Origin of the sequence: Pseudomonas sp. FP198, assembly GCF_030687895.1 — a bacterium.
In the GTDB taxonomy this organism is placed as follows: Bacteria; Pseudomonadota; Gammaproteobacteria; order Pseudomonadales; family Pseudomonadaceae; genus Aquipseudomonas.
The window spans coordinates 693,836-751,506 of record NZ_CP117452.1 but is presented as its reverse complement, the minus strand read 5'-3'; the positions used below and the strand labels follow the sequence as shown (position 1 = coordinate 751,506).

The 57,671-nt window shown below is 59.9% G+C and carries 48 protein-coding genes and 1 pseudogene (1 of these 49 cut by a window edge); 27 read left to right on the top strand and 22 right to left on the bottom strand.

Going from position 1 to position 57,671, the window contains the following annotated elements; genetic code table 11:
* The 13 genes from PSH78_RS03545 to PSH78_RS03485 all read left to right on the top strand — a co-directional run.
* A protein-coding gene (locus tag PSH78_RS03545; protein ID WP_305498529.1) for a hypothetical protein crosses the window boundary here: on the top strand, positions 1-822 show its 3' end. The gene continues 1,614 nt to the left of window position 1, outside the view; 822 of the gene's 2,436 nt are visible here — the last part of the coding sequence; its start codon lies off the left edge, out of view; the stop codon is at positions 820-822.
* Entirely contained in the window at positions 819-1,913 is a 1,095-nt protein-coding gene (locus PSH78_RS03540) for an NAD(P)-dependent oxidoreductase (protein WP_305498527.1), read from the top strand. Before PSH78_RS03545 ends, PSH78_RS03540 begins: the two co-directional genes overlap by 4 nt.
* 11 nt (positions 1,914-1,924) lie before the next feature.
* Entirely contained in the window at positions 1,925-2,857 is a 933-nt protein-coding gene (locus PSH78_RS03535; RefSeq protein ID WP_305498526.1) for a glycosyltransferase, read from the top strand.
* 4 nt (positions 2,858-2,861) lie between these two features.
* A complete protein-coding gene (locus PSH78_RS03530; protein WP_305498524.1) occupies positions 2,862-4,028 on the top strand; it encodes a glycosyltransferase in 1,167 nt (388 codons plus the stop codon).
* A gap of 191 nt (positions 4,029-4,219) precedes the next feature.
* The gene (locus PSH78_RS03525) at positions 4,220-5,527 is read left to right on the top strand and encodes an MBOAT family protein (protein ID WP_305498522.1); all 1,308 of its coding nucleotides are present in this window, start codon (positions 4,220-4,222) and stop codon (positions 5,525-5,527) included.
* Positions 5,502-6,743, top strand: coding sequence for a hypothetical protein (locus PSH78_RS03520; protein WP_305498521.1), 1,242 nt, complete (start codon positions 5,502-5,504; stop codon positions 6,741-6,743). The genes PSH78_RS03525 and PSH78_RS03520 overlap by 26 nt, the downstream gene beginning before the upstream one ends.
* A 56-nt stretch (positions 6,744-6,799) precedes the next feature.
* Positions 6,800-8,788 (top strand): hypothetical protein, encoded by a 1,989-nt coding sequence (locus tag PSH78_RS03515; protein WP_305498519.1) that lies wholly within the window; start codon positions 6,800-6,802, stop codon positions 8,786-8,788.
* A complete protein-coding gene (locus PSH78_RS03510; RefSeq protein ID WP_305498518.1) occupies positions 8,757-9,587 on the top strand; it encodes an ABC transporter permease in 831 nt (276 codons plus the stop codon). Before PSH78_RS03515 ends, PSH78_RS03510 begins: the two co-directional genes overlap by 32 nt.
* Positions 9,587-10,768 carry an ABC transporter ATP-binding protein gene (locus PSH78_RS03505; RefSeq protein WP_305498517.1) on the top strand — a complete coding sequence of 394 codons (1,182 nt, stop codon included), beginning with the start codon at positions 9,587-9,589 and terminating at the stop codon, positions 10,766-10,768. The genes PSH78_RS03510 and PSH78_RS03505 overlap by 1 nt, the downstream gene beginning before the upstream one ends.
* A 31-nt stretch (positions 10,769-10,799) precedes the next feature.
* On the top strand, positions 10,800-11,636 hold the full coding sequence (locus PSH78_RS03500; protein ID WP_305498516.1) for a sulfotransferase: 837 nt from the start codon (positions 10,800-10,802) through the stop codon (positions 11,634-11,636).
* Between the two features lie 71 nt (positions 11,637-11,707).
* The gene (locus PSH78_RS03495; RefSeq protein ID WP_305498514.1) at positions 11,708-12,613 is read left to right on the top strand and encodes a glycosyltransferase; all 906 of its coding nucleotides are present in this window, start codon (positions 11,708-11,710) and stop codon (positions 12,611-12,613) included.
* A gap of 433 nt (positions 12,614-13,046) precedes the next feature.
* Complete coding sequence (locus PSH78_RS03490) at positions 13,047-13,994, top strand: glycosyltransferase (RefSeq protein ID WP_305498512.1); 948 nt, start codon at positions 13,047-13,049, stop codon at positions 13,992-13,994.
* On the top strand, positions 13,991-15,151 hold the full coding sequence (locus tag PSH78_RS03485) for a glycosyltransferase (RefSeq protein ID WP_305498511.1): 1,161 nt from the start codon (positions 13,991-13,993) through the stop codon (positions 15,149-15,151). The genes PSH78_RS03490 and PSH78_RS03485 overlap by 4 nt, the downstream gene beginning before the upstream one ends.
* 722 nt (positions 15,152-15,873) lie before the next feature.
* Here PSH78_RS03485 and PSH78_RS03480 read toward each other — a convergent pair.
* Genes PSH78_RS03480 through PSH78_RS03455 form a run of 6 tightly spaced genes read right to left on the bottom strand, consistent with a single transcriptional unit; the run spans position 15,874 to position 26,080 of the window.
* A complete protein-coding gene (locus tag PSH78_RS03480) occupies positions 15,874-16,713 on the bottom strand; it encodes a YfaP family protein (RefSeq protein WP_305498509.1) in 840 nt (279 codons plus the stop codon).
* Between the two features lie 3 nt (positions 16,714-16,716).
* Positions 16,717-18,336, bottom strand: coding sequence for a DUF2300 domain-containing protein (locus tag PSH78_RS03475; RefSeq protein ID WP_305498507.1), 1,620 nt, complete (start codon positions 18,334-18,336; stop codon positions 16,717-16,719).
* A gap of 1 nt (position 18,337) precedes the next feature.
* Complete coding sequence (locus PSH78_RS03470) at positions 18,338-22,906, bottom strand: alpha-2-macroglobulin (protein ID WP_305501172.1); 4,569 nt, start codon at positions 22,904-22,906, stop codon at positions 18,338-18,340.
* Positions 22,903-23,562 (bottom strand): DUF1175 domain-containing protein, encoded by a 660-nt coding sequence (locus PSH78_RS03465; protein ID WP_370871056.1) that lies wholly within the window; start codon positions 23,560-23,562, stop codon positions 22,903-22,905. The genes PSH78_RS03470 and PSH78_RS03465 overlap by 4 nt, the downstream gene beginning before the upstream one ends.
* Positions 23,547-25,256, bottom strand: coding sequence for a DUF2138 domain-containing protein (locus PSH78_RS03460; protein ID WP_305498505.1), 1,710 nt, complete (start codon positions 25,254-25,256; stop codon positions 23,547-23,549). The genes PSH78_RS03465 and PSH78_RS03460 overlap by 16 nt, the downstream gene beginning before the upstream one ends.
* A gap of 35 nt (positions 25,257-25,291) precedes the next feature.
* The gene (locus PSH78_RS03455) at positions 25,292-26,080 is read right to left on the bottom strand and encodes a YfaP family protein (protein ID WP_305498504.1); all 789 of its coding nucleotides are present in this window, start codon (positions 26,078-26,080) and stop codon (positions 25,292-25,294) included.
* 269 nt (positions 26,081-26,349) lie between these two features.
* Between PSH78_RS03455 and PSH78_RS03450 the strand changes: the two genes are divergently transcribed.
* The 5 genes from PSH78_RS03450 to PSH78_RS03430 all read left to right on the top strand — a co-directional run bounded on the left by PSH78_RS03450 (position 26,350) and on the right by PSH78_RS03430 (position 32,833).
* Positions 26,350-27,471 (top strand): Fic family protein, encoded by a 1,122-nt coding sequence (locus tag PSH78_RS03450; RefSeq protein WP_305498503.1) that lies wholly within the window; start codon positions 26,350-26,352, stop codon positions 27,469-27,471.
* Positions 27,472-27,667: 196 nt separating this feature from the next.
* The gene (locus PSH78_RS03445; protein ID WP_305498501.1) at positions 27,668-27,910 is read left to right on the top strand and encodes an exodeoxyribonuclease VII small subunit; all 243 of its coding nucleotides are present in this window, start codon (positions 27,668-27,670) and stop codon (positions 27,908-27,910) included.
* Positions 27,907-28,794 (top strand): (2E,6E)-farnesyl diphosphate synthase, encoded by an 888-nt coding sequence (gene ispA / locus PSH78_RS03440; RefSeq protein WP_305498499.1) that lies wholly within the window; start codon positions 27,907-27,909, stop codon positions 28,792-28,794. Before PSH78_RS03445 ends, ispA begins: the two co-directional genes overlap by 4 nt.
* A gap of 114 nt (positions 28,795-28,908) precedes the next feature.
* Positions 28,909-30,807 carry a 1-deoxy-D-xylulose-5-phosphate synthase gene (gene dxs / locus PSH78_RS03435; protein WP_305498497.1) on the top strand — a complete coding sequence of 633 codons (1,899 nt, stop codon included), beginning with the start codon at positions 28,909-28,911 and terminating at the stop codon, positions 30,805-30,807.
* Between the two features lie 145 nt (positions 30,808-30,952).
* Positions 30,953-32,833, top strand: coding sequence for a TonB-dependent receptor domain-containing protein (locus PSH78_RS03430; RefSeq protein ID WP_305498495.1), 1,881 nt, complete (start codon positions 30,953-30,955; stop codon positions 32,831-32,833).
* A 120-nt stretch (positions 32,834-32,953) separates the two neighbouring features.
* Here the strand turns inward: PSH78_RS03430 and PSH78_RS03425 are convergent, their stop codons facing one another.
* The 12 genes from PSH78_RS03425 to nrdR all read right to left on the bottom strand — a co-directional run bounded on the left by PSH78_RS03425 (position 32,954) and on the right by nrdR (position 41,761).
* Positions 32,954-33,739, bottom strand: coding sequence for a cobalamin-binding protein (locus PSH78_RS03425; RefSeq protein WP_305498494.1), 786 nt, complete (start codon positions 33,737-33,739; stop codon positions 32,954-32,956).
* Positions 33,739-34,158 (bottom strand): MFS transporter, encoded by a 420-nt coding sequence (locus PSH78_RS03420; protein ID WP_305498491.1) that lies wholly within the window; start codon positions 34,156-34,158, stop codon positions 33,739-33,741. The genes PSH78_RS03425 and PSH78_RS03420 overlap by 1 nt, the downstream gene beginning before the upstream one ends.
* Entirely contained in the window at positions 34,155-34,772 is a 618-nt protein-coding gene (gene ribA, locus PSH78_RS03415; protein WP_305498489.1) for a GTP cyclohydrolase II, read from the bottom strand. Before ribA ends, PSH78_RS03420 begins: the two co-directional genes overlap by 4 nt.
* Before the next feature lie 109 nt (positions 34,773-34,881).
* The gene (locus tag PSH78_RS03410) at positions 34,882-35,640 is read right to left on the bottom strand and encodes an ABC transporter substrate-binding protein (protein WP_305498487.1); all 759 of its coding nucleotides are present in this window, start codon (positions 35,638-35,640) and stop codon (positions 34,882-34,884) included.
* An 11-nt stretch (positions 35,641-35,651) separates the two neighbouring features.
* Positions 35,652-36,155 (bottom strand): phosphatidylglycerophosphatase A, encoded by a 504-nt coding sequence (locus tag PSH78_RS03405; protein WP_030140455.1) that lies wholly within the window; start codon positions 36,153-36,155, stop codon positions 35,652-35,654.
* Positions 36,152-37,114 (bottom strand): thiamine-phosphate kinase, encoded by a 963-nt coding sequence (gene thiL, locus PSH78_RS03400; protein WP_305498486.1) that lies wholly within the window; start codon positions 37,112-37,114, stop codon positions 36,152-36,154. The genes PSH78_RS03405 and thiL overlap by 4 nt, the downstream gene beginning before the upstream one ends.
* A gap of 18 nt (positions 37,115-37,132) precedes the next feature.
* Complete coding sequence (gene nusB, locus PSH78_RS03395) at positions 37,133-37,633, bottom strand: transcription antitermination factor NusB (RefSeq protein WP_305498485.1); 501 nt, start codon at positions 37,631-37,633, stop codon at positions 37,133-37,135.
* Entirely contained in the window at positions 37,630-38,106 is a 477-nt protein-coding gene (gene ribE / locus PSH78_RS03390; RefSeq protein ID WP_039594266.1) for a 6,7-dimethyl-8-ribityllumazine synthase, read from the bottom strand. The genes nusB and ribE overlap by 4 nt, the downstream gene beginning before the upstream one ends.
* 243 nt (positions 38,107-38,349) lie before the next feature.
* Entirely contained in the window at positions 38,350-39,441 is a 1,092-nt protein-coding gene (gene ribBA / locus PSH78_RS03385; RefSeq protein ID WP_305498480.1) for a bifunctional 3,4-dihydroxy-2-butanone-4-phosphate synthase/GTP cyclohydrolase II, read from the bottom strand.
* A 16-nt stretch (positions 39,442-39,457) separates the two neighbouring features.
* Complete coding sequence (locus tag PSH78_RS03380) at positions 39,458-40,120, bottom strand: riboflavin synthase (RefSeq protein WP_092204487.1); 663 nt, start codon at positions 40,118-40,120, stop codon at positions 39,458-39,460.
* Between the two features lie 46 nt (positions 40,121-40,166).
* On the bottom strand, positions 40,167-41,300 hold the full coding sequence (gene ribD / locus PSH78_RS03375) for a bifunctional diaminohydroxyphosphoribosylaminopyrimidine deaminase/5-amino-6-(5-phosphoribosylamino)uracil reductase RibD (RefSeq protein WP_305498478.1): 1,134 nt from the start codon (positions 41,298-41,300) through the stop codon (positions 40,167-40,169).
* Complete coding sequence (gene nrdR / locus PSH78_RS03370) at positions 41,297-41,761, bottom strand: transcriptional regulator NrdR (RefSeq protein ID WP_013694316.1); 465 nt, start codon at positions 41,759-41,761, stop codon at positions 41,297-41,299. Before nrdR ends, ribD begins: the two co-directional genes overlap by 4 nt.
* Positions 41,762-41,888: 127 nt before the next feature.
* On the opposite strand from nrdR, the gene PSH78_RS03365 reads away from it, so the two are divergent.
* The 3 genes from PSH78_RS03365 (at position 41,889) to trxA (ending at position 44,064) form a co-directional block, all read left to right on the top strand.
* Positions 41,889-42,353, top strand: a complete 465-nt coding sequence (locus PSH78_RS03365) for a YbaY family lipoprotein (RefSeq protein ID WP_305498477.1) — start codon at positions 41,889-41,891, stop codon at positions 42,351-42,353.
* Positions 42,350-43,006 (top strand): methyltransferase, encoded by a 657-nt coding sequence (locus PSH78_RS03360; RefSeq protein ID WP_305498475.1) that lies wholly within the window; start codon positions 42,350-42,352, stop codon positions 43,004-43,006. Before PSH78_RS03365 ends, PSH78_RS03360 begins: the two co-directional genes overlap by 4 nt.
* 185 nt (positions 43,007-43,191) lie before the next feature.
* Complete coding sequence (gene trxA, locus PSH78_RS03355; protein ID WP_305498473.1) at positions 43,192-44,064, top strand: thioredoxin; 873 nt, start codon at positions 43,192-43,194, stop codon at positions 44,062-44,064.
* On the opposite strand, the gene PSH78_RS03350 is transcribed toward trxA, so the two are convergent.
* Positions 44,058-44,405, bottom strand: a complete 348-nt coding sequence (locus PSH78_RS03350) for a hypothetical protein (protein ID WP_305498471.1) — start codon at positions 44,403-44,405, stop codon at positions 44,058-44,060. The genes trxA and PSH78_RS03350 overlap by 7 nt on opposite strands.
* Positions 44,406-44,525: 120 nt before the next feature.
* Between PSH78_RS03350 and PSH78_RS03345 the strand changes: the two genes are divergently transcribed.
* From PSH78_RS03345 to PSH78_RS03325, 5 genes and pseudogenes are all read left to right on the top strand, one after another.
* Positions 44,526-45,110, top strand: a complete 585-nt coding sequence (locus PSH78_RS03345) for a DUF2796 domain-containing protein (RefSeq protein ID WP_305498469.1) — start codon at positions 44,526-44,528, stop codon at positions 45,108-45,110.
* Between the two features lie 137 nt (positions 45,111-45,247).
* On the top strand, positions 45,248-45,958 hold the full coding sequence (locus PSH78_RS03340) for an ABC transporter ATP-binding protein (protein WP_305498468.1): 711 nt from the start codon (positions 45,248-45,250) through the stop codon (positions 45,956-45,958).
* Between the two features lies 1 nt (position 45,959).
* Entirely contained in the window at positions 45,960-47,225 is a 1,266-nt protein-coding gene (locus PSH78_RS03335; protein ID WP_305498467.1) for an ABC transporter permease, read from the top strand.
* Positions 47,226-47,236: 11 nt separating this feature from the next.
* The gene (locus tag PSH78_RS03330) at positions 47,237-47,755 is read left to right on the top strand and encodes a DUF3299 domain-containing protein (protein WP_305498466.1); all 519 of its coding nucleotides are present in this window, start codon (positions 47,237-47,239) and stop codon (positions 47,753-47,755) included.
* 234 nt (positions 47,756-47,989) lie between these two features.
* Positions 47,990-48,689, top strand: a pseudogene (locus PSH78_RS03325) (OmpW family protein).
* A 172-nt stretch (positions 48,690-48,861) separates the two neighbouring features.
* Here PSH78_RS03325 and PSH78_RS03320 read toward each other — a convergent pair.
* Positions 48,862-49,791, bottom strand: coding sequence for an NAD-dependent epimerase/dehydratase family protein (locus tag PSH78_RS03320; protein WP_305498465.1), 930 nt, complete (start codon positions 49,789-49,791; stop codon positions 48,862-48,864).
* Positions 49,784-50,668, bottom strand: a complete 885-nt coding sequence (locus PSH78_RS03315) for a sugar nucleotide-binding protein (protein ID WP_039594474.1) — start codon at positions 50,666-50,668, stop codon at positions 49,784-49,786. The genes PSH78_RS03320 and PSH78_RS03315 overlap by 8 nt, the downstream gene beginning before the upstream one ends.
* 295 nt (positions 50,669-50,963) lie before the next feature.
* Here PSH78_RS03315 and PSH78_RS03310 point away from each other — a divergent pair, with 295 nt between their 5' ends.
* The gene (locus PSH78_RS03310; RefSeq protein WP_305498464.1) at positions 50,964-55,277 is read left to right on the top strand and encodes a DEAD/DEAH box helicase; all 4,314 of its coding nucleotides are present in this window, start codon (positions 50,964-50,966) and stop codon (positions 55,275-55,277) included.
* Positions 55,278-55,407: 130 nt separating this feature from the next.
* Here PSH78_RS03310 and PSH78_RS03305 read toward each other — a convergent pair whose 3' ends face one another.
* The gene (locus tag PSH78_RS03305; protein WP_305498463.1) at positions 55,408-57,519 is read right to left on the bottom strand and encodes a mechanosensitive ion channel family protein; all 2,112 of its coding nucleotides are present in this window, start codon (positions 57,517-57,519) and stop codon (positions 55,408-55,410) included.
* Positions 57,520-57,671 lie beyond the last annotated feature (152 nt).

Sequence of the window (57,671 nt, the reverse complement as noted above, 5' to 3'; positions counted from 1 at the left end):
CACGCGCTGACACAAAAGGCAAAACGCGCAGGCCTGTTTACTGCAACCATGCAACACGGCCTGGAGAATGTGGGGCTGACCTACAGCGATGAAGTCCACTTCATCGAAAAAATCATGTTCGCCGCAGATCGTATCTACCTGTGGGGTAGCGACGACACCTTGCACCCGAATATCCGCCCGGAAACCCGCGCCAAATGTGTAAGCGCAGGTTGCCCCAAACCGGCGATCGAACCGGCAGCCAATTTGAGTAACCTGCTGAATGAGGAAGCTGTTGTCATAGGCGTGTTCGAAAACCTGCATTGGCATCGCTATTGCGACGAATACCGTCAGTTCTTCCTTGATGGCGTGACCGATCTGGCAGCCCGGTTCCCGGCGATTACCTTTCTGGTGAAACCGCACCACGCCGGCCTATGGCTGACGTCACGATTCAAGGGTGACAAACCAGCAGCGGCCAATATTGTCATTGCAGATCCGAAGGACCCAGCCTGGGAAGCCTACACCGCCGGCAGCCTGCTCGGACGCATGAAAGCGGTCATCACTACACCTTCCACCGTTGCACTGGATGCAGCTCGACGTAGCTTGCCCACTGCAATCGTTGCTCACACTCTGGAACTCGACAACTATTTCCCACTCCATCAAATTCGCCACGCCGAAGACTGGAGTCACTTTGTCCTCGCCACGCTGGATGCCTCGGCTCTCTCGGAACGGATAACAGCCTCCGCTCAGTATGTTGAACGCATGATTCTCGCGGGCGATGCGGCAGAGCGCATTGTGGATGACCTTTTGACCCATCAGAATATTTCCCGGAAAGCAAGCATATGACCAAGCGCGTACTCATCACCGGCGGGGCCGGCTTCATTGGAAGCAGACTGGTCAAGGCTCTTCTGCGCCAGGATCCCGATCAACAGATCTGGGTGTTCGACAACCTGCATCCGCAAGTACACGGTGACAATCCCGCATCGCCCGTTTTCCCCGAAGGCGTGCACTTCGTACTGGGTGATGTCGCCGATGCAGAAGCGCTCAACGCGGTCGTTGAAAAGTCGCAGCCGGAACTGGTGTACCACCTGGCAGCAGAGACAGGAACAGGTCAGTCCTACGATGAGCCGACCCGTTACTGTGCTGTCAACGTGCTGGGTACTACCCATCTGATTGAAGCGCTTCGCCGCGTCGATACTACCCGCCGGGTGGTTCTGGCCGCTTCCCGGGCCGTCTATGGCGAGGGTGGCTATCGCGATGCGGACGGGGTCGAGTTTGTCGGTCTGCCGCGTCAACCGCAAAATATGGCTGAAGGTGACTTCAGTGTTCCTCTGCCAAAAAATGCCCGTTTACCGGCCACACCATCAGCCAGTCATGCAGGCTTGCCGCCCGCGCCGGCTTCGGTCTATGCGTCAACCAAGCTGATGCAGGAGTACCTGCTATGCCAGGCTGGCGAAGGTGCGGAATGGGAGGCCACCATCCTGCGCTTCCAGAACGTCTACGGCCCCGGTCAATCTCTGCGTAACCCCTACACCGGTGTGCTTTCCATCTTCGCTCGTCAACTTCTGGCCGGTGGGCAGTTGGCCATTTTTGAAGATGGTGATATCGCCCGGGACTTCGTATTCGTCGACGACGTAGTTGCTGCGTTGGTGTGCGCCAGTATCAATCCTGTAACACACGGTTCAATTCTGGATATTGGTAGTGGGGAAGCCGTTACAATCCTCGATATGGCACGTATGCTGATGCGCGCCCTCGGTTTGCCGGACAATGCCTATAGCGTCACAGGTCAATTCCGCATCGGTGACATTCGGTATGCCTGTGCTGACGTTTCTGCGGCCAAAGGCCAGCTTAAATGGTCACCTCAAGTGAGCATCCAGTCAGGCGTTCAACAACTGGCCGACTGGGCAAAAAGCGAATTCAAGACAGCGACGCTATAAAAGGAATTGCCATGGAAAACGATGAAGTCATCCGGGTTTACGTCGGCGCCGATCGCTCCCAATTGCTCGCGGTTCCCGTCTTGGAGTACTCAATCAAGCGGCATACCACGGCGAAAGTTGAAGTCATCCCGATGCTCGATCTGCCAGTGCCCGTCCCAAAGGATCCACGTAACGGCCAGCGCACAGGATTTTCTTTCAGTCGCTATTGCATTCCAAAGCTGGCCGGATATAAAGGCAAGGCTATCTATATGGATGCCGACATGCTGGTATTCCAAGATATCCGCAGCCTGTGGAACCTGCCTTTCAACGGCGCGAAGATTCTGATTCAGGAAGAAGTAAAATTTACCGACGTCACCATGGCCAAGGAAAACGCGCCAAAGGTCAGGAAAAAGCAGTGCGCAGTCATGCTGCTGGACTGTGAAAGTCTTGACTGGGACGTGGAAAAAATCGTGCAAGGTCTGGATGACGGCCAGTACAACTATGAGCAATTGATGTCGGAGCTGTGCATTCTTCCCGAAAGCGAAGTGGGCTACAGCGTACCGTTCGAATGGAACAGCCTCGAACACTATGATCCGAACACCTGCCTGATCCACTATACCGACATGGGCACTCAGCCCTGGGTATCGACGCGCAACTCAAATGGCTATTTGTGGTTCGATGAGGTCCGCAGGATGATCGCCGCCGGGGTGCTTGATCTGCAGACGATAAAGGATGAGATTATCCAAGGTCATTTCCGTCCTTCACTCATCAGCGAAATACGTTATGGCCACGTTATCCCACGCTTTTTGCGCCCACTCTTCAACAAGAAGAACGCAGCCGCAGACAAACTTTCGGGCTATGTGCCTCATAAGAGCGTCTATGACCACAAGCGAATTCGCAATAAAGCTATAAAAGAATATGAGCAAGTGCTCTGCCGCACAAAAGCCAGAATCCAAAATGCATAGCTTCATGATCTTTTTTAAAGCGGCCATAAGAATTTTATTGGCTCGAACCCTGGGCTTAAATTTCCTAACTAAAGCGAGCGGAACCAACAGCAGCCCTACGCGCGTACTTTTTATCTCCAATTCATTTATTCCTACACTGCAGCTCAGCTTCTTCAAACCATTGGCCAATGCGATCAATCGGGGCGAATTGGCCGTCCGCCTGTTAAGCGAGCAACAGATGCGAGAACAGTTCGGCAAGCGCTATCGCGAGGTAAAAGTAGAGAAGTGGATACAAAAGCAAATTTCTAAATTTAATCCCACCATCATGGTTTTCTGTCGGTATAGCGGACCCCACTCAGAATATATGACCATGCTCGCTAAAAAGCTCGGAGTGGCTACTGTATTCCACATAGATGACGACCTGTTAAACGTCCCGCCAGAAATCGGCCACCTAAAGCATCTTTATCATAACCACCCACTAAGACTTAAATCGGTAAGACACCTTTTAAATAATGTCGATCTTGTCTATTGCTCTACCGAGGGACTTAAACAGCGACTAGTATCATACGGTTCCAATTCCAACATTAAAGTCGGAAAAATCTATTGTTCGGGCCAAATTTTGACGTTGGCAAACAACCGACCGGCTACAAAAATTGGTTATATGGGATTCGACCACGCCCATGACTTGAATACCGTAGTACCTGCGCTGATTCAAGTCCTGAAGAGAAACCCCAAAGTCAAATTTGAACTATTTGGCTCCATACCAAAACCGACACAGCTTGAAGAGTTTGGGAGCAGGGTCAGCGTGATCTCGCCTGTTGACAACTATGAAAAGTTTCTTAAAAAATTTTCATCTCTACAATGGGACATTGGTATTTGTCCTTTAGCACAAACTGATTTTAATACAGTAAAAGCCAATACCAAGTGGGTAGAATACACTTCGGTAGGCTCAGCCGTCGTTGCGAGTGCGAATACGGTTTATGATGCCTGCTGCAATGATGATTGCGGCATTCTGGCCGCCACTACTGACGAATGGGTGGAGGCATTAGAAAATTTAATTAAGGACAGGGAAAAACGCTTCCGGCATGTCACATTGGCTCAGAAACGCCTAAGAGAAGAATATTCCGTTGAACGTTTGGAGCTTCAGGTACTTGAAGTTCTGAGGAGTGCAAAACGATGCTTCAATCAATAAAAACAATGTATCCTCGCCCCTCAAAAAAAGCTATTAGCTACAGGCCTGGAGCCCAACATCCGCGACAGCCACGGAAATTCGAGGAGCGATATTAAAGTATGTTATTTAACTCTATCGAGTATGGAATACTTCTCACAGTCAGCTTGATTGGATATTGGCTATGTCCTTCCGTACGAGGCAGGCAGTGGATAGTGTTAGCCGCCAGCGCATATTTCTATATGAGCTGGAGTCAGGCGTTTGGTTTAATGCTGTTTGCCATGATCGGGTTAAACTGGCTATTAGGCCAAAAAATAGAGCATGACAGACGACGCTTCTGGCTAATACTTGGTTGCGTCATGAACCTCGGCCTGCTCGCCTACTTCAAGTACATGAACTTCTTTTTGGAAAATATCGAAACCATTGTCAAACTGGGCAATCCCGATTTCCAGTCCAGCTCTTTGTCGATCATCTTGCCGCTTGGCATTTCCTTCTACGTCTTTGAATTAATCTCATATCAAGTTGACGTTTATCAAGGCAAGATAAAACACGAGAAGAACCCCGTCGTTTTTGCGATTTTTGTACTGTTTTTTCCACATCTTATTGCAGGTCCAATCTGTAGGGCCGGGCAATTCATGCCTCAAATCCATATCTTGCAGAAGCCCGACAGCGCCAGATTCTACAACGGCCTCTATATGTTTATTGCCGGGCTCGCCTTGAAGTCTGGCGTGGCCGATGGCCTCGCCCCTTTTGTGAATGTCATATTCAAGTCACCTGCCGACTATTCTGGATTCGACAACCTAATGGCCTGCGTCGGCTTTGGCATTCAGATACTTTGCGATTTCTGGGGTTATTCCTTGATGGCCCTGGGGGCCGCGTTATTATTTGGTTATATCCTCCCCTATAACTTCAACCAACCCTATGCAGCACTGTCAATTAAAGATTTCTGGCGACGCTGGCATATCACGCTGAGTAACTGGCTGCGCGACTATCTGTACATTGCACTCGGCGGCTCCCGGACCAATGCCGGATGGAAAATCCAGCGCAATCTGGCGCTGACTATGCTGTTAGGTGGATTATGGCATGGCGCAAGCTGGAATTTTATTATTTGGGGAGGCATTCACGGAGGTGCTTTGGCGATAAATCGCTGGTTTGACACTGCCAATATACCCCATACATTTAAAGTCATACTGCGCTGGCCGCCCTTGGCATGGGCACTGACCATGACGGTGGTTTTTGTCGCATGGATCTACTTCCGTGCAGCCAGCTTCAGCGACGCCATCTTAATGATTGAAAAAATCATAACGCCTAGCGACCAATGGAGCAGTACAAAGCTTGCACCTCTGTTTTTCGAGTTACTGCTTCTGTACCTGCCTATCCAGTGGATAGTGCACAAGACTACTTATAACTTTGACATATCAGGCCTCGCCCTCTGGAAGCCAGCTTTCATTTTCGCGGCCCTGACAATATTCACGTTCATATACTATGTCGACGGCAATGACTTCATATACTTCCAATTCTAAGACTCTCAAAGCCACCGGCTTACGATCGATCCAGCTATATGCTTTGTCGGGAATGACGATACTTGCGCTTTTCCTCGGCGCAGAGTTTGCTGCCCGTAAACACAGCGCTCTATCCGAACCAAGCACTGATATGAGCGTCGCCGAACTCATGGATGAATTGCCCAAGATGGATATTGCCGGACGTGAGATCGGTAACCAGATGTTAGTGCACAACGTGGCACTCTTTAGCCAGACCACAGCGCCAGAGACGGTTACTACTGGGTACGTCGGCACTTCCAGAAGCAAGGTCATCCGCCCTGAGCATTTCGGTTTGAAAGGAGCGGTCGTAGGGGCAGGAAATACTTACAATGAAATTACCTACGGGTTATTACTTCAAGCGGAGATCCTCAGACTCCAATTTCCCCATTTGAAGCGTGTTTACGTTGAAACATCCATGCTCCTGAGGCGACCGGGTAGGTTGATCGTCGAGGACGACCATCGAAAATACATTCCGTTGCTGCGGAGTCTCAGTCCGCTCTGCGATCGATCGGCAAATGTTCCGGGATGTGTTCCGGTCTTTGAGTCATTAAATAATCTCCCCGAAGGCGGAAATAAATTCTTGCACTCGGAGTTACTGGCACAACGCAGCAACATCAGGTTTTCAAGCTTATTTACAAATGAAAAGAATTCAATTCCGGTTCTAAGCGATCCACTGTTGGCGGGTTTAAACCCCAATGGGGAAAGAAAGAATCTTTCGCCCCCCCTAAGAGCTAAAGCAGATCAGACCAAGGAAATCACGAACGAAAACGTGAAGGTTCAACGTCTCCGAGAAATTAGCAACAGCGCCCCTTGGGACGGTCTGTTTGATCTGTTTGCATTGTGGGGAAGGAAAAACAATATCGACGTCATTCTATTTCAACCCCCCGTACGCTCCGACTTGTACAGCTATCAACTTCAATATGGCCTTGATGGGCATACCACAGATCTGCGGCGCTTGGCAGAACAGTATGACATTCCGTTTATCGATCTGAATTCGCCCCGGCAGGGTTTTATGCAAGACTGGAGTCTTTTCAGCGACGAAGATCATATGGAAACTTGTGTCGGCAGCGGACTATTGACTCTGGCGCTGGACGAAGGCTACAAGGAGTATCTGAATGGGCATAATTTAATGCCCGACCTCAAGCGTTCCGCAATTGAAGAAAGAGAACAGAGCCGTTTATCGGTTTGCAACAAATAGCAGGGAATTTGCTATGCAGTCAATAACGGCTCTTATATCAGAGGATGTACCAACACATGGTTGATCGGAAAGTAAACTGGGTTATCCCACCCGCACTGACTCAGGACGAACCGTTGTTACTGTTCTCCAGTTGCGACGCAGGATATCTTAGATATGCGATCTCGTTGATCAGAAGCATTGATCTTTATTCACCTGGATATTCTTTTTTTCTTCATATCATTAATCCTGATCAACGATCGCTTGAACGCATCAGTGAGTTGCGTTCAGGATTGCGCCATACACGTCTGTTCGTGTCCCGGGAAGATACCGATCTCACTTCGCTTCCCTTAAAGCAAAAAAAAGCTTATTACGCCAGCGCCCGCTTCCCTCGGCTACAAACCCTGCTGAGCGAATACGCTATACCCATTTTTAGCATGGATGCCGACTCTCTGGTGGTTAATCCGATTGATCTGGATTTCTCAGACAAGGCAAGCGCAGAAGTGATCATTGTCCGGCGTGATCAGGTCGAAGGCACACCTGAGCACCTTTCGATCGCTACCGGCTCCATCTGGTTCTTACCGAGCGCCGGGGTGATCGAATTCTTAAAAGATGTGACAGATGAAATAGATGAACATTTTGAAAAGCAGACATTAAAATGGTTCATTGACCAGATTGTATTCTTTCAAAAGATGCAAAAGTTTAAAAAAATCCACTATTTCAACTTGAAACAAAAATACGCCGACTGGCAGTTCAGAGAAACAAGCATTCTTTGGGCTGGCAAAGGTGGGCGCAAACTGTACGACATGCGCTTCTTTATGCTTCAGGCACTGCTATCTGATGATGACGAACGACGTGTACTTGCCAATCAACTCGTGGCCAATCTACAGAATAATAGTGACTTGCTTTCAAACGAGTGGATGTTTGAACGCCTGAGAGTAGCTCGGAAGGTCTCGGCGCGTATTGCACTGTATATTCCACGACTAGACTTACCTTGGAAACGAGGTACTGTGGCCAACGCCGTGCCACCGATTCCGAGCGACGATACGATTGATCTCCGCTTGTACTGGAAAGCATTTACCTTGCGCTTGGCTAATTCAATTCAACGGGCGGGGATGCCAGTAGATATCATCGAGATTCCCGCTTGGCTAATAAATCGTCAAAAAATTGAAGAGAATTGCTCAGCCTTAGCCTTAGTCCCTCATCGCTGCAAGTTTGACTTCGAGGATGGTCCCACACCTGTCATGTTTTACATGCAGGAATTTTTTCGTTGGGTGTTTGTCGTCAATGACCAGGGTTGGAGCGCTGCGTCAAGTATTTACCCGGTAGATCTGCAGTCTCTGCCACAACACTCTCAAGGTGCCTACGACAACTATCGTGACCGTTTGCAGGAAGGAAAAGTCAGTAGCAAGTTTTCCCAACCAACCCCGAGAACCAAGGAAGAACTGCTGCGTGAAGGGTTGATTCCTGCCTCATACAATGCACAGGGAATGCAGACTGATACCCCACGTCCATATATTTTCTTCCCTTTACAGATCCCCACTGATCAGTCGATTCGCTATTTTTCGGATATTTCCGAAGAGGACGCTGTTGCGGCGCTTATCGCCTGGGCCCAGGCTCGTGATATAGCCGTCGTGCTCAAGCCCCACCCCGCCAATATGAAAAGCATGTCGCCATTTGAACGATACGCAGACGGCGTCACGGTATTTTTCAGTAATGCGAGTGTTCACGATCTGACAAAGCATGCGAGCGGCGTCTATACAATCAACAGCGGTGTAGGCTTTGAGGCTTTGCTGCAGGCCAAGCCCGTGGTCACCTTTGGCCGGGTTGAATATGATTGCGTGACCTTCAATGCCACACTCGACAACCTCGATCAGGCATGGGCGTTTGTTTCAAACTCCGGCAAGGCGGAGCTGGAGAATCGCTATCGACGCTTCGTCGATTGGTTCCTCGGAAGCTATGCAATTGACATGTCGCAGTCCGAGACCCTCGATAATCGCTTCAAGGACATAGCCGAAGCTATTGTAAGCAAAGCTCATGACTTTCTCAGCAAGGGCAACAGCCATTAAAACTTTACTCAACACAATGGATTCCGGCGTAACCCTCGCATTGCGCAACATCCGCTTGCAGATGCGTGAACATGCCTTGGGATATGCGTGGGCGTTGATCATCCCGATGCTCTATGCCGTCTGTTATATATTCATTAAACGTGAGCTGACCGGAAGTGCCGCCGATTCTTCGGATCAGGCGGGCTGGGATATTCTTCGTGCCTTTGCCGGAATTACTCTGTTCCAATGCTGGATGCAGATAGTTCAGGAGATGTCCAATTTCATACGCCGTCAGCGCGGCCTATTACGAGGATTGGACGTCGGCCCAACGCCCTTTGTACTAGCAATTGTATTTGAAGGCGGAATTGCCGTTCTGATTCGCAGCGTTCTGATCATCCTTGCTATTCCGCTTCTCGGACTCGCTTTCCCGTCAGGCATATACCCTTGGTTAATATTTATAGCGTGTATTCTCGCGCTGCTGCTTTCGGCAACTACCATAGGCTTGCTGCTTGCTCCTTGGTCAGTTCTATATGCCGATGTGCGTAAGGCATTGACTTCGATGAATCTGCCGATCGTCCTGATCTCACCAATCTTCTACCCAGCAACGGAGAGATTGGACAGTATGCTTTATTGGATAAATATTGCTAACCCTATGGCGTCACCACTAGCGGTTCTGTCCAGCGTGCTACAAGGCCAGAGCGGAAGCGTCTATATGCTGCCCATGCTTGTCGCCAGCGGAATATCGCTGCTATTACTGTCATGGTTACTTGTTCTTTTGCGTCGTCAGGTACCTATTTTACTAGAACGGATGGGTAACTGATGGAAGTGTTACTTGAAGTTCAGGGTCTTTGGAAGAAATACTCCCGCAGCCTGAACGCGTCGGTACGTTATGCGGCCAAGGATCTGCTGTCAAATGCGACCGGTAGAACAGATCGAAATAGTGACCTGCGTGATTCGGAATTCTGGGCGCTCCGTGACGTTGATTTCTCACTGCGACGTGGCGAAGTCATAGGGGTGCTAGGCCACAACGGTGCAGGAAAAAGTACCTTGCTCAAATGCATCGCTGGAAAACTAAGGGCTGACAAGGGGAAAGTCGTGCGACGTGGCGAGCTGGGGCACCTACTCGAAATGAGTGCGGGCTTCGCACCTAGCATGACTGGGCGCGACAATGTTTCGGTACGCGGACGCTTGATGGGAAAGCGCGGTAAAGACTTGGCCCAATACATTGCTCAAGTCGAAGAGTTCGCGGAAATCGACGAATTCTTTGACTCACCAGTACAGTTCTATAGCTCAGGGATGAAGTCACGCCTCGGCTTCGCAGCTTCTTCTGTGATAGAGCCGGACATCCTTATCATTGACGAGGTGCTCGCCGTCGGCGACCTGGCGTTCCGCATGCGCTGTTATGAGAGGATTAATGAGCTTTCGCGGAATGCTGCGGTTATTTTTGTTTCGCATTCCATAGGACAAGTTGCTCGGCTGTGCGACCGTGGTCTATACCTTGAAAAAGGTCGCGTTTTATTTGATGGGGGCGTACAGCAAGCGCTCGAACTCTACCAAGACAAACTGGGCCATCAGAATGAGAAAAAGCGCGGGCAAGTATTTAATCCAGAGCTTGTTGCTCTTGAATTATTGGTCGCTGGATCGCCCGTTGTCTCGGGCCAACCCATACAGTACGGAAACCCGCTGTCCTTGAATGTCGACATTTCCAAGCTGCCAGCTAATGCTCAGGTGCGAGTCTTATTGAGAGACACCGCGCAAAGCGTGCTGATGGACTGGAATTCGGTCCGCGCTGCACTTGCCTGGCCCGACCACGCCGCTATTTTACATGTTGAACTTGGCAACGCTGAACTTTCCCCTGGTGCATTTTCTATTGCGGTACAGGTCATGAGTCCAGACGGAGTGGATCATCTCTGCCTTTCGGAAGCTGTTCCTTTCCGGGTAGCTGGAGAATACCACTATGCCGTTCCGGTTCAACGAGCGGCCCAGTGGTCGTTTAAGTAAACGTTCAAACCAAATTTAACGGAATGTTTGTATGACAAGCGTACTGCGACAACCCCTTCTGATTGGTGGCGCTCCACGCAGCGGCACGACCGCCCTATTGCAGGTATTGAACTCCAACCGCTCGGTCTATATCTCTTCGGAAGAGAATCTTGTCAATACAGAGAAGGTATTGACTAAGCTTCTTGGTACCCGTGAGCGACGTGCCCGCACGCTCACCGGAGGCATGCGTTCACTGTCGCACCGTGAAACGTTAACGTTGGATAACATTCATAGCCATAACTTTTCCGTAAGATCCGTCTGGCCAGCTATTCTCTATATGTATAAATGGCACCATAAACGTCATGCCGAGGGCGAGCCCTTGGTCGTCTGGGGCGACAAATACCCTAACTACTACCGCGAAATTGATGAAGTATTAGCCTTGCCTAATGTTCGATACCTGCATATTACGCGCAACCCCTATGACGTGATTAACTCCATGCTGCGCCGTACCGAAATGTCCAAACAAGGCAAGGATTGGTGGAAAGCAATAACCGATATTGACCAGATGATTGAGGCATGGGCCCAGGCCTATTCCACGATTCTACGTATCGAAAAAAATCCGAACGTTTTCCATATGCACTACGAGAGCCTCGTCTTCGACTTTAATAAGACGATGGACAGGCTAAATAATTTTTTGGACGTTGACTTCGTATACGAAAACTTGATGGTTGATGACCCGGACAAACATTATGAGCGCGACTTCATCAGCGATGAGATCGAACAACGCATTTCTTCTAACTTTCAAGTCAGCGACTACGTCAATACATTTCGGAATCATCCAGATTTGGCGAGCGTAGCAGCTTCGCTTAGCATGTTGAAGTCGTTTTAGTTGGGAAACTGGAGATCCAGAGACAGGTCTTAATTCGGATCGACCGTTTGTCATGAATAAAAAGGAACACTATGAACGCTGAGCCAATACTGACGGAGAGCGGCGCACGAATTTTCATCGCGGCCACACCTGCCGAATGGTTGCCAATGCGGGTGCTTGAGTTTTCTATCAGAGAAACCTCATCGATTCCCGTAGAAGTGTCGCCCATATACTCATTCGAGCGATCAATCCCCGTACCGGAAGCATTGGAAAATCGTCCGCGAACACCTTTTTCCTTCCAGCGTTTCCTGATCCCTGAGTTGTGTGGCTTTTCAGGTAAAGCCATCTACCTGGACGCAGACATGCAGGTATTCCAGAACATTACTGGTCTATGGGACCGCCCCTTTTCCGGTAGCGATCTACAAACAGTTGAAAAAGCAGAAGGCAGCCGACGCCCGCAATTCAGCGTCATGCTTCTGGACTGCAGCAAGCTCAACTGGAAGATAGAGGAGATCGTTGCAGATCTGGACGCGGGACGTCTTAATTATTCAAGCCTAATGTTCGAAATGCGCGTAGCCAAGAATATTTCCTGGACGATCCCCGACACTTGGAACTCACTTGAGCATTATGAGCCGGGCGAAACAGCGCTCCTTCATTATACTGATATGAATACCCAGCCGTGGGTTTCAATTAAAAACAAAAATGCTAGCCTATGGGTTTCTTGCTTACGGCGTGCAGTTGAAAGTGGCTTTATCAGCCGCTCTGATATTGAGCGAGAAATCGATGCTGGTAACGTGCGCCCTTCTCTCCTCTACCAAATTGACAATGGCCTTGATGACTCATGGGCATTACCAGCCAAACAATTGTTGAGCGATGTTAAATTCCTCCCCCCCTATAATCGCATTCTTAAAAGCAAGCGCCCAATACTTTACGTATACGCTCGTCAGCTATTGAGCGTGCTTATGCTCTCCGGTCAGCGTCTGCTCGGCAAGCCTTGATGAAAACCAAGCGTCTCAATCCTTTTCCCTAGCCATCCATGATTCATTGTTAGCCAACGGGGGTATCTTGGCCTACCACACCAGCCCGAGCCGTGTCGTCGACATGTGTCCCCTGCCGTCGCCCATGATAATCTCCGACCATGCCCTCAATATGACACGTAAAGGCAACAATTATCCGCCGCCCATGGCATCATTCTCGACATAGGGAGGTGAGCCTGTTCCGCCCCTTGAATGCCAAAGATGTATATACGTCATCGTTGGCTTGGGGACGCCTCTTATAAGATACCGGCCCGTTCCGGGCTGATGGTCTTCTGCTGTGCGTGCACTAACACTACCGCTACCCGACTGCTGGAACGTGCGAACACCGTCGGAAGCGAAATGTCTGTCGAGTGGCAGAGGTAGAATTCAATGTTAAACAGTAATGGGGGTCCGAATGGATCACGGAGATGAAGTGATACGGGTATATGTCGGCGTTGATCGCTCACAGTTATTGGCCGTTCCCGTCCTTGAGTATTCGATAAAGCGACACACCACCGCTAAAGTCGAGGTCATCCCGATGCTCGACCTTCCTGTCCCTGAACCAAAGGATCCAAGGAACGGTCAGCGCACAGGGTTCTCCTTTAGCCGCTTCTGCATCCCGAAGCTCACCGGCTACAAGGGCAAAGCGATCTATATGGATGCCGATATGCTGGTGTTTCGTGACATCCGCGAGCTGTGGAATATTCCATTTGACGGCGCGAAGGTCATCATTCAACAGGAAGTGAAGTTCGGCGACGAGTCGACCCAGAAAATCGGTGCCCCGAAGACCCGCAAAAAACAATGCGCCGTTATGCTCCTTGACTGTGACCGCTTGGACTGGGACATCGAAACCATTGTCCTTGGCATGGACGAAGGTCGCTACGACTATGATGAATTGATGTCGCAATTGATCATTCTTGACGAGGAACACGTCAAGTACGGTGTTCCATTCGAGTGGAACAGCCTGGAACACTGGGACACCGACACACGCCTGATCCATTATACCGATGTCTACACGCAGCCTTGGTCCGCTTGCGGAAATAAAAATGCCTGGCCTTGGTTCGCTGAGGTTCGCAGAATGCTCACCGATGGCACACTGACCGAGGCCCAGATACAGGAAGAGATCGATCTTGGATATTTTCGCCCCTCACTGTTGCGTGATATCAAATATCGGCATTGGCTGCCTTCTTTCCTGCACGGTTTATGGGATAAGAAAAACGAGGCAGCTGACAAACTCTCGGGTTACATCCCCCACAAAGCGGTCTATGAAGCTAAAAGGCATCGCCAGCGCGTGATCAAGGCTTATGAAGCTAAGCTCCAGGCAGAAAAAAACCTAGACGACCAGAAGGCGTCCAACTCATGATTGATCTCTTCAATTTATCGTCCAGACCGAAAACCGTCGGGACACCAGAACCGTTTGACGTCTGCTTGGATGGTAACCCAAACGGACGGAACATCCTTATTTTCACTGAGCATGTGAATGCTACCTATTTTATTAGCTTCGATCTTCCATTACGCGAGATGCACCGTCGAAAGGAGGTGAACTTCGCGGTTATTTCCCAAGACTTGGTCTCTCGTTCGGGTGAGGGATCCTGGAAATTGTGGAGTGAAGCGTTCAAACCGGACTTGGTCATCATCACCCGCTATGGCCAACCCTTTGGAGCGCAGATTGTCGATTATTTTAAAACTCAAAAAATACCGACAATTTATCACATCGACGACAACTTGCTCGAAATCCCCGCCTCTTTAGGCGCAGAAATCCAAAAACGTCAAGGCGCCCAAGATGTTATCGATGCTCGTCGATATCTATTGGCACATTGCGATCTGATTTATGCTTCCACATCTCATCTGGCAGGCTTGCTAAGCCAACTGTTTCCGAATCAACCCGTTTATCATGGCATGTATGCGCCTTTTATTGGGGACAGGCTCTCCACCAGTAGAAACCCTCGACCGTACCAGACGGTGGGCTACATGGGATCCAAAGGACATCAGGAAGATTTGAATCTGGTTGTTCCTGCACTCGAACGCTTGCTAGACGAAAGGCCAGATTTACATTTCGAAGTCTTCGGCACGATTCAGATGCCTCCCCGCCTTGAACGCTTCGGTGACAGAATTAGAAGCCACAAGGTAAACAAAGCCTATCTGGAGTTTCTCTCCGTGCTGGCGAGTTTGAACTGGGATATTGGGCTTGCACCTCTTGTAAACGAAGACTTCAACCTATGCAAAGCGCCGACCAAATTTATCGAATATACCGCAGCCGGTATACCTGTCATCGCTTCTAATATCCCTGTGTACAGTAAGGTAATACCTAGCGGTGGAGGTGTGCTCGTGGATGAAACAGGCTGGTATGACGCGCTAGTCTCATCGCTTGATTCCAAGGCATTTACAACACAGGCGGTTGAAATTGCTCAAGGGTTCTGTGCCAGGAATTTTTCGATCGAGCGGCTTGAGCAGCAGTTAGCGCTGGTTTTTGATAAGGTTACCCCCTCAACAAATCTATCGAACCAGATCACTGAGTAACTAGAACACAATGGAAGGTAACGAAGAAAGTTACCTTTCATTACAGGTCGGACGTTGATGCCGAAAAGCAAGTAAACGCGGTAACCAGATACTCTCTGATAATGATGTTGGAGGCGATGAAAGAGGCGATATGGACAGGACCAGGAAGATCCAAAAGAAGCGGCCAGTTCGCCATAACAGAACAGCAACATAGGCCAAACAATATAAAACTGCTCCTCTACACCCAGCGACCAAAGATGCAGTAGAGGCTTCGTTATCGACGAGACGTCAAAATAACCGCTCTCCCTGAAAGAATCGCTATTGAATACAAAACTGGCCCCTAGCGCAGTTTCTCCCCGAGCTGCGCATATTCGTTTGGGAACAGAACGAACCATCCAAATCCTATACATCATGCCATGACCAGCGTCGGTCACGGAAATATCCGTTAATTCGGTGCCGATAAAAATCGAGAATACTAAACTGCCCAAGCGCAGAATTTTTTATAAATACTGGCTGAAATCAGATAGCCGGATATTAAAAAACATCTACGCCCGTAAACCCACCGATCATAAGACTTGGGAAGGTGTGATACAGAACCACACCTAAAACGGCGGTTGCGCGAAGTCCATCAATGTCCGCGCGATAGCGCTAGATGGGTATATGGCATGACTGGTCCCGACACACTGTCGAGTGACCGGTGAGCCGTATTTGCCCAACCAATCACGATGTGTCTGGAGCCCCGGCTATGGATAGCTGAAGCTCTTGATCAACGTCAGCTCCCCGACCGCCCGCATCGGCACCACGAACGTTTCCATCTTCTCGCTCGGAGTGCCCTCTTCAGTAATCACCGTCACCTGCGCCGTGGTCAGGGCCTGTTGCGCCTGCTCCACCTGCTCGCCGTCTCCGTCGCCCTCCTCATCCTCGTCACTGCGGTAGCCGCCGCCGTAATAATTCACGTAGACCAGATACTGGCCTTTGATCGGTGCCGGCATGGCGAAGATTTCCGGGCCGTAGCCGGTGGTGACGTCGACGTCGAGGGCGGCGCCGTTGGCGACGGCGCGGTCGCCGTACCAGATGTGGGCGCCATCGGGCGTCACCAGGTGCAGGTCAAGGTCGGTGCCGTCGCTATCCCAAGTCAGCAGGACCCGCAGCTTGGCCGGGGTGGCGCCACCGCTGGTGTTGAGAAACTGCGTGCGGTGGCGCTGCTGACCATCGGCGCTGCGCACTTCAACGCTGTTGCTGCCATTGGGGAATGAGAAAGGTCGGTCGAAACGGCCTTCTTCATCTGTTTTCAGCGGCAGGCTTACGCCGTTGACGATCAATTGTCCTGGCGCATTGCTGTCCTTGGGCGCGCCTTTGATCTGGCCGCTGATGCGCGCGGTGTCGGCTTGGCCCGGGGGCGTATTGACCGACGAGGCCGGGTAGTTGACGGTCTGGCTGAAGCTTTCGCCCTCGCCCCCCGGCGCACCGCTGCGCCAGCCGCCGACGGGTGTGTCGAGCTTGATGGGGTCGGCAGCCATGGCCGGTGGCAACGCGGTCAAGGCACAGAGCAACAACAAGACCTGTGGATAACGGAGTGTCATGGTCTATTCCAGCAAGAGGTGACGGGCGAGCCCTTCGATATAGGTTTCGTCCTGGCCGTTGGGGTGAGCCTCAAAGGCCAGGTGCAGGTATTCGTGTGTGAGGTCGAGGCGGTCTTGCAGCGACAGCACGCCACGTACGTAGATGCGCTGGCGCTCGCGGTCGACATATGGCCGGCCGAAGGCGACGCGGCAGACCGCGAAAGCGCTGATTTCGTTGTAGCCGACTTCGCTTTCCAGGCGCTGACGCCAGCCACGGCGCTGCTTCAGCAACCAGTCCTGGGCCGCGGGCAACGCTTCGCAGGACGCCACCGGATTGTCCCAGCGGCTGAGGCTGGCACGCGGATACGCATGCAGCAGGATGGCGTCGTAGCGTTGGCCGCCGTTGGCTTGTTCAACGGCTTGGGCCCAGGACAATTTGTCCGGGCCCGGTTGATCGGAGTGGTACGTGACGTCAGTGCCGGCCAGGACCAGATCAGTGGTCCACGCGGCAATCGCGCGGGTTTCAGGCGCCGCCGGACGCGGGGCGACGCGCTGGCGGTGACTGCTGTCATCGATGCTCAGGCAATCACCATTGCGCCCGGCGTTTTGCAGCAGGTAGGTGCGAATCGCCACGGCCAATGCCTTGGCCGCTTCGACGGGTTCGGCCTTGGCCTCGCGTTGCAGGACCCGGGCGACGTATTCTTCCCGATCCAGTCGCGCCACCAGCTTGCCAGGCATCAGGAACAGCTCGCCGTCGCTGTGGATATCCAATTGGTTGCCATTGGTGAACTCGACACGGTAATCGCCGCGCAGTTGACCCGGCGTGGCAGGACGGTCGCCGACCATGACTCGCTGCAAGGGATAACGGGCAAACAGGTCGACTTCCACGCAGCGCCCGGTTTCCGCCGGCCAGCGCGACGGCAATGCCGTGGCCAGGCCATCGCCATACGTTTTCAGCACCTGCTGGCTGGTACCGCGGCCGCCGGCCCAGACGGGCGTGCCATCGGCCAGCCAACCGGCGAAACCGCCCTGGCGCGACGCCGGGCCGCGGTCACCCAGCCAGCTCCACGTCTTGACCCGCAGGCGACCGCCCAATTGACCGACCAATCGCCCATCCGCAGCGCCGAGCACCACGTCGAGCAGTACCCGCCGGGCCTGATCCTGGGCCGGCAACGTGGCCAGCGCCTTGAGCAGTTCTGCAACGGGTACCTGGGTTTGCGGCTGCAGGGTCGGCAGGTCCAGCAACCAGTTCGGCGCCCGGTGCGCTTGCCAGTAGTCCCGCCAGTCCGGCGCCGAAAGCCCGAGCCGTTGCGGTTCGAAGTACAAGCCGCAGGACTTCACCAGCGCCTGATCACGGCCGATGCTCTGCCCGGCATTGCAGCAATAGACTTCTTCTTTCGATTCGCCGCGACACTCATAGACCGGCTCGCGGGCATCGGTGTCCACCAGCCAGGCGTAGACGAAGAGCTTCCACAGGCTGCCCAACGGTGCCGTCAACGAGTCCGGCAACGGCTGGCGGTCCAGCACCTGGGTCTGGCTCACTCGCAACAGCTGACCGTCGAAAGCCAGGCGCAAGGGCTCCTCCTGCGCTGTCGCCAGCGCAGGAATCAAGCACAACAGCCACCAGCCCCAAGGCTTGCGCATCTCAGTTGACCGTCACCTGACCGAGCGCCGGTTTCTGTTCGCGAGCCTGGTTTTGCGGCGCATACACCTGGGTGAAACGCACCGGCGGCAAGCTGAACTGGCCCTTCTGGGAGAAACGCACCAAGTGTCGCAGGCGCAGTTCGCCACTCAGGGCATCCACCGGGACCGCGTAAGCCATCTGGCCCGGCTCGAAACGGGCCTTTTCCAGGGACGTCGGTTCGCTGTCGGCCTTGCCCAGCAACTGGATGCCCCACGTGGTGCGCTCCACATCAGCGCCCGGCGGCAGCGGCACTTCGAGCATGCCGTAGCGCAGCGGCGTCGAGGCCTTGCTGTTGATGATCACTTCATCCAGATAGAGGCTGTCGCTGGACAACGGCTTGTTGCCGACGGCTTCGAGCTTGAAGGTGAACGCTTCGTCGCCCGGCACGAGGCGCGACAGGCGACGGGTGATGGACACGGCCATCGGCGCAACTGGCGCTTGCTGGCTCTGGAAGCTCAATGACGCCTGCACCGGACGCGCCTGGGCACTGGTCAGGGTCAGCATCGTTGGGAGCTGCGCGCCCTGCCACTGCCAGTAGGTTTCACCGGTCGCGCCCTGCTTGGCTGCCCAGCCTTCGGCCGGTTCCAGGGTTGTGGCCGCCGGTACCTGTTCGATACTGCGCTGCAACCAGGTCAGGGCCAGGGCACGTTCCAGGGTGGATTGCTGTGGCAACACGCGCTGCAGCAACGCGGCGGCGCGTGCTTGATCGAAGCTCTGCAACGACAACACCAAAGCCTCGACGAACGGCTGGGAGCTGAGTTCCAGTTGCTGTTGCGCGGCGTCCGCCTGGCGACTGAAGGCCGCCGGCATCGGCACTTTTACCTGCTTGGCCAGCGATGCCGTCAGGACACGGGCGCTGGCCAGGCCGAGGGCTGAATCCGGCGCGTACATGACGAGGCTGTCCTCGCCACTGTCCAGCACGCTCTCGGTGATGTCTTCGCTGGCCTTCGCCAGGTCGTCCATCAGACCGCTGATCAAGGTGTTCACCGGCAGCTGCATCTGTTTGGCGAACGACAGGATCAGGGCACGTTGCAGCAATGGCGTATCACCGGCCTGCTTGGCATAGACCTCCAGCACTCGCTGCCAGTGTTCCGGCGGCAGGTTCAGGTCCAGCGCCTTGCTGGCGTGCCAGTCGGCGTAATAGGCGTAGGCGGTGAGGAATGCATCCGGCTCGCCATCCTGGCCCCACCAGGTGAAGCTCGCCGACGGGCCGGCCATCTGCACCAGGCGCAAGCGACTGTTCTGCATGATCAAACGCAAGCGGTCACGGATCTGCGGGTTCGACGCCAGGGACGGGTAGGCAATACTCAACGGCAACAAGCGGCTGGCGGTCTGTTCGACGCCGCCGTACGGGTAGCTCAACAGGTCGTCCAGGGCCGAACGGAACAACGCTTGCGGGCTGTCATCCAGGCGCAGGCGAATGTCACTGGCGTCGGCCGGCAGGTTCAGTGGCGTGGCGTCACTCATAACGTCGAGGCGCTGGCTCTGGGTGACTTGCCAACCGTTGCCGCTGGCATTGAGGTGCATGGCCAGGGCGTCCTGGGTTTCGCCGTTGAGTTGCAACTGCACGGTCAAGTCGCCATTGCTCAGTTCCATGGTCGGCAGCGCGACGTAGTTGATGCCATTTTTCAGGTCCGCGACCACACGTTGTTCGGCGCCGGCGTAGCGGATCAATAATTCGGCCTTGAGCGGTTTTTCCGACTGGCTGAAGACGAACAGGCCCAGTTGCGGCTTGTCGCCCACGCGGAAGCGGGTCGGGCCGCTCCACTTCAGGTACAGCGGTTTTTCCGAGGCGATGAACTGCTTCTTCTGCCCCACCTGGCCGTCATCAGCGATTGCCTTGGCGGTGATGCGCCAGCGGGTCAGCGAGTCCGGCATCTTGAAGGTAAAGCGGGCCTTGCCGTTGGCGTCGGTGACCAGCTCCGGTTGCCATGCGGCGGTGTCGACGTCTTCGCGACGCGGCCGTTCCAGCACCTTGACGCCACGCTCGCTGCGGTTGGCCTTGCCCGGCGCGCCAGGGCTACCCGGCAGCGCCACGTCGTAGCTGATGAACGACAGGCTGGCGCTGGTGCGCACGTTGTTGCGGCGTGGGTGATAGAAGAACTGGTCGATGGTGGGCGCCACTTCCGGTTGCAACGCATAAACCATTTCATCGACGACGCTGACAGTCAGGTGCGCCGGGATCGCCTTGCCGGCGAACTGGGTGCCCAGGTCCACGGTTACGGTGTCGCCCGGGCGATACGTGGCCTTATCGGTGGTGATGGCCACGTCGATCTGCGGCGCAACCACCTTGATGCCGGCGTTCTGGAAGCTGTACTGGCCGCCCTTGGTGTACAGCACCGAGAAGGTCAGGTTCGGCGCAAAGCTGTCTTTCACGGCAATGCGCGCGCGGTATTGGGTGTCGCTGAGCTTTTCCATCTTCAGCCAGTCGCCGCCCTTGGTCAGCAGCGCGGTAGCCTCGACCTTGTCCCGCTCCAGGGACAGCAGCGCGTCGCTGACCGGCTCCGGAAAAGTGATCAAGGCCAGGGCTTCGTCACCGGTCTTGTATTCAGGCTTGTCGAAGACGATCTCGACCGTGCCCGGCACGGCCTTGATACCGTCACCGGTCACCGCATGCGCGGCGGCGCCAATGACCCGGCCGTGGTCGTCCTTGAGCGTCAGGTTGTAGGTGCCGGGACGCTCGAAGGTCAGGCTGAAGCCTTTGTCCTTGGCCGCCAGCTTGCCTTCGCCGGTGCTCTGGTCTTCCAGGCGTACCCAGGCGTAGCTGCCCGGCGTCACGGCCTTGGCCTGCTCGTTGCCGCCTTCATTGGCATAGCTGAACGACACCTTCTGGCCGACGGCGCTGAACCGCTGGGGAGCGCTCAGGCGGAAATTCGCCGCGCCACGATCGATGAGGATTTCCTTGCTGGTCTTGACCCGATAGGCCGCGCCATCGCTGGCGAATACAGTGAGTGTGTAGCGGCTTGGCTTGTCGGCGGCCGGCAGGTCGAGGGTGGCGTTGCCCTTGGCGTCGGTGGTCACTTCGCTGCTGGTCAGCTCCACCGGGAATTGCCCCAGGTATTGCAGCTCGTTATCCACCATCGACAGTTGCTGGGCGCGCAGACTCAGGCTGACCTTGGCGTTCGCCACCGGCTTGCCGTCCGGGTAGAGCAGCACCAGATTGCCCTTGACCGGCTCGCCGGTGCGGTAATCCTGCTTGGCGAGGTTCAGGGCGATTTCGAAATGCGGCTTGATGTATTCAGCCACGCGAAAGGCGCTGCTGTAGAGCTGGTCCCTGTAGCTGAAGCGCAACTCATAACCACCGGCCACGGCATTTTCCGGCAATTGGAAACGGCCCTGGGTGCCGGCCTTGGAGTCGAGCTTCAGGGCCAGGGTTTGCAGTGCGGTGCCGGTTGCGTCCAGCACGCTGACGTTAACGTCGGCGGCGGTCGGTTGCACCGAGTCACGGGCGTTCTTGAACTCCCGGCCAACGATCTTCAGCGACACCCAATCCCCCGGCCGGTACAGCGGCCGGTCAGTGAACGCGTAAAGCTTGGTGTCGTAGATTTCGCTGTCGTAGTAGAAGTTTTCCGAGACGAACACCCCGCCCTCTTCGTCCTCGCCAATGACGAACGAACGCTCCGGGCTGACGTGCTTGAGGCGCAGCAGGCCGTCTTCATCGGTGGCACCGCTGCTCATCACGCCCAGGCCGTCAGTCCACAGCACGTTGACCTTGGGCACCGAACGCCCCTCATGCTTGCGCGCGGCCCAGACCAGCAATTCGTCGCCGGCAATCTTGCTCACGGCCACGGTGTTGGAGACGAAGACCATTGTCGTCGCCCGGTACTTGCCGATCAGCGCTTCCACCAGGTACAGGCCCGGTTTCAACTGGCCCAGCGGCACATAGACATTGCCCGGCGCGACGCTGACAAAGTCGCTGGACGAACCGGCCAGGTCGACGCCGGCCGGTGGCTGGATCGGTTTGGCCTGCCACAGTGGATAGCGGAACTGGCTGACCACCGGCAAGCCGGGGATCAAGGCGAATTGCGCTGGAGCGTCGTACGGGGTCGGCGCGATCAGCGCATTGCCGACCTTCAGCTCCGGCACTTCTTCAGTGACTTGCTGGCGGGACTCGTAGGAGAACGCCCGCTGCATCACCCGGCGGGACTTGCGATACCAGTTGTCCCACAGATACGCGAGGGTATTGGACAGGCCCTCGCCCTTGAACTGGCCGTCGCTGACCACACGGTGCAGGTTCTTCTGGCGCTTGAGAAATTCCAGTGGCTTTTCGATGCGATAGACGCGGATATCGGCGCCGCCGTAGGGCTCCATGCGGAACCGGCGGTAGTCGCGACCCGGCGCTTCGAGACGGACCATCGCCTGCTCGTCGCTGGCGAAACTGCTGTCGGCCAGCAGGAAGAAGCTTTCACCGGACACCGGCGTGTAGCCGCTGGGCTCCACGGTGTCTTCGGCATTCACGAGAGGTGCCAGCAACAGAGCGAACAGCAGGGGCAGTTTCGAACACAAGCGCAGCATGCGGGCACCGGTCATTGGGTGAGAAAGTTGAGTCGATAGACGCCGATGAAGTTGGGGTTGGCTGCGTCGGGTATCCATCGGGTGTCCTTCCAGTTCATGAGTTGTTGCAGGCTTGCGGAACGCATGCCGTTGTCAGTGGGGGTGGTAGTGCCGGTGTGATAGGCGATGTAGCGGCCCATCCAGATCATCAGGTGCTGGTCGTCGCCCTGGTCGAAGAACATCAGGTCGCCGGGCCGGGCCTGGGTGACATCGCGGCCCACCAGACGGCTATTGAACTGGATCAGCTTGATCGCGTTGACATAGGGCCCGACCTTGCCGCCGCCCTGTTGCCATTGCTGGGCGAGGCGCCGTTGCGCATCGCTCAGCGGCAGCTCCGGCGGCAGGTAGCGGTTGGACAGGCCATTGCTGCGCAACCATTTCTGGTCATGGACTTTCAGCGCTTCGTTGGCAGCGAAGCGCACCAGTCCGGCGCAGTCCTGCTGGTACCAACGCGGGCTCGGGCCTTTGCTCAGTTGTTCCTGGGCGATGCGCACGAACCAGGCCCGAAAGACCTGGGATTGTTGCGCATCCAGCGGCAGCGTCTCGTCGGCGAACGCACGCGCGCCGAGCAGCAATGCCAGCAGCAACGCCAATCCGGGAGTGCGGATCAGTCCTGTCACAGCGCTTTCCATTCCAGCGGCAGCCACTGCCAATGGCCGTCTGGCTCGCTGCCGGCAGGCAAGGTCAGGGCGTATTTGCCGTAGCCGCCGAGGGTGCGCAGTTTCGGAATCAGGTAGGTTTGCGCGGCGTTATAGAACACCGGTTCCATGTCCTGGGGCAGGCTGTCGAGGGTTTCGCGCTGCATCAGTTGCGCCATGGAATCAGGGCCAAAGTAGACCGGCATCAACTGGTCCTTGGGCACTACATCGGCCATGGGCGGGAAGCGTTTGTCGAGGGTGCCGAGGGCCTTGTCCACCAGTTTGTCGTCGAGGGAGAACAGCAGGGTCGAACCGTGGCGCGCCAGGCTGACCCGCATGAACGCCTTGCCAGTGATCGATTCGGGCTGCTCGGCGTCCTTGGCCAGGTAGGGGCCGAAGTTGGAGCTGACCTGGCGTTGCCATTGGTGCATCGCACCTTGCTGCTTCTCTACAACCGGGAACGCATGTTCGGCGACATTTTTTTCATAGGCGCCCACCATCGAACCGAACAGCTTGCCCAGGTCGGCGTCGAGCTTGCCGTCGTCTTCGTTCAGGCTTGCCACCAGCAGCGGGGTGTAGAGGCGCGACTCGGCGTACCAGCACAGGCCCGCCGCGCCAGCCACGTGATCAACCATGGCCTGGGCGGCTTTTTCGTCGGCACCGAGTTTTACCAGCAGGGGCTTCTGCTGCTCGGCGGCCAGGGGCAAGGCCACGCAGGCGCTGGCGCCCATCGGCATGGCTTGCCAGATGGGCTTGAAATCGAAGTCCGGCTGGTTCTCCAGTTCGTCCATGGCCAGGAAGCTGTGCCAGCCCTTGTCGTCCATGTCGAAACGCAAGCCGGCGAAGTTCGGAATGAAACGCTGGTAACCCATGGCGAGCACGCTGGCGTTGACCGAGATGCGCTGCTTGATCTGCGATGCCTTGGGCGGCAGGCCGAAGGCTTCCGGGAAGAGTTTCTCACCGGCGAGCAACGCTTCGAGGGCCTGGGTCGAGACCATGCCCGGTTCGTCGGTGGGGCCATTGCCTTTGTCGTAGAGCTTGGTCGGGTTGGACAGCACCACCAGCTTGTCGCCATGGGAGGCGAAGACCAAGGATTTGCTGGCGTTATAGCTCAGTTGGTAGAGCGCGACTTCGTCGCCGCCTACCTTCAGGTCGCCGAGCTTGCTCAACTGGGTGTCGTCCAGGGCGACTTTCGCCAACGGCTCCAGCACCTTCGCCAATCCGCCACGGTCCATCACCAGCAGGAAATCCTTGAGTCGGCCGTCCGCACCGCGCCACAGCGCGACGTCGGCTGGCTGGTCGAAAAGCTGCTCGATCAGGCTGTCCTGCAGCTTGAGATCATGCTCGTAAATGATCCGGCGCAGGCTGCCGATCAGGCCGAGGCGGTCGGCGTGGGCTTCGTAATAGAAGACGAAATCCTCGGTGAGCGTGGCCTTGAGGAACGGCACGGCCAGCAGGTCCTTGGGCAATTGGCTCAGGGAGTGCGCCTCGAGCAAGCCGTCGGGACGGCTCACGCCGAGCTTTTCCAACGCCAGCTCCATGGGCGGCGCCTTGGGCTTGGTCATGAACCAGCCCAACCCGGCGGCAACGCCGGCCACCAGGCACAGCCCGATCAGTATCGCCGGCCAGCGGCGCACAGGTTTCGCGACAGGGGTCGGCGTGGTCGGGGAAGCAGTGTTGTCGCTCATATTCACAAGGGCCTGTTCATCCGTGGAGCGGATACTTAGTAGTTGAAAGTCTTGACCAGCAACAGATCGCCAATGGCGCGCAGGGGCACGACAAAGGTCTCGCGTTTTTCATCGACGGTGTTTTCGTTGAGCACCAGGTTGATCTGCGAGGTGATCACCTCGTTCTGGTTGCTGGCTTCATCGAAGTTGTAGCCGCCGCTGCCGTAGTTACCCCAATAGTTCACGTAGACCAGATAGGTGCCGTGCATCGGCGCGGTCATGGTGAACATCTCGGGACCGGGGCCATCGACGCCATCCGGGTCGAGGCCGCCGCCATTGCTCAGCGCCGGCTGGCCGAAGAAGGCATGTTGGCCGTCGGGTGTGACGATATGCAGGTCGAGTTCGGCCTTGGGGTCGTCCCAGCCCAGCACCACGCGAATCTGCGCCGGAGTGCGCAGGTTGTTGGCTTCATAAAACTGCACGCGCTTGAGGGACTGGCCTTCGGAGCTGCGCACCTCGACGCTGTTGGAGCCGGCGCCGAACGCATACGGCCGGGCAAAACGCCCCTCGTCGTCGGTATAGAGGTTCAACGGGTTGCCGTTGACTGCCAGGCTGTGGGGCTGGCGCGCCGTGCCCAGGTCCTTGATCCGGCCCTCGATCATCGTGCGATTGCGCTGGATACCGCGATCGATGGGCGGCGTGGGATAGGCGACCTGAGGGTTTTCCGTGCGATCGAGCAAGCCGCTATAGCGCCAGCCACCGACCGGCTCCGACATTTCAGCCGAAGGCCCGGCCCACGCCAACGGCGCACCGAGCAGCACGATCGATAAAGAAAGAAAACGCACGTATGCCTCCTGCCATGCACAACGCAACCCGGCGCCCTTCCCCGGGCGCTGCTTGTCATTATTCGGATTACGTCTGGAGGCCCCGTTGCAAGGGGCCGTAGATGGCGCGAAGAGTAGCCATTTGACGGATTTTTCACAATCGGGGAACGCGTGATTCTGTGTGCGAAATCACGGACTGAGAATGGCGTGAGCCGAATAGGGACTTTATTCGGCTCACTAAATGAGCCGAATAGCGCTATTATTCGGCTCACTCACTTTCGGACAGACTCATGGCAGCTCATTGGATCTGGCAGCAGGCCGAATGGCCCGACTTTCACTGGCAAGCTGAAGCATTGGCGCCTTTGCTAAGGGAATGCGTACAGGCGCAAGGTCGGTTGCTGGGCATGACGGGCGCGGTCACGGCGTCAATCAGCGTGCAGAACGAACTTGATGCCTTGTTGCAAAACATCGTGTCCTCTTCAGCTATCGAAGGAGAACAGTTGAATGTCGGCTCGGTGCGCTCGTCCCTGGCCCGCCGCCTGGGCCTGGAACACGCCGATGACACTTCGGTCACTCAGCGTAGCGAAGGCTTGGCGAAGCTGCTGTTGGATGCGACTCGGCATTTCAACCAGCCCCTGACCGTCGAACGCTTGCTGGAATGGCATGAGTGGTTATTTCCCCTTGCCCATCGGCGGATCCGCGTAGGTGCACTGCGCGGTGACGAACCGATGCAAGTGGTTTCGGGAAGGCTGGAGCGGCCTACCGTGCATTTCGAAGCGCCGCCTCGAAAAGGACTTGAGCAACAATTGCAACAGTTCATCGACTGGTTCGAAGCCAGCCGTCATCAGTCCAACATTGATCCGCTGCTACGTGCCGGCATCGCTCATTTCTGGTTTGTCACCCTGCACCCATTCGACGATGGCAATGGCCGCCTGACCCGCACCCTGACCGATCTTGCACTGGCCCAGGGCGAGGCCCAGGCGATCCGTTTCCACGCGATGTCGGTGAGCATTCTGGATGATCGCGTCGGTTATTACCGAATCCTGGAAAACAGCCAGAGGGCCACGCTGGATATCACTGACTGGTTGACCTGGTTCCTGCAAACGCTTTTGCGCAGCCTGCAGAAGGCAATGACCAATATCGAAAGTGTTCTGGGCAAGACGCGTTTCTGGCAAGTCCATCGCGATTCGGCGCTCACACCGGAACAGGTCAAAGTGCTGAACCGATTGCTCGACGGTGGTGAAAGGGGATTCGAGCAGGGCATCAGCGCAGCTCAGTACCAGGCCGTGGCCAAGGTTTCCAAGGCAACGGCAACGCGACATCTGACGGAGCTGTTGGAGAAGGGCTGCCTGGAGCGGTTGCCAGGCGGGGGGCGCAGTACCCGTTATCGAATCAACTATCCAGCCGACTGAACACCCTGTGGCGAGGGAGCTTGCTCCCGCTGGACCGGTCCGACGCTTCGGGCGAAGCAGGCCCATAGCATTTGCGACCGCTTCGCGCTCGAGCGGGAGCAAGCTCCCTCGCCACGAAAGCGGAGGTCCTGATTTGCCCCAAACCCCCATGTCTGCTAGTGTCGCGCCGGTTTAACAGTCAACCGGAATAGCCGCCATGGCCCGCAAGAAAGCTGCACTGGATTTCGAACAATCTCTGGCCGACCTGCAAGCGCTGGTCGAACGCCTGGAGAACGGCGAACTGTCGCTGGAAGACTCGCTGACCGCTTTCGAGCAGGGTATCGGCTTGACTCGCGACTGCCAGGCGGCGCTGGCCCAGGCCGAGCAGAAAGTGCAACTGCTGCTGGAACGCGACGGCGAGCTGACCGAAGAACCGTTCGACGCGGAACAGCCTGAATGATCGGCGCGTATCAGGCCAGCAGTCAGGCCCGGGTCAATGCCGCTCTGGACAGCTTGTTCGCCGCCCCGAGCCCGGAACTGGCGCGGCTGTACGAAGCCATGCGCTACAGCGTGATGAACGGCGGCAAACGCGTGCGTCCGTTGCTCGCCTATGCCGCGTGCGAAGCCCTTGGCGGCGCTGCCGAGCAGGCCAACGGCGCGGCCTGCGCGGTGGAACTGATCCACGCCTATTCGCTGGTGCACGACGACTTGCCAGCCATGGACGATGACGACCTGCGTCGCGGCCAGCCGACCACGCACAAGAAATTCGACGAAGCCTGCGCAATCCTCGCGGGCGACGGTTTGCAAAGCCTGGCTTTCAGCGCCCTGCTGGACCCGGCCCTGAGCAATTGCCCGGCAGAGGTTCGCCTGGACATGGTCAGCGCCCTGGCGCTGGCGGCGGGCCCGGCAGGCATGGTCGGCGGCCAGGCCATCGACCTCGGTTCGGTGGGCTTGAAACTCGACCAGGACGCCCTGGAATACATGCATCGGCACAAGACCGGCGCGCTGATCGAAGCCAGCGTCAGGCTCGGCGCCCTGGCCAGCGGCCGGGCTACGCCTGAGCAGCTGCAAGCCCTGCAAACCTACGCCCGGGCCATCGGCCTGGCCTTCCAGGTACAGGACGATATCCTCGATGTCGAAAGCGATACCCAGACCCTCGGCAAACGCCAGGGCGCCGACATCGCCCGTGACAAGCCGACCTACCCGGCCCTGCTCGGACTCGAGGCCGCCAAGGCCTACGCGCTGGAGCTGCGCGACCAGGCCCTGGACGCGCTGCGACCCTTTGACGCGGCCGCCGAACCGTTGCGCGAGCTGGCGCGTTATATCGTCGAACGACGCAGCTGATACACGGTCAACCCAATTACAAGTGCGTATCGGCCAAGTTCCGGCCAACGCGTGGGCAGCTTGCGATGCATAAGGTAAACTGCCGCCTCTTTTATACCTATAACGATTCGCCTGATGCCCACGACGTTCCAAGAGATTCCCCGCACACGCCCGTCCACGCCCTTGCTGGACCGCGCCAATACGCCGGACGGCCTGCGTCGGCTGGGTGAAGCCGAGCTGGAAACCCTGGCCGATGAGTTGCGCCTGGAATTGCTCTACACGGTCGGCCAGACCGGTGGGCATTTCGGCGCTGGCCTGGGCGTCATCGAGCTGACCATCGCCCTGCATTACGTCTTCGACACTCCGGACGATCGCCTGGTGTGGGACGTTGGCCATCAGGCCTACCCGCATAAAATCCTCACCGGCCGCCGCGACCGCATGGGCACGCTGCGCCAGAAGGACGGCATCGCGGCTTTTCCGCGCCGCTCCGAGAGCGAGTACGACACCTTTGGCGTCGGTCATTCCAGCACCTCCATCAGCGCGGCCCTGGGCATGGCCATTGCCGCCCGCCTGCAGAACAGCGAACGCAAGGCGATCGCGGTGATCGGCGATGGTGCGTTGACGGCTGGCATGGCCTTCGAGGCGCTGAACCACGCCCCTGAAGTCGATGCCAACATGCTGGTGATCCTCAACGACAACGACATGTCGATCTCGCGCAATGTCGGCGGTTTGTCCAACTACCTGGCGAAGATCCTCTCCAGCCGCACCTATGCGAGCATGCGCGAAGGCAGCAAGAAGGTCTTGTCGCGCCTGCCCGGCGCCTGGGAAATCGCCCGCCGTACCGAAGAATATGCCAAAGGCATGCTGGTCCCCGGCACGCTGTTCGAAGAGCTGGGCTGGAACTACATCGGCCCCATCGACGGCCACGATCTGCCGACGCTGATCGCCACCCTGCGCAACATGCGCGATCTCAAGGGCCCGCAGTTCCTGCACGTGGTCACCAAGAAAGGCAAAGGCTTCGCTCCGGCGGAAGTCGACCCGATCGGCTATCACGCAATCACCAAGCTCGAACCCCTGGATGCCCCCGCCGCCGCGCCGAAAAAGGCCGGCGGACCGAAGTATTCCGGCGTGTTCGGCCAATGGCTGTGCGACATGGCCGACGCCGACCCGCGCCTGGTGGGCATTACCCCGGCGATGAAGGAAGGTTCGGACCTGGTGGCGTTCAGCGAACGCTACCCGCAGCGTTATTTCGACGTCGCGATTGCCGAACAGCATGCCGTTACGCTCGCCGCCGGCATGGCCTGCGAAGGCGCCAAACCGGTGGTGGCGATCTATTCGACGTTCCTGCAACGCGGCTATGACCAACTGGTGCATGACGTCGCCGTGCAGAACCTCGACGTGCTGTTCGCCATCGACCGCGCGGGCCTGGTGGGTGAAGACGGTCCGACCCATGCCGGCAGCTTCGACCTGTCCTACCTGCGCTGCATTCCCGGCATGCTGGTGATGACGCCGAGCGATGAGAACGAATTGCGCAAGATGCTCACTACCGGCCACCTGTTCAACGGTCCGGCGGCGGTGCGCTACCCGCGTGGCACCGGCCCGAATGCAACGATCGAAAGCGATCTGGAACCGATCGAGATCGGCAAGGGCGTGATCCGCCGCCACGGCAAGCAAACCGCCCTGCTGGTGTTTGGTGTACAGCTGGCGGAAGCCTTGAAGGTCGCCGAAAAACTCGACGCCACCGTGGTGGACATGCGTTTCGTCAAACCGCTGGACGAAACCCTGGTGCGCGAGATGGCCAGCAGCCACGAACTGCTCGTGACCGTCGAGGAGAACGCCATCATGGGCGGCGCCGGTGCTGCGGTCAGCGAGTTCCTCGCCCGGGAAAACATCCTCAAATCGGTGCTGCACCTGGGGTTGCCGGACATCTACGTCGAGCACGCCAAGCCGGCGCAGATGCTCGCCGAATGCGGGCTGGACGAGCTGGGGATCGAAGCGGCGGTGCGGCTGCGGTTGCAGTTGCTGGGCCTGTAAGTACAGCCAACACAAGCCCCTGTGGGAGCGAGCTTGCTCGCGATAGCGATGTATCAGCCGAACATTAGTTGACTGACACTCCGCTATCGCGAGCAAGCTCGCTCCCACATTGGTTTTATGTGGACCCAGTCATAACGGAAAACCCATGAAACTCCGCCTCGCCCTCACCCTCTCCCTGCTTCCCGCCGCCGACCTGCTGGCCGAAACCTTCGAACGCGACCAGACCCTCAAGCTGCCCGACATCCTGATCAGCGCCAATCGCCAGGTCGAGGCGCGCAATGACAGCAGCGCCGCCAACACAATCTTCACCCGCGACGACATCGAACGCCTGCAACCGGCCAGTGTCACCGACCTGCTCAGCCGCGTGCCCGGCGTACAGGTGGCACCGTTGGGCGGGCGCGGCAGCCTCCCGGGGATATACATTCGCGGCACCAAGTCGGCCCAGAGCCTGGTGCTGGTGGACGGCCAGCGCATCGGCAACGCGACCTCCGGCGACAGCAACCTACAACGCTTGAACATCAACCAGATCGAACGGGTGGAAGTGCTGCGCGGTTCGCGCTCGGTGATCTACGGCGCCGATGCGGTGGGCGGGGTCATTCAGATTTTCACCCGTCGCGGCGCCGAACAAGGCCTGCAGCCACGCCTGCATATGGGCCTCGGCAATCATCAGACCTGGGAGCGCAGCCTCGGCCTGTCCGGTGGCGACGAGCAGACGCGTTTCAACCTGGGCGCCAGCCTCGACGAAAGCGAGGGGAGCAATCGGACCCATGAGTCCTACGCCAGCGACCGCGACGCCGATGCCAACCGCAACCAGTCCTTCAGTCTCAGCCTGAGCCATGCCGCCAGCGACGACCTGGAAGTTGGCCTGAACCTGCTGGAGAACCGTGGCAAAAGCGAATACGACAACCCGTTCGGCCGCTTCGACCCCAACACCTTCGAATCGCTGCCCCAGCAGCCCTACAGTGAATTTGCGCTCAGCAGTTTCAGCGGTTATGTCGATGGGCGGATCAACGCCGCGTGGAAATCCCGCCTTGAGCTGGGCCACGGCGAGAACCGGGAAAAAACCTTCGACAAGCTCAGCGATGTCCGGGAGGTGTTCAACACTTATCGCGACTCGCTGACCTGGCAGAACGACGTGACCCTGGACGAACGCAACAGCCTGATCCTCGGCGGCGACTGGTACCAGGACCGCGTCAACAGCAGCACGCCGTTCGACGAAGACAGCCGCTGGAATCGTGCGGCATTCATCCAGCATCGCTTCCAGGCCGAAACGTTCTCGACCGAGCTGGGCCTGCGCCGCGACCAGAACCAGCAGTTTGGCGGCCAGAACAGCTGGAGCGGCACCCTTACCCTGCCGATTGACCCGGCCAATGATCTGTTGCTGACCTACAGCGAAAGCTTCCGCGCGCCGACCTTCAATGATCTGTATTACCCGGACTTCAGCAACCCGGACCTGAAACCCGAGACGGCCAGAAGCTACGAATTGCAATGGCGCAGCCAACTGAGCGAGAGCGCTCGCCTGGAAGCGTCCCTGTACCGCACGAACCTGGAAGACGCGATCATCTTCGGCAGCAACTCACGCCCGCAGAACGTCGCTTCGGCGCGGATCAACGGTTTCGAAATGGCCTACCGGCAGGAACTGTTCGGCTGGCAGGGCAACCTCGGCCTGGCGATCATCGACCCGCGCGACCGCGACAGCGGCCATACCCTGGCGCGCCGTGCACGGCGTACCTTGAGCCTCGACCTGGACCGGCAATTCGATCGCCTCGGCCTCGGCGCGAGCTGGCAAGCGGTGAGCAGCAGTTACGACGACGAAAACAACCGCAACGCCCTTGGCGGCTATGCGCTGCTCGGAGTGCGCGGCAGTTGGGCGTTGAGCCGGGAAGTGAAGCTTGAGATGAAGGTCGATAACCTGCTGGACCAGGGTTACAGCCGGGCACTGTATAGCCATGACGGGGGACAGTATGGGTATCGAGAGGAAGGGCGGGCGTGGTTGTTTGGGGTGACCTGGACGCCTTCCCTCTGATCCGGAAACTTTAGGGATTGAATCGGCCTCTTCGCGAGCAGGCTCGCTCCCACAGTGGATTGCGGTGAATACGCCACACCCCTGTGGGAGCGAGCCTGCTCGCGAAAGACGCACCGCGGTCTACCGGTCTGGCGCAATCAACTCACACAACCGCGCCGTCGCCTCGATCATCTGCCCGCTGGCCCGCTCCAGGCCCTTGTCCTTGACCAACAACAACCGCCCCTGCGCCACCGGCCAGGCTTTCCAGGCGTCGAGCTGCGCCTGGTCCGTAGCCAGGATCATCCGCGGTTGGCGCTGCAATACCGACTCCACGCTCACCTGCGGCGCCGGCAGGTCCAGGTCGGCAAAGACGTTGCGCGCGCCGCACACTGACAACGCATCACTGATGATCTGTCGGCCGCCCACGGTGTACAGCGGCCGATCCCAGACCTGATAGAACACCGGCACTGGCGTCTCCCGTCGGTAGCGCTGGCGTAACGCCTGAAGACGCTCACGCAATTGCGCCGCCCGTTGCACGCCCCGCTCCGGGCGGCCGAGCTGGGCGGCGATGTCTTCGATTTCGCGGATGAGGTGGTCGAGGCTATGGGGCTCGGCGACATGGATCGGGATGCCCAGGCCCTTGAGCTGCTCGCGCTGGGCCGGGCCAATACTGCCGGGCCAGAGCAGGAGCAGATCGGGCTTGAGGCTGAGCAAGCGCTCCATGTCCAGTTGGCCATAACGGCCCACAGAAGGCAGGTCCTTCAAGAGCGGTGGACGATCGCCACCGTCCAGCACGCCCACCAGCAGGTCGGCGGCGTCCAGCTCAACGACGATTTCAGAGAGCGACGGCGCCAGGCTGACGACACGATTAGCCGCCGCCGTCCAAGCGCTGGCGGCCAGCAACAGAACCGCCAGCCAGAGACGCATCAGCCGAGCTGGCGTGGGATGCGATACAGGTAGAACAACACCGCAGTGGATAACGCCAAGAGCATCAGCGGTACCGCTTCCAACCCGACAAACACCGCCAGCGCGCCAATCCACGCCGGCAGGCCTGCCGCCAGAAACGAAGCGCGACGCCGAGCCGCGAGGGTGATCCAGGCTTGGGGTTCTTCCGCTGTATCGAGGGATTTCTGCGTGGCGATCAGGGCGTTTTTATAACCGCCGAAAAATCGCAGGCTGACAAACATCGACGCCACGCCGGCGATAAACAGCGGCATCGCCAACACCGGCAGAATCGCTTCGCCCTGGCCAAACACCGCGTTTATCACGAACAGCGGCAGCAACGCCAGCGCCAGGTATTGCCACCAACTGACGGCCAGCCGCCGCCGAACCTGACCGCGCGTCACGCCCGGTCGACCTCGCCCTGGTGCTCGTTGCCCATCATGTGGTCGAGCTTGCTGGCCTTGGTTGCCAGGTAAAGCTTGTTGTGCGGGTTGTGCCCGGTATGCAGCGGCACGCGCTCCGCCACCACCACGCCCATGTCGGTCAATGCCTTGACCTTGCGCGGGTTATTGGTCATCAGTCGCAACGACTTGATGCCCAGGTGTTCGAGCATCGGTTGGCAAATGCTGTAGTCACGCAAGTCGGCGGCAAACCCGAGGCGCTCGTTGGCTTCGACAGTATCGGCGCCGCCGTCTTGCAGCTCGTAGGCGCGGATCTTGTTCAACAGGCCGATGCCGCGGCCTTCCTGGCGCAGGTACAGCAGTACGCCACGGCCCTCGCGAGCAATGGCCTGCAGGGCTGCTTCGAGTTGTGAGCCGCAGTCGCAGCGCTGGCTGAACAAGGCATCGCCCGTCAGGCATTCGGAGTGCAGGCGACCGAGTACCGGAGCGCCGTCGGCGAAATCACCCAGGCTGAGCACGACGTGCTCGCGGCCGGTGGCTTCATCGAGAAAACCATGCATGGTGAATTGCGCAAAGGGTGTTGGCAGCTTGGAAGCGGCAACAAAAACGACAGGCACCGGTGTGCTCCTGATCTAGTACTGGAGATTCGCAGAGGCGGGCATTGTAACAGCACGATCCGACAGACGCTTAGGCTGAATTATCAACCATTACCATCGAAAAGTTTGATCACGGCTTGGGTGGCTTGCCGCTCTCGTCGAAGGGATAGGGCTGCTTCCAACGCTCGAAAATCGGCTTCAATTGGCCGCTTTTCACCAGCACGTCCATGCGCCGGTCGAACAGTGCACGCAAGGCACGTCCGTTTTCGGTGTTGGCAAAGCCCAGGTACAGCGGCAGGTTGATCAGCGCAGAGAGCTTGAACTGCTGGGGGTCGTCGGCCTTGGCGAGCACATCCTGGATTTCCATCAACGCATCGATATAAAAATCCGCACGGTCGTGGACCAGCATCGGCAGGATCCCCACGGAGCGGTGGATTTCATTGAAGCGCCGGATGTTCGGCAGGTAATTGTTGTATTCGTACCCACGCATCCACACCAGCCGGTAATTACCCACCGTGGCCAATGTGGGAGAGGGCTTTGACGCCAGGCCCAACGCATAGATGTGATCGACGTCGTAGTGCCAGCTGGGGTAAAGCACCCCCTCGGATTCGTCGCGATAGGCACCGACCTGCACGTCGACTTCGCCACGCTGCACCAAGCCGATCGAACGGGTGTAAGGCACGCTGCGGGTTTCCAGCTTGATGCCTTCGGGTTCGAACACCTCGCGCAGGATATCCCAGGCCATGCCCTGGCCATCCGCCTGGGTGTAGTCGGCCCACTCCTCGCTGGCCGCGCGGATCTTGCCGGGCAACGGCGCCGACTCGGCCACGCGAACACCGAGCAACGCCCCGAGACACAACAACAGTAACAGTGTGCGGCTTACGCCCATGCCTGGTTCCCTCAGGTAAAACACCACACCAGCCCTTGCATTGCCAGCCAGGCGAACACGCCGGCCAATACGTCGTCGAGCATGATGCCTACCCCGCCGTGTACATGCCGATCGATCCAGCGGATCGGCCACGGCTTGAGGATATCGAAGAAGCGGAACACCAGGAAACCCGTCAACAACCAGTACCAGCCTTCCGGTACCAGCCACAGGGTAATCCACATGCCGACCATCTCATCCCAGACGATGCCTTCATGGTCGTGCACCCGCAAATCATCCGCCACTTTGCCGCACAGCCAGAAGCCGAACAGCATGGTGATGCCGAGCATCAGCCAGTAGCCCCAATCCGGCAACATCTGCCACAACGGTATGAAGGGTAGCGCAACCAGCGACCCCCATGTGCCTGGCGCTTTGGGCAACGTGCCCGAACCGAAGCCAAACGCCATGAAATGCCAGGGATTGCGCCAGACCGAGGGCGGAACGAATTCTGCCGGAACCTGGTTGGGATGATCTGTCACGGTGTCTCCCGAAAATGTTGATAGCCCCGGATTGGCGGGGTGATGTCCTGTCCAAGGCTGTCGAGCAGCATGACGCCCTGCCCCGCCGTGACATTGCCGACCACATGAATCGGCCAGCCTTCGGCGAGAAGCGCCGACAATCGGACCGGCGGCAGGGTGAACAGCAACACATAGTCGTCGCCGCCACTCAGGGCGGCGTGTTGTGCCTGCTTGAGGCCAAACGCCAACAGAGCGTTGGACAACGGCAACCGGTCCCGTTCAACCCGTAACGCCACGCCGGATGCCAGCGCGATATGCCCGCAGTCCGCCAACAGCCCATCGGAAATGTCCAGCGCCGCGCTGGCCTTGCCCCGTAGCGCCAGGCCGAGGCCGATCTGCGGTTGTGGCGACCAGTAATGCGCCAGCAGCGGCTCGGCGATAGCAGGCTCGGCGCTGCGCTCGCCGAGAACCAGCGGCAACGCGCCAGCGGCATTGCCCAAGTCACCACCGACGCAAAGCAGATCGCCGGGTTGTGCGCCGCTGCGGGTCAGCGCCTGGCCGGACGGCACGCGGCCGAACACGGTCATGGTCAGGCTCAACGGCCCGCGAGTGGTATCACCTCCCACCAACGCTACGCCACAAGCCTGGGCCATCTGGTTCAGGCCACGGGCATATGCCTGCAGCCAATCGGCGGCCACCGTCGGTAAGGTCAGGGCAAGGGTAAAGGCCAGAGGACTGGCGCCCATGGCGGCCAGGTCGCTGACCGCCACGGCCAGCGAGCGCTGGCCGAGCAGGAACGGGTCGCATGGGTCTGGAAAATGCACACCGGCCACGAGCGTGTCGGTGGATATCGCCAGCTGCTCCCCGGGAGGAACGGCCAGCAGGGCGCAATCGTCGCCGATTCCGAGCGCAACGCCCTCGCCGCCCTGCGCACAGGCAGCGGCGGCAAAGTAGTGACGGATCAGCTCAAATTCGCCCATAGCCGCTACAAGCGCCAATCAGCGCTTGAACGCCTTCACTTCGGCTTCACGCAGACGCGGGGCGAGCTTGTCGAGGACGCCGTTGACGAACTTGTGACCATCTGTGGAACCGAAGACTTTCGCCAGCTCGATCCCTTCGTTGATCACCACGCGGTAGGGTACGTCGACGCGCTGCATCAGCTCCCAGGTGGACAGGCGCAACACGGCCAGCTCAACCGGGTCCAGCTCATCGATCGTCAGGTCCAGGCAAGGAGCTAAAGCCGTATCGATTTCGGTCTTGTGGGCCGGGACACCATGCAGGATCTCGCGGAAATACGCGCCATCGACATCGCTGAAATCGTTATCGACGCGAAACTGCGCTTCGATCTCGTTCAGCGACTGCTTGGCCATGTGCCATTGGTACAGGGCCTGGGTCGCGAGCTGACGGGCTTCGCGGCGCTTGACGCTCTTCGAAGGCTTGCCGGCGTCGGCCGGTTTCGGCTCGCGCGGATTGAAACGATCGCTTTCGTCGCTAATCACTTGGCCTCCAACTGCGCCAGCAGGCTGACCATTTCCAGGGCGGACAGGGCAGCTTCGGCACCTTTGTTACCGGCCTTGGTGCCGGAACGTTCGATGGCTTGTTCGATGGAATCAACGGTCAGCACGCCGAAGGCAACCGGTACGCCGAATTCCATGGACACCTGGGCCAGGCCCTTGGTGCATTCGCCGGCCACGTATTCGAAGTGTGGAGTACCGCCACGAATGACCGCGCCGAGGGCGATGATCGCCGCAAATTCGCCCTTTTGTGCGACTTTCTGCGCAACCAGCGGAATTTCGAAGGCGCCAGGGGCACGGATGATGGTGATGTCGCCTTCGCTCACGCCATGGCGAACCAGGGCATCGACCGCACCGTCGACCAGGCTCTCAACCACAAAGCTGTTGAAACGGCCGACTACCAGCGCGTAGCGGCCCTTGGGGGCGATGAAGGTACCTTCGATGGTCTTCAGGGTCATTCGTCAGTTCTCTTAAAGAGCCGGAGCACGTTCTATACGTGCTCCTCAGTGATATTAGTCTCGAATACAGCGCCGCAGATTCCGGATTGCCATCGGCTCATACATCTGTGGCGAGGGGATTTATCCCCGCTGGGCTGCGCAGCGGCCCCTCTTTTTGGGACTGCTTCGCAGTCCAGCGGGGATAAATCCCCTCGCCACAATGGTTCTACCAAGCCTGAACAACAATACGCAATCCGCAAGCCATTATTCGGAGGGCACGTATTCTACAACTTCCAGATCGAAACCGGATATCGCATTAAATTTCATCGGTGCGCTCATCAGGCGCATTTTGCGAACGCCCAGGTCGCGCAGGATCTGCGAACCGGCACCGACGATGCTGTAGGTGGTCGGTTTTTTCACCGGTTGATGTTCGGTGGTTTCGCGAATGTGCGCCAGCAGCACGTCGCCGTCGAGCGGGTGCCCGAGCAACAGCACCACGCCGCTGCCGGCCTCGGCCACCGCGGCCATGGCCGCGCGCAGGCTCCAGCGGCCCGGTTGCTTGACCATCAGCAGGTCGCGCAGCGGGTCCATGTTGTGCACGCGAACCAGGGTCGGTTCTTCGGCGCACACGGTTCCCAGGGTCAGCGCCATGTGCACGTCGCCTTCCACCGAATCGCGGTAGGTCACCAGGTTGAACTGGCCCAGTTCGCTGTCCAGCGGCTGCTCGGCAATCCGCTGAACGGTACGCTCATGGATCATCCGGTAGTGGATCAGGTCGGCAATGGTGCCGATCTTGATGTCGTGCTCGGCAGCGAAAGCCTCAAGCTCGGCGCGACGGGACATGGTGCCGTCGTCGTTCATCACTTCGCAGATGACACCGGCGGGCTCGAAACCGGCCATGCGTGCGAGGTCGCACGCCGCTTCGGTGTGGCCGGCGCGGGCCAGGGTGCCGCCGGCCTGGGCCATCAGCGGGAAGATGTGACCAGGGCTGACGATGTCTTCGGCCCTGGCGTCGGCGGCCGCAGCGGCCTGCACGGTACGCGCCCGGTCCGCGGCGGAAATACCGGTGGTCACGCCCTCGGCAGCCTCGATGGACACGGTGAACTTGGTGCCGAACCCGGAACCGTTGCGTGGCGCCATCAACGGCAGCTTCAGCAGCTCGCAGCGCTCGCGGGTCATCGGCATGCAGATCAGGCCACGGGCGTGCTTGGCCATGAAATTGATGTGTTCGGCCTTGCAGCATTCGGCGGCCATGATCAGGTCGCCTTCGTTCTCGCGGTCTTCGTCATCCATGAGGATGACCATCTTGCCTTGGCGGATGTCTTCAACCAGTTCTTCGATGCTATTGAGCGCCACGCGGCACCCCCTTGGGTCAGGATTTGAGGTAGCCGTTGGCGGCCAGAAAGCTTTCAGTGATGTTACCGGCCGCAGGTTCGGCAGCCTTGTCGCCCAGCAGCAGGCGCTCCAGGTAACGGGCCAGCAGGTCGACCTCAAGGTTGACCCGGCGACCAGGCCGGTACGAGGCCATGATGGTTTCGCTCAGCGTGTGCGGGATGATCGTCAGCAGGAATTCGGCGCCATCCACCGCGTTGACGGTCAGGCTGGTGCCGTCGACCGTGATCGAGCCCTTGTGGGCGATGTACTTGGCCAGTTCTTTCGGAGCGCGGATACGAAACTCCACGGCCCGGGCGTTATCGGTACGCGACACCACTTCACCGACGCCATCGACATGACCGCTGACCAGGTGCCCGCCCAGGCGGGTGGTCGGGGTCAGGGCTTTTTCCAGGTTGACCGGGCTGCCGCTCTTGAGGTCGTTCATCGCGGTGCAGTCGAGGGTTTCCCGGCTGACGTCCGCCAGGAAACCATTGCCCGGCAGTTCCACGGCGGTCAGGCAGACGCCATTCACGGCGATGCTGTCGCCCAGCTTGACGTCGCTCAGGTCGAGCTTGCCGGTTTCGACGTGGACCCGCACATCGCCGCCTTTTGGGGTGAGTGCGCGGATGCTGCCGATGGATTCGATGATGCCGGTAAACATGGAGTCCTCCTCGAGAACGGACCGTCGCTTGCGCGAAAGCCGGGAATTATACGCTGGCCTGCGGAGCGGGGACGGCGATGACTCGCCAGTCATCGCCCACGGCGCGAATGTCGGTGATTTGAAGCTGCGGCGCGTCTTTCATCTGCGCAAGAGGCCAGTCGAGCAATGGCCGCGCCGTGGAACCGAGGAACTTGCCGGCGATGAAAATCTGGAATTCGTCGACCAACCCTTGCCGGGCGAAAGCACCCGCCAGGCGCGGGCCGGCTTCCACCAGCACTTCATTGACGCCACGGGCCGCCAGCTCCAGCAGCAGGCGATGCAGATCCACCTGGCCATCTTCCCCGGCAACGATCATGCATTCAGGGCCGTTGGCATACTGTTCCTCAACCGCCATGCAGGTAGCGACAAGCGCCGGGCCGGCCCTGAAGAACGGCGCATCCAGCGGCACCCGCAGACGACCGTCCACCAGCACCCGCAGCGGCGGACGGCTCATGGCCAACGCGGTCTGCTCGGCGTCCAGCCCAAGCTCATCGGCACGCACGGTCAGCCGGGCGTTGTCCGCCAGCACCGTATCGGCGCCGGTCAGCACTACGCTGGCCTGGGCGCGCAGGCGTTGCACCGCCGAGCGAGCGGCGGGGCCGGTGATCCATTGGCTCTCGCCGCTTTCCATGGCGGTGCGGCCATCCAGGCTCATGGCGAGCTTGACCCGCACGAACGGCAGACCGTGCTCCATGCGCTTGAGAAAACCTTCGTTGAGCTTGCGCGCTTCGCCTTCGAGAACGCCGCTTTGTGTGGCGATGCCGGCCTGGGCGAGACGTTGCAGGCCGCGCCCGGCGACTTCCGGATTGGGGTCCTGCATTGCCGCGACCACCCGCGCCACGCCGGCATTGACCAGCGCATCGGCGCAGGGCGGCGTGCGCCCGTGGTGGCTGCAAGGTTCGAGGGTCACGTAGGCCGTCGCGCCCCGGGCTTTGTCAGCGGCGGCGCGCAGGGCATGGACTTCGGCATGGGGTTCCCCGGCGCGAATGTGCCAGCCTTCGCCGACCACCAGCCCGTCGCGCACGATCACACAACCGACCCGGGGGTTGGGGTGGGTGCTGTAGTGACCACGCCGCGCCAGTTCCAGGGCGCGAGCCATGTAGTGGGCGTCGAGGACGGCCTGCTGCGCCGCGCCGGTCATTCTTTCACCGGTTCGCGGGCCAGGCGGTCGATTTCCTCGCGGAACTCGTTGAGGTCCTGGAAACGCCGGTACACCGAGGCGAAGCGGATATAGGCCACTTCGTCGAGTTTTTGCAGCTCGGCCATGACCAGTTCGCCGACGACGAGCGACTTGACCTCACGCTCGCCGGTCGCGCGCAGCTTGTGCTTGATGTGCACCAGCGCCGCTTCCAGGCGCTCGACGCTCACCGGGCGTTTTTCCAGGGCGCGCTGCATACCGGCGCGCAGTTTTTCTTCGTCGAACGGCTGGCGGCTGCCGTCGGTCTTGATCAGGCGCGGCAACACCAGTTCAGCGGTCTCGAACGTCGTGAAACGCTCGCCGCAGGCCAGGCATTCGCGGCGGCGGCGGACCTGTTCGCCCTCGGCGACCAGTCGCGAGTCGATGACTTTGGTGTCGTTGGCACCGCAGAAGGGACAGTGCATGGTGGCAGGCAACAAAAAAAGGGAGGGCCATGGTAGCGCATCCCACTGGCAAGACAAGCCATAGGGTTTACGGTATACAGACGGGCTTATTGTAAGACCCACGGAATTCACCTTGCTGGAGCCACCCATGCCGCTACGATCGCTCGTTTTGCTCAGTCTTTTCAGCCTGCTGATGGCGTGCAGCAGCGACGCCCCCAAGCCTGCTGCCCCCGCCCCGGCCCCAGCGCCGAAACAGGCCCAGGAAAAGGCCCGGCAAGCCACCGAGCTTGGCCCGCTACCGGCCCATCAGCGCGAATTGAGCGGCACCCTGCAAGGCGTGCCGGCCGGCGCCGAGGTCGAACTGGCGCTGCTGGTGATCGACGACAAGGATCGCCCGCAACAACTGCTCGCCAGCTCCAGCCTGATCGGCACCAACCAGGCGCTGCCCTTTCGCCTGCGCTTCAACCCGGAAGCGTTCCCGGTCGGCGCCCGTGTCGAGTTGCGCGGCCGCGCCAGCCAGTCCGGCCAACTGATCCTGCATTTGCCGGAACAACGCATCACGCAACCGACCACCCAGGCGCTGGGCGTCCTGCAATTCGTCAAAGCCCCATGAAGGCACCGCAACACCTGCAGGATGCCTTGGTCGAGCTGCTGGGCGATGCGCGCCTGGTGTCCTGTGCGCTACCCGGCACCGACTTGGCCTTGTGGCTGATCGACGGCGAGAACATGGACCGCGCCTTCAGCCCGGAGGAAACCCGCCGCATCCTCCACGAACCGCCCTACTGGAGTTTCTGCTGGGCCAGCGGCCTGGCACTGGCCCGCTACCTGGCCGAGCACCCGCAGTGGGTCGAGGGCAAGCGGGTCCTGGATTTCGGTGCCGGCTCCGGCGTGGCGGGTATCGCGGCGATCAAGGCCGGGGCGCGTGAAGTGGTGGCCTGCGACCTGGATCCGTTGGCGCTTGCCGCGTCACGGGCCAACGCCTTGCTCAACGGCGTAGAGCTGGATTATTCAGCGGACTTTTTCGCCGAAGCCGATCGCTTCGACCTGATCCTGGTCGCCGATGTGCTTTATGACCGGGCCAACCTGCCCTTGCTCGACCAGTTCCTCAGCCGTGGCCGCGAGGCGCTGGTGGCCGACTCCAGGGTGCGTGATTTCCAGCATCCGCTGTATCGCCGCATTGAAATGCTCGAAGCCATGACTCTGCCGGATCTTGCCGAGCCGGAGGAGTTTCGGCATGTGAGCCTGTACCACGCGCGGCGCGACTGAAAGCTTCGCGAGCAGGCTCGCTCCCACAAGGGATTTTGTTCAGTTAACAGAAGTTGCCGGCACCACAAAACACTGTGGGAGAGCCTGCTCGCGAAAGCGGTGCATCAGCGCCGCAAGTCCCGGCTTTCAGCCATCCCCCACCAAGCCGTATAGTTGCCCCATTCAAGCGTTCTACGAGACTTCCCATGACCCAGGACACGCCCTACATCTTCGACGCCACCGCTGCCGATTTCGACCAGTCGGTCATCGCCAACTCCTTCCACAAACCGGTGCTGGTGGATTTCTGGGCCGAGTGGTGTGCGCCGTGCAAGGCGCTGATGCCGATGCTGCAAGGCATCGCCGAGAGCTATCAGGGTGAACTGCTGCTGGCCAAGGTCAACTGCGACATCGAGCAGGACATCGTCGCCCGCTTCGGCATTCGCAGCCTGCCCACCGTGGTGTTATTCAAGGACGGCCAGCCGGTCGACGGCTTTGCCGGTGCCCAGCCGGAATCGGCGGTGCGGGCGATGCTCGAACCCCATGTGCAGATGCCGCCGCCAGCCGCCGCCGATCCGCTGGAACAAGCCCAGGCGCTGTTCGACGACGGTCGTTTCGCCGACGCCGAAGCCCTGCTCAAGTCACTGCTGGTGGAAGACAACGGCAACGCCAAGGCGCTGATCCTCTACGCCCGCTGCCTGACCGAGCGCGGCGAGCTGGATGAAGCGCAGACAGTTCTGGATGCTGTGAAAAGCGACGAACACAAGGCCGCCCTGGCCGGTGCCAAGGCGCAGATCCAGTTCCTCGGCCTGGCCAAGGACCTGCCGGACGCCGCCGACCTGAAGGCGCGCCTGGCGAAAGACCCGCAGGATGATGAAGCGGTGTATCAACTGGCGATCCAGCAACTGGCGCGCCAGCAGTACGAACCCGCCCTCGATGCGCTGCTCAAGCTGTTCATCCGCAATCGCAGCTACAGCGAAGGCCTGCCGCACAAGACCTTGCTCCAAGTGTTCGAGCTGCTGGGCAATGATCACCCCCTGGTGACGACCTATCGCCGCAAGCTGTTCGCCGCGCTTTACTGACCGACCCAGCTGTAGAGCGGCGTATCCCCGCCGCTCAGCACCTTGACCTCGGCGCTGTGGCGCAGACGCACCAACAGACGCTTGCCGGACGAAGCGCTGCCGGTCAGGCCTTCCAACTGCTCCAGCAAGTCCGGGCCGGTCAATTGCCCGGCCTTGCGCAGCAGTTCCTTAGCGATCTGCCATTGGGCATCGTCCTGACTCGCCGGCCTGGCCGACGGCGTCGTCGCAACCTCGGACCTGGCCACCTGCAACTGCGCGCCGAGCTGCGCCCAGTCGCCTTCATCCATCTCGATCGTCAAGTCCACCGGCCACTCGCCGACGGTTCCGCGTATCCGCAACATCACCGTGCTCCTGAAGATTTCATCTACGCATGCTCCCATGGGCCTTGCGCGACGCCAAGCAGACGGTCAAACTCTGCGCACTTTCGTTATAAGATTACATAACCTTTCCGGAGACTCGTCATGCGCCGTCTGCTTCTCGCTTTGCCGTTCGCCCTGCTGCCGTTGGCTGTCGCTCACGCCGCCGTCGAGCATGATCACGAGCATGACCATGAGCACGGCAGCCTCGGTGCCCATGAACACGGCGTCGCTCGGCTGAACGCCGCGCTGGACGGCCAGACCCTGGAACTGGAGCTGGAGAGCCCGGCAATGAACCTGGTCGGCTTCGAACACGCCGCCACCAGCGATGCCGACAAGGCCAAGGTCGCCGCCGTGCGGGCGCAGCTGGAAAAACCCCTGGCGCTGTTCAACCTGCCGGCGGCGGCCAAGTGCACCGTGGCCCAGCAGGAGCTGGAGAGCCCACTGTTCGGCGATGAGCCGGACCATGAAGACCACGACGAAGACGGCGACGAGCATCACGACGAGCACAGCGAGATCCATGCCCACTACCAGTTCACCTGCGCGGTTCCGGGCACCTTGAAGAACCTGGACCTGGCGACCCTGTTCAAAACCTTCCCGGCCACCCAGAAAATTCAGGTACAACTGATCAGCCCGAGCGGTCAGCAAGGTGTTGAAGTGACGGCAAAGGCGCCGGCACTGAAATTCTAAGCACACCGAAAACCTATTGTGGGAGCGAGCTTGCTCGCGATGAGGCCAGCACATCCAACAAAGATGTTGCCTGACATATCGCTATCGCGAGCAAGCTCGCTCCCACAGGTGCCTCCATAACCCTTGAAATCGGCGACATGACCCAAGCACTCATCGAACTGTCCGACCTGGGCTTCAGTTGGCCCGGGCATCCGCTCTTGCTGGATATCCCGGCGTTTCGCCTGGAGGCCGGTGAAACCCTGTTTCTCAAGGGCCCCAGCGGCAGCGGCAAGACCACGTTGCTGGGGCTGCTGGGCGGTGTGCAGACACCCGATCGCGGCAGCATCCGCCTGCTCGGCCAGGAGCTCAGCGAACTGGGCGCCGGCCGCCGCGACCGCTTTCGCGTGGACCATACCGGCTACATTTTCCAGCAGTTCAACCTGCTGCCATTTCTCTCGGTGCGCGAAAACGTCGAGCTGCCCTGCCATTTCTCGACATTGCGCGCACAACGGGCGAAGCAACGCCATGGCAGCGTCGATCAAGCCGCCGCCACGCTGCTGGCCCACCTCGGGCTGAGCGATTCGAGCCTGCTGGAGCGACGCGCCGACTCATTGTCCATCGGCCAGCAACAACGGGTCGCCGCCGCCCGCGCGCTGATCGGCCAACCGGAACTGGTGATCGCCGACGAGCCGACCTCGGCGCTGGATTACGACGCCCGGGAAAACTTCCTGCGGCTGCTCTTCGCCGAATGCCGCGAAGCCGGTTCGAGCCTGCTGTTTGTCAGCCACGACCAGAGCCTGGCGCCGCTGTTCGATCGCCACCTCTCGCTGGCCGATCTCAATCGCGCCGCCACGCCACTCGAGGTCTGAGATGTATTTGTTCCGTCTAGCCATGGCCAGCCTGGCGAACCGCCGCTTCACGGCGATCCTCACCGCTTTTGCCATTGCCCTTTCCGTTTGCCTGCTGCTGGCCGTGGAGCGCGTGCGTACCGAGGCGCGGGCCAGTTTCGCCAGCACCATCAGCGGCACCGACCTGATTGTCGGCGCTCGCTCCGGTTCGGTGAACCTGCTGTTGTACTCGGTGTTTCGCATCGGCAACGCCACCAATAACATTCGCTGGGACAGCTTCGAGCAGTTCGCCAACAACCCGAAAGTGAAATGGGCGATCCCCATGTCCCTTGGCGATTCCCATCGCGGTTATCGGGTGATGGGCACCACCGAGGCCTACTTCGAGCATTACCAGTACGGTCGCCGGCAACATCTGGAACTGGCGGACGGCCGGGCATTCGCCAGCGATCCGTTCGAAGTGGTGCTCGGCGCGGAAGTGGCCGAGGCGCTGCGTTACAAACTCGGGGAAAAGCTGGTGTTGGCCCACGGCGTGGCGGCCATCAGCCTGGTCAAGCATGACGACAAACCGTTCACCGTGGTCGGGATTCTCAAGCGCACCGGCACGCCGGTGGACCGTACGCTGCACATCAGCCTCGGCGGCATGGAGGCGATCCATGTCGACTGGAAAAATGGCGTGCCCGCCCAGGGCAACGGCCGTATCAGCGCCGACCAGGCCCGCAACATGGACCTTACGCCCAAGGCGATCACCGCGTTCATGCTTGGCCTCAACAGCAAGATTTCCACCTTTGCGCTGCAACGCGAAATCAACGAATTCCGTGGCGAGCCGCTGCTGGCGATCCTGCCCGGCGTCGCGCTGCAAGAGTTGTGGAGCCTGATGGGCACGGCGGAAAAAGCCTTGTTCGTGATTTCACTGTTCGTGGTGCTGACCGGCTTGATCGGCATGCTCACGGCGATCCTCACCAGTCTCAACGAGCGCCGCCGGGAAATGGCGATCCTGCGCTCGGTGGGCGCGCGGCCGTGGCACATCGCGACGCTGCTGGTGCTTGAAGCCTTTGCGCTGGCGCTGGCCGGAGTCACCGCCGGGCTGGCCTTGCTGTACATCGGCATCGCCGTCGCCCAGGGTTACGTGCAGTCGGCCTACGGCCTGTATCTGCCGCTGGGCTGGCCGAGCGAGTATGAATGGACGCTGCTGACTGGCATTCTGGTCGCCGCCCTGCTGATGGGCAGCGTGCCGGCCTGGCGCGCCTATCGCCAATCGCTGGCCGATGGCCTGTCGATCCGTTTATGAGGACGTTGAAAATGCCCCGCGCCCTGCTTGCGCTGTTGATGCTGGTCAGCCTGCCGTTGTGGGCGGCCGAGCCGAGGGACCTGGCCTGGTCGGAAATGATCCCGCCGGACGCACCGCCGGAAGTGCCGAACATGACGCCCTTGCATGACCTGTCGAAAATGAGCGACGCCCTGGCCGCCGAGTCCGCGCCGGCGGCCCGGCAGGACATACCCAACGCCCCGGTGGTCAAGGCCCTGGACGGCCAGCAGATTCGCTTGCCGGGTTATATCGTGCCGCTGGAAGTCAGCGAGGAAGGCCGCACGACCGACTTCCTGCTGGTGCCGTATTTCGGCGCCTGCATCCACGTGCCGCCTCCGCCGTCGAACCAGATCGTGCATGTGAAAAGCGAAGTCGGGGTCAAGCTCGACGAGCTTTATCAACCGTACTGGGTGGAAGGGCCGATGCAGGTCAAGCCATCCACCAGTGAACTGGCCGATGCCGGGTATCAGATGGAGGCGCAGAAGATTTATGTGTATGAGCTGCCGGAGTGAGTCTGGTAGTTATTTATTGCCCGTGAGATAGCTATCGCGAGCAAGCTCGCTCCCACAGTGGATCGGCTGTGAACACAAATCCTGTGCCCGCCGCAGAACCACTGTGGGAGCGAGCTTGCTCGCGATGGGGGCCTCCAGGCTTCCTCATCACACTTTCATTGAGCTGAGTCAAAAGACCGCTCCAGACGGCTTCGTAACATGGGACATCCTTTTTGAATGTTCTCCGGAGCCCCCATGCAAAAGTCTCTGCTCAGCGCTTCCCCTCGTCGCCCTCGCGCTCGCGGCACCACTCGCCCAGGCCCATACCGCCGGCGATATCATCGTTCGCGCCGGCGCCATCACTGTCAATCCGGATGCCGACAGTTCCAGCGTCAAGGTCGACCGTGGCCCGCTGGCCGGTACCGACCTGGGCGGCAAGGCGACCATGAGCAGCGACACTCAGTTGGGCCTGAACTTCGCCTACATGCTCACCGACAATTGGGGAATCGAGCTGCTGGCGGCCTCGCCATTCGAGCACGACGTGAAAATCAAAGGCACCGCCCTGGGCGCGGCCAATGGCAAGCTCGGCACACTTAAGCACCTGCCGCCGACCCTGAGCCTGGTCTACTACCCGCTCGACGCCAAGTCCGCCTTCCAGCCTTACGTCGGCGCCGGCATCAACTACACCTGGATCTATGACGAACACGTCGGCAGCGACGCCAGCGCCAACGGTTTCAGCAACTTCCGGGCGAGCAACAGCTGGGGCATGGCGTGGCAAGTCGGCGCCGACTACATGCTGACGGACAACATCATGATCAACGGCCAGGTCCGCTACATCGACATCGACACCACCGCCTATGTCGACAACAACGCGGTGGCCGGCGGAACGCGGGCCAAGGTTGACGTGGACGTGGATCCGTTCGTCTACATGGTGGGGTTGGGCTACAAGTTCTGAGCCGTCCGGCGACGCGATCTCCATGTGGCGAGGGAGCTTGCTCCCGCTGGGCTGCGAAGCAGACCCAGAGATTTTGCGACCGCTGCGCGCTCGAGCGGGAGCAAGCTCCCTCGCCACGGATTCACTATGAAAAAGGCGCCCCTAAGGGCGCCTTTCTTGTAACGGTGAAAACTCAGCGCCCAAGCAACCGCGCCAGGCCCACGCTCATCGGCGTTTGCGCCGGCAAGTCGAAACGTTCCAGCAACCGCCGGTTATCAGCCCGCGAATGGCGGATGTCGCCGGAGCGCGCCGGGCCGTAGCTGATCGCGGGCAAATCCCCGACCACGTCGGCCAGGGCCTGGAGCATCTGCTTGAGCGTGGTGGCCTGGTTCCAGCCGACATTCACCGGGCCCACTTGCACCTCGGGTTTCTCGACGGCCTGCACCAGCACCTGTACCAGGTCTTCCACGTAGACGAAATCCCGGGTCTGCTCGCCGTCGCCGAATACGCTGATCGGCAAGCCTTTCTGTGCCCGCTCGCTGAAAATGCTGATGACCCCCGAGTACGGCGAGGACGGATCCTGGCGTGGACCGTAGATGTTGAAGAAGCGGAACACCACCGGTTCGAGATCATGCTGGCGCCGGTAGAAGTCGAGGTAGAACTCGCTCGCCAGTTTGTCCGAAGCGTAGGGCGTAAGCGGCGCCTTGGAGGTGTCTTCGTCGATGGACTGGCCTTCGCCATTGTTGCCATAGACTGCGGCGCTGGAGGCGAACAGCATCCGTTTCACGCCCGCCTGGCGCATGGCCTCGCAGACATTCAGGGTGCCGATGAAATTACTCTGGTGGGTGCGCACCGGGTCGTCCACCGAGGCTTGCACCGAGGCCACCGCCGCCAGGTGTGCCACCGCGCTGCACCCGGCCATGGCCCGGGCGACCAGCGCCGCATCGGCGACGTCGCCCTCGATCAATTCGACTGCCGGGTTGTCCAGCGGCAGGTTGCTGCGCTTGCCGGTGGACAAGTCATCGAGAATGCGCACCGAATGGCCGTTGGCGAGCAACGCGTCGGTCAAGTGCGAACCGATGAAACCGGCGCCGCCGGTGATTAAAACAGGGCCTTTAGCCATGGCGATAAAACCTATCCAGTAAGCCCGGGAGTGCGGCGCGCCAGGCGCGTGGCTTGATCCCGAAAGTGTGCAGAATTTTCTTGCAGGCCAGCACCGCGTGCTGCGGTTCTTCGGCGGCGTCCGGCCGCGCGGCGTGGGCCTGGGGCGTGGGCGACTCGATGGCCAGCGGGTGCAGGGCGCGGGCTTCGGTAAGAATTGCCTGGCCCAGCGCCAGCGGCGTCGTCGCCTCGTGGCCGGCGTAATGGTACGTACCCCACAGCGGCGCCGCGCAATCGAGTTGCTTGAGCACCGAAATGATCACCCGCGCCGCATCGTCAACCGGTGTCGGATTACCCCGGCGGTCGTCGGCCAGCAGCAGCTCTTCGGGCTGCTCGGCGCGGGCCAGGAAGCGTCCGAGGATGCCATCGGCGCTGTCGTCCAGCAGCCAGCCAAAACGCAGCAGCACATGCTGCGGACAGGTGGCGCGCACGCTTTGCTCAATGCGCCACAGTGCCTGGCCACGCAAGCCCAGGGGCACCGGCTCGTCTTTTTCGCTGTAGGCGGTGGCGCGCGAACCGTCGAATACACGGTAACTCGATGGTTGCAGCAGGACGATGTTGTGATGCTGGCACAGTTCGGCCAGGCGCTCGACCGCCCGCTCCTGGCTCGCCAGGCGCTGCTCGCTGACGGTCTCGGCCTGGAACCAGTCGAAGTAGTACGCCAGGTTGATCAAGGCGTCCGGCCGGGTGTCGTCGAGCAACTGCGTCAGGCTCGCGGCATCCCAGCCATCTTCGGGTGGGCGGGGGGCAAGAAAACCGATGTCTTCTTCTGCACCGAGGCGAATCAGCGCCTGCCCAAGGGCATTTCCGCCGCCCAGTAACATAAGGCGCATTCGCATAAAGTCAGCAGGCCCAGTCTGTTGGCACAAGAATTTTGGTCGACAACGCCCGTGGGCGTGGTCGGAATCGTTGCATTTTGCGGGTTTAGTGCGCAACCGTCATCCGTAATGTGCAGATCGCCGGATTTGCGCAGGCCTTGAGGCCGCCATCGCGAGCAAGCTCGCTCCCACATGATTGCATGCACAGTCGAGATCCCCTGTGGGAGCGAGCTTGCTCGCGATGGGGCCTGAACAGGCAATAGAGATCCCGGACGGTACTTGCATCCTACCCACCCCACCCGCCTAAACTGCCCCTATGAATCTGCCCCTTCCAGCCGACCACGCCATGGCAGGCTTTCACCCCGCCGTTCGCGCCTGGTTCAGCCAGACATTCCCGGCGGTCACCGCCGCCCAGGCCCGGGCGTGGCCGTTGATCAGCCAACGGCGTTCGGTGCTGGTCGCAGCGCCCACCGGCTCGGGCAAGACCCTGACGGCGTTTCTCGCAGTGCTTGATGACCTGGTGCATCGCGGCCTGGCGCAAGGCGGTCTGCCGGACCAGACCCTGGTGGTCTACGTCTCGCCGCTCAAGGCGTTGAGCAACGATATCCGCATCAATCTGCAAAATCCCCTGGCCGGCATCACCGAGCAGTTGCAACGAATGGGCTTGCCGCCCTTGCCCATCACCACGGCGGTGCGCACCGGCGACACCCCGCAAAAAGACCGCACGGCGATGCGCAAGACCGCGCCGCACATCCTGGTGACCACGCCCGAATCGCTCTACGTGCTGCTCGGTTCCGATTCCGGCCGGCAGATGCTCGCCAGCACGCGCACGGTGATCATTGATGAAATCCATGCCATCGCCGCGAGCAAACGCGGCAGCCACCTGGCCTTGAGCCTGGAGCGACTGCAAGCGCTGTGCGCCGAACCGCTGGTGCGCATCGGCCTGTCCGCCACGCAAAAACCCATCGAAGCGGTGTCGCGCTTTCTCGTCGGCCAGGGACGCACCTGTGAAATCGTCGACATCGGCCATGCCCGCCCACGGGACCTGGACATCGAAGTGCCGCCCGTGCCGCTCTCGACGGTGATGGCCAACGATGTCTGGGAACTGGTCTACAACCGGCTCGCCGAACTGGCTCGGCAACACCGGACCACGCTGGTGTTCGTCAATACCCGGCGCCTGGCCGAACGCCTGAGCCGGCATTTGAGCGAGCGCCTGGGCAAGGAGGCGGTGGCGGCCCATCACGGCAGCCTGGCCAAGGAGTTTCGCCTCGACGCCGAACAACGCCTCAAGCGCGGCGAACTGCAGGTATTGATCGCCACCGCGTCCCTGGAGCTGGGCATCGATATCGGCGATGTCGACCTGGTCTGCCAGATCGCCTCGCCCCGTTCGATCTCGGCGTTCCTGCAAAGGGTCGGACGCTCCGGCCACCAGGTCGGCGGCACGCCAAAGGGGCGTCTGTTCGCCACCACTCGCGACGACCTGATCGAATGCGTCGCCCTGCTCGACTGCGTGCGCCGTGGCGAGCTGGACATCCTGCACATCCCCGAGGCGCCGCTGGATGTGTTGGCGCAGCAGATCGTCGCCGAGGTCAGTTGCCAGGAGTGGCAGGAACAGGCATTGCTGGAGATGTTCCGCCGTGCCTCGCCCTACGCCGAACTCGACGAAGGCCATTACCAGGCGCTGTTGCAGATGCTCGCCGAAGGCGTCAATGGCCGCCAGGGTGTGCGCAGCGCCTACCTGCACCGCGACGCCGTCACTCGTACCCTGCGCGGGCGCCGAGGCAGCAAGCTCACCGCCGTGACCAGCGGCGGCACGATTCCGGACAATGCCGACTACAGCGTGTTGCTCGAACCCCAGGGCCTGAACATCGGCAGCGTCAACGAAGACTTCGCGGTCGAGAGCATTGCCGGCGACGTGTTCCAGTTGGGCAATACCTCGTACCGGATCATTCGCGTCGAGAGTGGCCGCGTGCGGGTCGAGGACGCCCAGGGCCAGCCGCCGACCATTCCGTTCTGGCTCGGCGAAGCCCCGGGGCGCAGCGCCGAGCTGTCCGAGGCCGTGGCCCGCCTCCAAGCCCGCCTGGATGAACTGCTCGGCGCCACACCGGGCAATCTGCAACCGGCCCTCGACTGGCTGACCGGGCCCCTGCAACTGAACCTCGCCAGCGCCGAGCAACTGCTCGATTACCTCGCCCCGGCGCGCCTGGCCTTCGGCGCCCTGCCGTCCCAGGACACGCTGCTGATGGAGCGCTTTTTCGACGAATCCGGCGGTACGCAACTGATCATCCACACGCCGTTCGGCAGCCGTATCAACCGCGCCTGGGGCCTGGCCCTGCGCAAGCGTTTCTGCCGCACCTTCAACTTCGAATTGCAGGCCGCCGCCAGCGAAGACGCCATCGTGCTCTCGCTCTCCACCAGCCACAGCTTCGAGCTGGACGAGGTCTGGCGTTACCTCAACAGCCACAGCGCCGAACAGATCCTGATCCAGGCGGTGCTGGATGCGCCGTTGTTCGGGGTGCGCTGGCGCTGGAACGCCGGCGTGGCCCTGGCGTTGCCGCGTTACACCGGTGGGCGCAAGGTCGCGCCGCAGATCCAGCGCATGAAGAGCGAAGACCTGATCGCCAGCGTTTTTCCCGATCAGATCGCCTGTCTGGAGAACCTCGCCGGCGAGCGAGAGATTCCCGACCACCCGCTGGTGGAACAGACTCTCGACGATTGCCTGCACGAAGCCATGGACAGCGAAGGCTGGCTGGCCCTGTTGCGGCGCATGGAAGCGGGCGAGATCCGCCTGGTCAGCCGCGACCTGCCGGCGCCCTCGCCCCTGGCGGCGGAAATTCTCAGCGCCCGACCCTACACCTTTCTCGATGACGCGCCTTTGGAAGAACGCCGCACCCAAGCGGTGATCAATCGCCGCTGGAGCGATCCGCAATCCACCGATGACCTCGGCGCGCTGGATGCCGAAGCCATTCAGGCGGTCCGGGAAGAGGCCTGGCCGACGCCGAGCAATATCGATGAAATCCATGAAGCGCTGATGAGCCTGGCGTGCATCGCCGACAGCGAAGCCGACGCCGCGCCGTCGTGGCTGGAGGGCTTGCGGACCCTGGCCGAGCGCGGTCGCGCCAGCCATGTCCGGATCAGCGAGGAGCGTGGCCTGTGGGTGCCGCTGGAACGGCTGACGTGCCTGCAAGCAATTTATCCACAGGCCCGATGGCAGCCGCCGCTGACGCCACTGCCGGGGTTTGATGAGCAGTGGGACAGCGACGCCGCCGTGGTCGAGGTGCTGCGGGCGCGACTCAGCGCCTTCGGCCCGCAGCCGCTGACGGCGATCGCTTATCCGCTGGGGTTGTCGCCCGCGCAAGCGACCCAGGCCCTGGCCCAACTGGAGCAGCAAGGGTATGTGCTGCGCGGTCGGTTCACGCCGGGCACCGGGCAGGAGGAATGGTGCGAGCGGCACCTGCTGGCACGGATCCACCGCTACACCGTCAAGCGCCTGCGCCGGGAAATCGAGCCGGTGACGCTCCAGGATTTCATGCGATTCCTCTTCGACTGGCAGCACCTGTCGCCATCCACCCAAGGCCGGGGCAGCGCCGTATTGCCATCGATCGTCAGCCAGTTCGAAGGTTATCCGGCGGCCGCCTCGGCCTGGGACAGCGACCTGCTGCCGGCGCGGATCAAGGATTATTCAGCGAGCTGGCTCGACGAACTGTGTCGCAGCGGCAAGTTTGTCTGGACGCGCCTGAGCGCCCGCCAGAAGCTGTCCGCCAGCGCTTTGCGCAGCACGCCGATCGTCTTGCTGCCGCGCCGTCAGGTCGGGCTCTGGAGCAGCCTGGCCGAGCAGACGCCGCTCGACGAGCTGTCGCCCAGGACGCAAAAAGTCCACCAGGCGCTCAGCGAGCATGGCGCTTTGTTTTTCGATGAGCTGCTGCACGAGGCGCACCTGCTGCGCAGCGAACTGGAAAGCGCCTTGCAGGAACTGGTGGGCGCCGGCCTGGTGAACGCCGACAGCTTCGCCGGGCTGCGAGCCTTGATCACTCCCGCCAGCAAGCGCCAGGCCCGCAGCAGCCGGCGCGGGCGTGGAGCATTTGTCGGCGGCATGGACGACGCCGGGCGCTGGGCCTTGTTGCGCCGCAGTTCGCCAGTTGCGGAACCGGGTAAGCGCCCCGCTCCCACTGCCCCCGAGACCTTGGAACACATCGCCATGACCTTGCTGCGCCGTTACGGCGTGGTGTTCTGGCGCCTGCTGGAGCGCGAGGCCGATTGGCTGCCGAGCTGGCGCGAGTTGCTGCGCACCTTCCATCGCCTGGAGGCTCGCGGCGAGATTCGCGGCGGGCGGTTTGTCAGCGGGTTGGCCGGCGAGCAATTTGCCTTGCCCGAAGCCATTCCCCTGCTGCGCGAAACGCGGCGCCGCCCCAGCGATGGCAGCCTGATCGCGGTGTGCGGGGTGGATCCGCTGAACCTCGCCGGGACCTTGCTGCCCGGAGCGAAAGTGCCGGCGCTGGCGAGTAATCGGCTGGTGTATCGCGATGGGTTGCCGGTGGCGGCGCTGATTGCCGGCAAGCCGCAGTTCTGGGTGGAGCTGGATGTTCAAGGGATGGCTGAGATTCGCACTCAGTTGATTCAACGCGGTTAGCCAGACACACACGACCCGTGGCGAGGGAGCTTGCTCCCGCTGGGCTGTGCAACAGCCCCAAGCTCATTGATCGCCTGAAAAAGCGACGACTGCTGCGCAGCCGAGCGGGAGCAAGCTCCCTCGCCACGGGTTATTGCGCAGGCTGGTCGGACGGCTTCGATGGAGGCTGCGACGAGGGTTCTAAATGCTCCACTGGCGCATCCAACCGCTTCGGCATCACCACCTGCTGTGGATAAGTCTGCGCGAAATGCACCGACGGCTCGTTATCCACAAGCTTCTTGAGCCGCTGGTTGAACGCCCGGCTCACCGCATACTGCCCGCCTGACACAGTCCGGAACTGGGCAGTGAGCACCAGCCCGTTGAGGTCCATCTTGTCCACGCCGAACACATCCAGCGGCCCTTGCAGGTTGAACTTGAGGAACGGGTCTTCGGAAATCGAATCGCCGGCCTCGCGGATCAGTTCGATGGCACGGTCCACATCGGTGTCGTAGGTGAACTGCACCGAGAAAAACGCAAAGGCGAATTGTCGGGACTGGTTGGTCACGGCCTTGATCTGCCCGAACGGCACCGAATGCACGAACCCCTTGCCGTCGCGCAGGCGCAGGGTGCGGATGGTCAGGCCTTCGACGGTGCCGGCGTGGCCGGAGCTGAGCACCACCCAGTCACCGATGGACAGCGTGTCTTCGATGATGATGAACAGCCCGGTGATCACGTCCTGTACCAGTTGCTGCGAGCCGAAACCGATCGCCAACCCCACCACCCCGGCGCCGGCCAGCAACGGTGCGACGTTGATGCCCAGGTTGGCCATGGTGGTGATCGCGCAGATCACCACCAGGATGATCTTGGCGGCGTTGCGCAGCAGCGGCAGGATGGTCTTGATCCGCGTGCTGGGTTGGCGGGCGCCGCGCTTGTTGAGCGGCGGCTTGAGGGCTTCCTGGATCGCCGTGTCGAGCACCACCCAGGTCAGCCAGGTCATCAGGAAGATCAGGCCGATGCGGCTCAAGGAATCACTGATCGCCCGGCCCACGGCGTTGCGCGAAGCGAATTCGAACAGGGAGATCCCCCAGATCCGACCGAGGATTTCAATGAATGCCACCGCCATGACGATCCGCAACAACGCGTGCAACAGACTCAACAATCGTCCTTTGTAGGCGCTGTTACGCTGGATGGCTTCGGCCTTGGGCGACTTGAAGACATGCTGGAACACGGTGCTGAGGAACACCATCGCGATCAACAGAATGGTGGTGAACAGGGCGCAACGCAGGGCTTTCTGGTTGTCTTCGCCGACGCCGATCAGGCTCACCGCCGACACCAGCACCATCAACAGGATCGGCCAGTACCAGAGGCCGGAAAAAATCCGCAGGGACTCCTGCAACGCCGGCTGTTTCAAGCGCTGGGCCAACGGTCGGTTGCGGATCAGGTGGGCCACCGGCCGGCGCATATGGATCACCAGCCAGCCAAAGATCATCGACGCCGACAGCCCGGTGAACACCGCGACGCTGCTGGTGATATTGCCGCCCAGTTGCCGGGCGATCTGCGGGCTGGTCAGTGCATCGCTGAGGGCGGCCAGGAAGCCGATCAGGAACAACGGCCGCGGGGTGAAACGACGCAGCATCGCCACCGCCCGCCGTTTGTGCCCGGCGTTGAACATCACGATCACGCAGAGCAGCACCGACGTGGAAAAAATACCGCTGCTGGTGGCGTAGGCGAAACACAGCGCCAGGGCGCGACCGACCGAGACTTGCAAGAAGTGGCTGACGTAGAGGGTGAGCGGCAGGCAGGCCACGGCAGGCAAGGTGTAGGGCAGCACATAGCCGAGCACGTCCAGCACCCGCTGGCGGGTGCGTAGCCAGCGGCGCCGGCGCAAGCGGCGCACCAGCAATCGCGCGGCGGTCCATATCAGCGCAAATGTCCCCAGCCATACGCCCGAGAGCAGCAGGAAATCCCCCGCCACGCGCCACGAGGAACGGGACGTCTGGTCCACCAGGCGATCGACTTCGTCCACCGCCCGGTCCGCCCGCAGGCGCCAGGCGTCCACCAGGCTCTGGTTGAGGTCGAGCTTGTCCTGGACGTCATCGATGCTCGAACTGATCGCGCCCAGCAAACCGCCCTGCACCAGTGGCTCAGGTTCGGCCGGGGCCTCACTGGGGTTTGAGGCGCCAGGGACAGCAGCGGTCCCGTAGGCGCTGGTGCCGGTCAGCGTCAGCAGGACCAACAGCAATACGGTGCTCAATCGAGACAAAACGCGGGGCTCCTTTGCACGGGACAAGTAAGGAACTGATCAAGAATCAGCCGGCAAGTTCGCCAGAAAGGTCAATACACGCCCCTGTGGTGGAGGGAACCATCCCCGCTGGGTTGCGCAGCAGTGCCCCAAAAAACAGGGCCGCTGCGCGC

What these genes read in the sequence shown, in the direction of transcription:
- PSH78_RS03520 (WP_305498521.1), top strand. Translation starts at nt 5,502, where the DNA reads ATGACTTCATATACTTCCAATTCTAAGACTCTCAAAGCCACCGGCTTA.
- PSH78_RS03500 (WP_305498516.1), top strand. Translation starts at nt 10,800, where the DNA reads ATGACAAGCGTACTGCGACAACCCCTTCTGATTGGTGGCGCTCCACGC.
- thiL (WP_305498486.1), bottom strand. Translation starts at nt 37,114, where the DNA reads ATGGGCGAATTTGAGCTGATCCGTCACTACTTTGCCGCCGCTGCCTGT.
- nrdR (WP_013694316.1), bottom strand. Translation starts at nt 41,761, where the DNA reads ATGCACTGTCCCTTCTGCGGTGCCAACGACACCAAAGTCATCGACTCG.
- PSH78_RS03460 (WP_305498505.1), bottom strand. Translation starts at nt 25,256, where the DNA reads ATGAGCGACAACACTGCTTCCCCGACCACGCCGACCCCTGTCGCGAAA.
- PSH78_RS03535 (WP_305498526.1), top strand. Translation starts at nt 1,925, where the DNA reads ATGGAAAACGATGAAGTCATCCGGGTTTACGTCGGCGCCGATCGCTCC.
- PSH78_RS03495 (WP_305498514.1), top strand. Translation starts at nt 11,708, where the DNA reads ATGAACGCTGAGCCAATACTGACGGAGAGCGGCGCACGAATTTTCATC.
- trxA (WP_305498473.1), top strand. Translation starts at nt 43,192, where the DNA reads ATGACCCAGGACACGCCCTACATCTTCGACGCCACCGCTGCCGATTTC.
- PSH78_RS03310 (WP_305498464.1), top strand. Translation starts at nt 50,964, where the DNA reads ATGAATCTGCCCCTTCCAGCCGACCACGCCATGGCAGGCTTTCACCCC.
- PSH78_RS03345 (WP_305498469.1), top strand. Translation starts at nt 44,526, where the DNA reads ATGCGCCGTCTGCTTCTCGCTTTGCCGTTCGCCCTGCTGCCGTTGGCT.
- PSH78_RS03445 (WP_305498501.1), top strand. Translation starts at nt 27,668, where the DNA reads ATGGCCCGCAAGAAAGCTGCACTGGATTTCGAACAATCTCTGGCCGAC.
- PSH78_RS03510 (WP_305498518.1), top strand. Translation starts at nt 8,757, where the DNA reads ATGACTTTCTCAGCAAGGGCAACAGCCATTAAAACTTTACTCAACACA.
- PSH78_RS03515 (WP_305498519.1), top strand. Translation starts at nt 6,800, where the DNA reads ATGGTTGATCGGAAAGTAAACTGGGTTATCCCACCCGCACTGACTCAG.
- PSH78_RS03380 (WP_092204487.1), bottom strand. Translation starts at nt 40,120, where the DNA reads ATGTTTACCGGCATCATCGAATCCATCGGCAGCATCCGCGCACTCACC.
- PSH78_RS03330 (WP_305498466.1), top strand. Translation starts at nt 47,237, where the DNA reads ATGCCCCGCGCCCTGCTTGCGCTGTTGATGCTGGTCAGCCTGCCGTTG.
- PSH78_RS03475 (WP_305498507.1), bottom strand. Translation starts at nt 18,336, where the DNA reads ATGCGCAAGCCTTGGGGCTGGTGGCTGTTGTGCTTGATTCCTGCGCTG.
- PSH78_RS03410 (WP_305498487.1), bottom strand. Translation starts at nt 35,640, where the DNA reads ATGGGCGTAAGCCGCACACTGTTACTGTTGTTGTGTCTCGGGGCGTTG.
- PSH78_RS03505 (WP_305498517.1), top strand. Translation starts at nt 9,587, where the DNA reads ATGGAAGTGTTACTTGAAGTTCAGGGTCTTTGGAAGAAATACTCCCGC.
- PSH78_RS03315 (WP_039594474.1), bottom strand. Translation starts at nt 50,668, where the DNA reads ATGCGAATGCGCCTTATGTTACTGGGCGGCGGAAATGCCCTTGGGCAG.
- PSH78_RS03480 (WP_305498509.1), bottom strand. Translation starts at nt 16,713, where the DNA reads ATGACACTCCGTTATCCACAGGTCTTGTTGTTGCTCTGTGCCTTGACC.
- PSH78_RS03485 (WP_305498511.1), top strand. Translation starts at nt 13,991, where the DNA reads ATGATTGATCTCTTCAATTTATCGTCCAGACCGAAAACCGTCGGGACA.
- PSH78_RS03450 (WP_305498503.1), top strand. Translation starts at nt 26,350, where the DNA reads ATGGCAGCTCATTGGATCTGGCAGCAGGCCGAATGGCCCGACTTTCAC.
- PSH78_RS03530 (WP_305498524.1), top strand. Translation starts at nt 2,862, where the DNA reads ATGATCTTTTTTAAAGCGGCCATAAGAATTTTATTGGCTCGAACCCTG.
- PSH78_RS03425 (WP_305498494.1), bottom strand. Translation starts at nt 33,739, where the DNA reads ATGCGTCTCTGGCTGGCGGTTCTGTTGCTGGCCGCCAGCGCTTGGACG.
- PSH78_RS03365 (WP_305498477.1), top strand. Translation starts at nt 41,889, where the DNA reads ATGCCGCTACGATCGCTCGTTTTGCTCAGTCTTTTCAGCCTGCTGATG.
- ribD (WP_305498478.1), bottom strand. Translation starts at nt 41,300, where the DNA reads ATGACCGGCGCGGCGCAGCAGGCCGTCCTCGACGCCCACTACATGGCT.
- ribE (WP_039594266.1), bottom strand. Translation starts at nt 38,106, where the DNA reads ATGACCCTGAAGACCATCGAAGGTACCTTCATCGCCCCCAAGGGCCGC.
- dxs (WP_305498497.1), top strand. Translation starts at nt 28,909, where the DNA reads ATGCCCACGACGTTCCAAGAGATTCCCCGCACACGCCCGTCCACGCCC.
- PSH78_RS03540 (WP_305498527.1), top strand. Translation starts at nt 819, where the DNA reads ATGACCAAGCGCGTACTCATCACCGGCGGGGCCGGCTTCATTGGAAGC.
- PSH78_RS03350 (WP_305498471.1), bottom strand. Translation starts at nt 44,405, where the DNA reads ATGTTGCGGATACGCGGAACCGTCGGCGAGTGGCCGGTGGACTTGACG.
- PSH78_RS03430 (WP_305498495.1), top strand. Translation starts at nt 30,953, where the DNA reads ATGAAACTCCGCCTCGCCCTCACCCTCTCCCTGCTTCCCGCCGCCGAC.
- PSH78_RS03465 (WP_370871056.1), bottom strand. Translation starts at nt 23,562, where the DNA reads ATGGAAAGCGCTGTGACAGGACTGATCCGCACTCCCGGATTGGCGTTG.
- PSH78_RS03490 (WP_305498512.1), top strand. Translation starts at nt 13,047, where the DNA reads ATGGATCACGGAGATGAAGTGATACGGGTATATGTCGGCGTTGATCGC.
- PSH78_RS03360 (WP_305498475.1), top strand. Translation starts at nt 42,350, where the DNA reads ATGAAGGCACCGCAACACCTGCAGGATGCCTTGGTCGAGCTGCTGGGC.
- PSH78_RS03470 (WP_305501172.1), bottom strand. Translation starts at nt 22,906, where the DNA reads ATGACCGGTGCCCGCATGCTGCGCTTGTGTTCGAAACTGCCCCTGCTG.
- PSH78_RS03340 (WP_305498468.1), top strand. Translation starts at nt 45,248, where the DNA reads ATGACCCAAGCACTCATCGAACTGTCCGACCTGGGCTTCAGTTGGCCC.
- PSH78_RS03335 (WP_305498467.1), top strand. Translation starts at nt 45,960, where the DNA reads ATGTATTTGTTCCGTCTAGCCATGGCCAGCCTGGCGAACCGCCGCTTC.
- PSH78_RS03320 (WP_305498465.1), bottom strand. Translation starts at nt 49,791, where the DNA reads ATGGCTAAAGGCCCTGTTTTAATCACCGGCGGCGCCGGTTTCATCGGT.
- ispA (WP_305498499.1), top strand. Translation starts at nt 27,907, where the DNA reads ATGATCGGCGCGTATCAGGCCAGCAGTCAGGCCCGGGTCAATGCCGCT.